Below are 57273 nucleotides of genomic sequence, written 5' to 3' on the forward strand. Positions count from 1 at the left end.
CAGGCTCCAGGAAATGATCGGCCAACTCCGCGACGGCGATGTGACCGAGCGGGCCAAATTGTCCCGAAGCTCTCCGGTCGCCGAGCCTATAGACTACATGCTGACGCGCTGGGACGCGTTCACAATCTTTCTCGGCGACGGCCGGATCTGCCTGACCAACAACGCCGCCGAACGGGCGCTAAAGCTTGGTTGTTTGCTGGCTCCGATCGCGGCGCTGATCGGGCCGCCTTCATGGCGACACTGATCAACACCTGCTTATGCCGCGCGCGGCATAAGGCAGAGCGTTTTTAGCTTGGCGTCGCGGAGAAAGGCGGTGGCTAGAGCGCGCTGAGATGGATCGCGACGGTGAGCTAAAAACGTGTTGGACTAAGCCGCCGGCACGGGTGGCCGCTATGGGCGTTCAATCAGGCCGTGGCCATGAACAGGCATGGCGTGGGCGCGGATGCGGTCGTGGACGCAGCGACTGCAGGGGTCGCGTGCGCCGAAAGCGGCACAGATATAGGTTCGGCAAAGTGAGGACCGGCGTCGCGCCTTGCCCGGCAAAGGCAGCCGGGGGTGACGGCGCGCAGCTTCGCGGGACCGACTCGGTTTTCCGGCCGAACGGCTCGTGCGATGCGGTGACTGCGAAAGCGGAGCGGTTCTTTCATGAGGTATCCCAGTATGGCGGGGGTCCAGTGGCGCCGTCGAAGATATCGACGATGATCATCTGGCCTTGACGACAGGCGGGGCATTGCCTGAGGGAATGACCGGTGAGATCCTCATAGCGGTCGCGGTAATCCCTTTCGGATGAGCCATCCGACGGCTCTGGAACCGGCATGCCGAGCAGGTCGCGGCAGTGGGCGAGCTTTTGCGCGCGGTAGCGATTGCCGAGAAAGCCGTAGTAGCGGATGCGATGAAAGCCCTCGGGCAGGACGTGCAACAAGAAGCGGCGAATGAACTCGTCGGCCGCGACGGTCATGACCTTCTGCCGATTGCCGTGCCGGTAGTCCTTCCAGCGGAAACGAACGGCGTTGTCCTCGATGTCGATGAGGCGGTTGTTGGAGATGGCGACGCGGTGCGTATAGCGCCCGACATAGTCGAGCACCTGGGCAGGTCCGGCGAAGGGCGGTTTGGCAAAGACGACCCACTCAGCCTTTCGTAGCGGCGCCAAATAGCGCCGGAAGGCGTCGCGCTCGCTCAGGTGCTGCAGGCCAGAGAAAAACTGCAACTGGCCGGCGTCGAAGGCTTTCTCCAGGTGCTCCAGAAACAATCGTCGGAACAGGCGTGAGAGCACCCGGACCGGCAAGAAGAAGCCGGGCTTGCAGGCGATCCACCGACGACCGTCGGCAGACAGGCCGCCGCCGGCGACGACGCAGTGCAGATGCGGATGATGAAGCAGGTTCTGGCCCCAGCTGTGCAGCACGGCGAAGAAGCCGATCTCGGCGCCCAGGTGCTTGGGATCGGCGGCGATGGTGTGCAGGGTCTCGGCGGCGGCGCGGAAGAGCAGGCCGTAGACGAGCGCCTTGTTCTGATAGGCGATGGCGGCAATGTCGCCGGGCAGTGTGAAGACCACGTGAAAGTACTGTGTGTCGAGCAGCTCGGCGCGACGATCCTCGAGCCACTGCGCGCGGGCCAGCGATTGGCAGCGGGGGCAATGCCTGTCGCGGCAGCTGTTGAAGGCGATGCGCCGGTGGCCACAGTGATCGCACTGCTCGACATGCCCGCCGAGCGCGGCGGTCCGGCACAGTTCGATCGCCGTCATGACGCGGCGCTGGGCGATCGACAGCTGCGCGTCATGCTGCTCGCGATAGGCTTCGCCGTAGTAGCGGAAGATGTCCGCCACTTCCGGCCCCGAGCGGGCCATCGGCGCGAGCTCAGAAGTACTGCGGCTTGGCGGGCGGCGGCGGGGTGGGCGCCGGCCTTGGCAAGAGCTCGAAGGGGCTCGACGTGGCGCAGACCTTGTTGGTGGCGATCCGCAGGTAATGGGCGGTGGTCGCGAGGCTGCGGTGACCGAGCAGCAGTTGAATGGTGCGCACGTCGGCGCCGGCCTCCAGCAGATGGACGGCGAAGGCGTGGCGAAGCGAATGGGGCGTGACCGGCTTGGACAATCCGGAGCGGTCGCGCGCTTTCGCGCAGGCCTGTCCCACCGCATCCCTGGTGATCGGCTGGCCGGCACGATCGCCGGGGAAGAGCCACTCCTTTGGCCGCCGCACCTTCCAGTAGCTGCGCAGGATCTCCAAGAGCTTGGGCGACAGCATCACGTAGCGGTCCTTCTGGCCTTTGCCCTGTTCGATGCGGATGACCATTCTCTGGCTGTCGATGCCCGTGGGCTTCAGCTGCACCGCTTCCGAGATGCGCAAGCCGGCGGCATAGCAAGTGGTCAGGATGGCGTGGTGTTTGAGGTCGAGGACGCAGCCGAGGAACCGCTGAACTTCCTCGGCACTGAGGATGATCGGCAGCTTCTGCGGCTTCTTGGGAAGCGGCAGGACCTCTTCAGGCGCCCAATCCCTCTCGAGCGTCACACAGTAGAGAAAGCGCAGCGCCGCAATTGCTGTGTGGATCGAACCAGGCGACAGCTTCTTCTCGTTGGTCAGATAGACCTGATAGGTCCGAATATCCTCGCGCCCGAGCAAGTCCGGCGACTTGCCGAAGTGACGTGCAAACAGCGACACCTGCTGAAGATAGGAGAGTTGGGTGTTGAGCGTGAGGTTGCGCACCTCCATGTCCTCGCTCATGCGCTGGCGAAGTTGGGTCATGACAAGCTCCTTTGTCCGATGGAATAGGCTGCAAGCAGCCACTCCATGCTGACGCAGTCGGAGCTTGTTGTGGACACATGACCAGCGCGACAGGCGACGCGATCAGATCACGCTGTCGGCACTCACCCTCCTTGCCGCTCCGCATTCGCGGAGCGGGTTAGTCCAAGCATGTTTATGCCGATCGCCGAACTATGCCGAGCGCCTCTTCCGATCATGGCGGTATGAAGCGCTTTGCCCGCCATTTCGACCAAGAACCGGTCGTTGACACTCGGCATAGTTCTCATGCTCAAAGGGCGTTCAGGAACTCAAGAAGCCGGTCGTTTGGTCGAAATCGTTCGGCCTTTGCGCGTTCGTATGGCTTCAGCTTGGCAAGTGCGGATTCCTTCAGCTCAAGATGTGCGTGAAGATAGGTTAGCGTCGTTTCCATCGCCTCATGGCCCAGCCATAGGGCGATGACCGAACAATCGACGCCCGCCTGCAGCAGCTCCATGGCAGCGCTGTGCCTCAAAACATGGGGCGACACCCGCTTCGAGCGGAGGGTGACGCAGTGTTCGCGAGCCTTGGCGACATATTTGTTCAGCAGCGCCTGCACGCCGTCGGCGCTCAGCTTGCCGCCGTGCATGTTCGGAAAGAGAGCCGTTGCACCTCGCTTCCTGGGCTCGTTGAGCCAGCCCCGAAGGACTTGCTGTGCAACCTTGGTGAGCGGCGTACTTCGCTCCTTGCGGCCCTTGCCAACGCATCGCACGTGGGCACCGTGCTCAAGCATCACCGAGTCCCGGTCGAGATCGATGATCTCCGAGACCCGCAACCCCGTTTGTGCGGCCAGCAACAGCAGAGTGTGATCACGCCGTCCCAGCCATGTGCTGCGATCCGGACAGGCCAGGATCGCTTCAATCTCGGGCCTGGTGAGAAACTGAAGCTGTCGCTTGTCGCATCGCTTGCTCGGGAGCGCGAGCACGCGTTGAATCTGGGCGCTATGGGCCGGCTCCTCGAACGACGCATATCTGAAAAAAGACCGAATGGCCGTGAGGCGGAGGTTCCGGGTCCTCACTGAGGCGGATCGCAGTGTCTCGAGGTCATCCAGGAATGCGCCGATGAAAGGCGCGTCCAAATCCCGCAGTGTCAACTGCGACGGAGACCTGCCAAGGCGTGTCTGCGCGAATGCAAACAGGAGCCGGAAGGTGTCGCGATAGGAGGCGATGGTGTTGGAGCTTACGCCTCGATGTCGCATGAGCCGATCGGTGAACCACCGCTCGATCAGCACGGCCAGATCGTTCGAGGCACTCATGAGCGAACCTCCCACCGCTCATCCAGCAGTCGCGCGGCATGGGTCATTAGCTCCGGCGCGGCGGATAGATACCAGTAGGTGTCGCGAACATTGGCGTGGCCGAGAAAGGTCGAGAGGACCGGCAGTTCCCGCTCGACATCTTCGCCCGCACGATACCAGTTGATCAGGGCCTGGACGGCGAAACGGTGACGAAGATCGTGAATCCGCGGACCATGGCACTGCCCCCGCTGCCGCAGACCGATCTGTCGCGACAGCTGCCAGAACACCCGGTGCACGTATTGGTGCAGCAATCTGCCGCCCTGCTCGGCGACAAAGAAATAAGGGCTACGAGGCGCGACGAGATGCGCGTCGCGTCGCGCGGCATAGTCCGACAGCACGGCGACCGTCGTGGCATGGAGCGGGACCAGCCGCGACTTGCCGAACTTCGTCTCCCGAATGGTGAGGATACCTTGGTCGAGATCGACGTCGTCCCGGCGCAGGTCGAGCGCTTCGGAATGGCGGAGCCCGGCAACCGCTATCAATCCGAACAGACAATGATATGTCCAGCGACGCAGGGCGTTGGCCGGTGGCAGCGACACTGCCGCCGTCAAAAGCGCCGTGATCTCAGTATCGGTATAGATGTAGGGCTTTGCCCGCCGCGCCGGTGGCACAGCATCTTGAGGTGGCACTTCCGTCAGGGTGTCGAAATGAGCGAGGTGTTGAGCGAAGCAGCGTACATCGGTCAGGCGGATGGACCAGCTCGGTTGCCGGCCGATCAACGTCACCCACTCCATCGCCAGCGCCGTGGTGATGGTCTCGGCGCCGCGAGCCTCCATGAAGGTGACGAAATCTGACAACCTTCGAGCGGGGCCATGATACTTGTATCCCAATCCCTGGCGCATGCCCACATAGCGCTCGAGCGCTGTTCGAAGACGGCTCATTGGACACCTCCCGGCCAGGGCAGGCTCAGTTCGCGCAGCTTCTCGATGTCGAGCTTGGCATAGATCCTTGTGCTGTCGATGCTCCGGTGACGAAGCAACTGGCCGATCTCGGCAAAGCTGGCCCCCGACCGCAGCAGGTCGGTCGCAAGGCTGTGGCGGAAGAGGTGCGCGCCGTGGTGCGCATAGCCGTGAATACCCGCCCGCTCGAGGGCCTCCTTCGCGATCATGGTGATGGCGCAGCCTGAGGCAAAGCCGACGTGCGGAGCAAGCATTCGCAGAAACAACCGGCGACACGGTGAAGCCGGTCGCCCATGCCGGATGTAGGCGACGATAGCTGCACCGACGTCGTGGCGTAGCGGCATCATCGCTTGCCGCCGTCCCTTGCCATGGACGAGGACACTCCCCGACCGCCAATCGATATCGTCAAGACTGAGCGCGGCAACCTCGCTGGCGCGCAAGCCCAGCTTGGCCAGCGCCATCAAAACCGCATAGTCGCGAAGCCCCATTGCCGTGGTCCGATCGCAGGCATCGAGAACCACCTGAACCTTCTGTGGTGGCAGGAAGGTTGGTAGGCCAGCAAGCCGCCAGCGACGGATCGACGGCACACAATCGGCCAAGGCCACCGAAATGAAGCCCTTCAGATGCAAATAGCGCAGGAAGGCGCGCACCACCCCGCACATCGCCTTGCCGCTGTCGGCGGAGCCATCGAGAGCATGTCGCTCGACATAACCGATGACGATCTCCGGGGTGAGCGCTGCAAACCCATCTGCGCCAGCCGGACAGACCTCCTGCAGAAATCGGCGTGAGAGCAGCTTGTGGCTTTCCACCGTCGAGGCGGCGAGCCCTCTCTCATTCGTGAGGTAAGCCGCGAACACATCAACAATCTGCTCGTACTCCGTGCGCTCAATCGGAAGGGCGGTTGGTATCAAACCTTCTTGCCGTAACGAGGCAAGCAAGCGCCGAAGCGCCGATCGGTCGCCCGAATCGATGCTCCAGTGTTTGGAACGGTGCTCAAGAAACCGCTCAACATGAACTTCGCTTAAATCCTGGAGATCGTGCCCGTTGCCGACATGCCAGTCTCTCAGCTCACGAAATAGGCTTAGCGATCGCCAAGTGCATTGCCGACCGAAGCCTTCGTCCGACAATCTGCCTGCATAAACGCGTGCAAACTCGCCATATGGCCCGTGGATCAGCTTCCGATATAGTGTGCTGCGTTGCAGATAGTCACTTGCGTTCATGTGTCCTCTCCTTCGCGTCAATTGCGACGGAGAGAGCCTAAGCTATCCCGATCCAGCTACCGCTACGTTGAGGAAAGTGTTGGTAAAAACTTGCTCACTCGGCATAGTTCGGCGGTCGGCATAAACCGCCAAACTCAACGACGTCGATCCGCGGGCCTGGCTGGCCGATGTTCTCTCCCGCATCGCCGACACGCCGAAGAGCCAGGTGGCCGAACTCCTGCCGTGGAACTGGTGCAAAACACAACCCGCCCTCAAAGCAGCCTGACCGCAGGTTGCGCCGCGGAAGCCCTTGTGTGTGTGTTGTGCAAGCTTGGTGAGCCGCTATCGCAGTCTGCGGCGTCGACTCGCCACGCTTGACTGCGGTGCGCGTTTGCCGACCTCCTTCGCATACAGCTCGATCGGGTAAGGCCTTCCGATCAGATATCCCTGCAGAGCACTGCAGCCCTCCTCGGTAAGGAAACTCAGCTGGTCAAACGTTTCGACGCCTTCGGCAACAATGTGCATAGAGAGGTCTCGGCCCAGCCCGACAATGGCGCGGATGATGGCCGCCGATTGCGGATTCTGCTGAAGCATCCAGACGAATGACTTGTCGATCTTGATTTTGTCGAAGGGGAAAGACTGGAGATAGGAAAGCGACGAATAGCCTGTCCCAAAATCGTCCAGGGCGATCTTTACTCCGAGCGATTTGAGGCGCCGGAGGATTGAACTTGCCCGCGAGAAGTCGTCGAACAGCACGCTTTCTGTAATTTCCAGCTCGAGCCGCGTCGGGTCGAGCGCAGACTGCAACAGAATCGAGTGCACCATGCCTGGAAGATCGCCTTGGCGAAATTGTACGGGAGAGAGGTTGACGGCGATGTGGATCGTGTTCGGCCATGACGCCGCCTCCCGACATGCCTCGCGCAATACCCATTCGCCGATTGGCACGATCAATCCGCTCTCTTCGGCCAGCGGAATGAACTCCGCAGGCGGAATCATTCCTCGTTCTTTGTGGGACCACCGGACCAGGGCTTCGAACCCAACGATCTGACCCAATACGTTCGCCTGCGGCTGGTAGTGCAGGAACAACTCGCCGTTTGCTAGAGCCGAACGCAAGTCCTTCTCAAGTGCGCGGCGTTCACGCACCTTGCGATCCATATCCGCCTCGAACATACGGAAAACACCGTGCCCGTCGGCCCTGGCGCGATTGAGCGCTGCGTGAGCGTTGCTCAAGAGGGATGTGACATCAACCGCGTCATCAGGAAAGAAGGCGATACCGATGCTCAGACCGACATGCAATTGCCGGCCATCGACATCAAAAACGTCGGCGATCGTCGCCAGCAGGCGGTCAGCGAGCGCTATTGCTGTCTCCGGATGCGGGCCATCACCAATGACAATAGTGAACTCATCGCCGCCGGATCGCGCAAGGAAGTGCTTGCCCGAGGTCGCTGTTAGCCGCGCCGCCGCCTGTCGAAGCAGCGCATCCGCCACCCCCGGGCCGCAAACATCGTTTACTTCCTTGAACCCGTCGACGTTGATGCGCATGACAGCGAAGGATTCCCTGCCCGATGTCGCCCGCTCAAGCGTGAATTCGAGACGCTCGACGAGTGCTGTCCGGTTGGGCAAATTCGTAAGCCCGTCGTGCGTGGCCAAATGGGCGATCCGCGCCGCGTCTCGCTTGCGCTCCGTCACATCCTCGGCCACCGCGAGGACATATTTCGACTTTCCGTCCTGGCTTTCCACAGCGAGCCGTCGCGTAACGAGATCTCGTATGCCCTTGTCCCGCGTTTGGATCTGCTCTTCCTCGGCTATCTGGACGGAATCGGAACGCAACGCTTGCTGATCACGAACGACGAACGACTCGGCCTCTTCTGGCGGAAAGAGGTCGGAGTCGGTCTTGCCGATCAGCTCGTCGCGCGGGATGCCAAGCAATTCCTCACCCGCCCGGTTCATCAGCACATAGCGGTGCTCCCGCGCCTCTTTGGCAAAGAGCATGACGGGAATGTTTTCGATTACCGTGTCAAGGAATTCTCTGGTGCGACGCAGGTCGTCCTCAGCCCGCTTGCGCTCCGTCACGTCGACAACCGCAACCATGAAGGCTGGGCGGCCGTCATACTCGATTCCCTTTGAGTAGGCGACGATGTCGATCAGGCTGCCGTCCGCCTTGATGTGGCGCCAGGTACGCCCGGTGCGGTACGAGCCCTCGCCTGTGCCGACCACTTGGACAAACGCTTCCCTTTCTTCCGCCGGCCTGATTTCAAGGATGGATTTGGAAAGAAATTCCTCGCGGGTGTAACCGTAATGCTCGAGTGCAGCCTGGTTGACCGCCAGAAACCGCAAGCTGCCTCTATCGAACACCCACATCGGGATGGGGTTGTCCTCGAAGAGGAGCTCCAGTGAGGCTTCGTGCTGCTTCAGCTTGGTGATGTCCGAAATACAGCCGACGACGAAGCGAGCGCCATTCGGCAGCGACGCCCGCGCTTTGCGCGTCACCAGGGTGCGGATTTCCCCGTCCGGCCCCAGCATGACCTCCTCATTCTCATTAACTTCTCCGGTTTCCAGCACCAACCGGTCAACCTGCCGGAACACATCCGCCTGTTCCTTCGGGACGAAGTCGTAATCCGTCTTGCCACCCAACTCCTCATAAGAATGACCCATGAAGTCGCACATGCTTCGGTTCACCACGACGAAGCGGGATTGATCATCTTTTAAGAATATCGGGTGCGGCACGGCGTCGAGCACCAATCGCACGGCGTCAGCATCGTCCTTGGAGAAGGACCCGGTCACCAGTTCCACAGGAAAGTCTGAACACGACATTCCGCATCCCCGTGTGTGAAGAACCAACGGTTGTATATAGAGAACCGTTATTTGTCCGCAACGATCCAAGAATGATATTAGCTATAGTTAAAATCCGAGGCGAGTAACGGATGATCTTCTAAAGCAAACCGCAGAGCTGACGAGGCGGCGAGGATGCTGCCGGATACCGAGGCCTTTCGAGGGCCGGCAGGCTGTGCTGCAGCAAGCGCGCATTCGACAAATGCTTGAACTTGGCATTGTAATTCAACCTTGTCGGTCCACCGAGCACTGCTTCTTTTACGCCTTGAGCCCGTCTGACACTAAGCCATTCAGCCGCCGCAGGCACGAAATCTCTGCTGAAAAGCAGATGGATAGATTGCGCGGCCGACCAGCCGACCATGACTGCTTCAAAAGGGAGGCCCGAACGCGGCCTTCACCGGTTCACGCCGGACGCTTACGCCGCCGCGCGCTATTCCTGATGCATCTTTCCGATTTCACCACCGACCATTCACTCGATCAGGCCAGGTAGACGAGGCTTTCCTCGAAGGCTGCGTCGTGACGCCGGAGGACATCAGCTATTTCTTCCCCCGCGGCGAGGACATTTCGGCGTCAAGGTCCGCGGCTTCTAATCGATCGGCAAATTCCTGGCGGCGAGCCGAGCGTTGCGGGCAATGCGGGCGTTCAACCTGACGCACATGAACCGGGGCCGGAACGCCTATCAGGCGAGCCACTGCTACAGTGTGGCGGATCACATGCTGAGTGATCCTGTGCGCCGAGCGAGGACAGTTCGAATCTTCGACTGTGAAATGGCGCGCCAACCCCGCCGAATCGACGATTTCCTAGGATCTGCCTCGTTGGGCCACTCTGGAGGAAATTCGTTGTCATAGAAGTGGCGATGTTAGGCGCCTGGGTCCGGGTGCGCGGCACCCGCGCCTACATCTCGGGTCACGTCGCGTGCAACCGGGATGGCACATTGGCAAAACCCCTGGGCAAGGTCGGGACCGAGGTTTCGCCAGAGCAGGGTTACGCGTCAGCGCGGCTTGTTGCCCTGGCCCATCTCGCGAGCCTCAAACGGGCTGTCGGAAACCTCGATCGGGTTACGGCTTGGTTGCGCGTATTCGCCATGGTGAATGTTGCTCCGGGTTTCAATGAGACGCCGCTGGTCACAAACGGTTATTCCGATTTGATACTGGAGCTGTACGGGCCTGACACTGGCGCCCACGCCCGCTCGTCCATCGGCATGGCCATCCCTTTGAATGCGCCCGTAAACTGCGAAGCCGAAGTGGAAATTGACGGGTGACCGGTTAGGGTCGAACCTTGCCGATCAGGCAGCGGCGAAAAGCCTACCGTGAATCTGTGTCCCAATAATGCACAGGGGCCATGTCAGTTCGGCGTTGGGCGTTGGGCGTTGGGCGTAGATTCGTCCGCATGACACATATCGTCGACCAAACTTCAAGCCACTGAGTGGGTAGAAAGGGCTCTGCCCTCTCTCCCCCACAAGCAGAAAACCGGCATTCCCCATGCATCGGCCTTCGGCCTGCAGCACCGGCCCGAATCCGCGTGCGGCTTCGGGCCGGCCCTTCGGGTGGGTGATCCCCCTTCCGGTTTTCTGCTTGTCCCCCGCTCTCCCGGTCCTCGCCGGACTGGCAGGGGCAGGGCCAGGCCCTGCCCTGCCTTCCATTCGGAAGGAAAAAGAGGGGTGCGGCCGCTTTTTAAGGGAGCTGGTGCGGCGATGATTGAAGTGAGGATTAGCGGCACAGGGTTGTGTCTTGCCAATGTGACGGAACGCCATATGGCGACGCAAAGAGCTGCGAGTGATGCCTTGATGAAGTGGGACGGGCGGCGGGCGGCCGGCGTCGTTAGCGATGTTGCCTATGCGATCGCGGTGTCGGCCGTCGCGACAGAAGAGGCCACGGCGCGACGCGAGGTGATGGAGTACCAGCCAGTCGATTATGAAGAATCGATCGGGAAGCTGGTCTACATCGCTGCGTTCCTGATTGCGACGCGGTTGCGGCTGGAAGATGGGGAGATGGTGAGGGTTATGGAAACAGCCGCACCGTTCGATGGCACGGGTTAGGAGTTGTCGCCCGTCACCGCGGCTGGCTGAACCGGCACACGGACTTTAACGACGGTACCTGCGTCGGGCTTGCTGTCGATAGTGAGCTTGCCTTTGAGGGTGGCAACCATCTGTGCACAAGCGGTTAGGCCGAGGCCGACATGGTTTCCAGCCTTGGTCGAAAAGAAGGGGACAGTAGCCTTTTCCATGATTTCTGGGGTCATGCCCGCACCATTGTCTTCGACCTCGAGCAACAGATCCGTGCCGCCGAGAATGCGTCGGCGTTTGAGGTCGGTGCGGACGCTGATCTTGGGGTTTAAACGGCCGTTGACGGCCGTTTCGGCGTTCTGGATGAGCTCGTTGACCAGCAATTGGAATTGCGTTTCGGGTACCGGAAGATTGACGGTCTCAACGAAAATTTCCAGCTTCACGAGCCCTTTGCGAGCCTTGGCGACATTTCGCAGAATCTGGCCCAATGGTGCGGAACGCGGGTCGCGCTCGGAATAGGCGATCTTGAGCAAGCCATCGTTGATGGCCTCCAGCTCATTTGCCGCACTGCGCGCCGCCTTTAACATTTCCTCACCAGGGGGCTTCGCAAGCCCTGCATTGTCGAGAAAGAGCCTGAGTGCCGTGACCCGCGATCGCGTCATGTGGGCGAACAGCGAAGCGAACGAACGCATACGCTGATCGCGACGGCTCACGAAGGCGTATCGCTGATGGATCACGAGATAGAAGGTCGCGAGCAGTCCTAGAGCGATCGCGAAGATGAACCAGTTGCGGGATGCCGCGATATCGATCTGAGCCGTCTCCTGCAGGGTGGCGCTATGATTGACAGTGGCGCTCGACACTTCGAACATGTCCTGTTCGAGCCTGGTCATATAGTCCAGGGCGGCCTGGTAGTTGGTTCGCGACACTACGATTGGCGTGATGTTTTTCTCGATGACCTGGCGAACGTTCTCCAGCAATTTGATGTCTTTCTGCGGCAGAAAACGATCGACATAGGAGAGGGCTAGCAGCTGTTCGATGTTGACGCTGACGAGGGCGATCTGTCGGTTGATATCGGGCTCAAGCTTGCCGGCTTCGCTGGCGAGGCGGATATAACCGTTCACCCTCAGCAACCGTTCTCGGACCTGCGTCGCGCGCCACTGAATCTCATAGGTCTGGCTGAGAATAGCGTCAGTGTCGCGCCGGTACTGTTCCGACCGGAGGAAAGCCCAGGTGCTGAGGATTAAGGCGAGCGACAGCCCGATATACGGCAGAACAGTAAGGAGGCTGCCAGTGTTGATTTTCATTGAATCGGGCGAAGTGCCACCGGGAAGAATACCCAAATGGAATTGCGAGCCGGAACGTATGCGCTGGGCAAGCGATCGAAAGGCCAGACGACAAAGATCGGCCCTTTTTCAAGCATGCTTATGGGCCGAAACTCCTGACCTTCCTTGCACGAGCCTTGCGAGATGTCGTCGGCGGTGCACTTTCGCTCGACAGCCAGGATCGGTTCAAACGACTGAATCTCGTCCATACGGATTTCTGAAACAAAGTTGTCGTAGGCGATGACTTTGATGGCCGGATTTTCGGCAATGCCGGCCTTTGCGAGGACATCTTTCATCAGGGGGCCGCGAAAGACGATCGTCTCGTCATCTTTTGTCCAAGGCGTTCGCGTGTCGTAGGTATGCGGTTGGAACTCGGTCTTCAACTGCTCGATCGTGAATGTCTGAGCGATGTCGCCAGAGGCTTTTTCGATCGTGAGCATTTCCGGATTGTCATAGGCGCCAATCGCTGGCGCTGTGCCGCAAGTCATTATCGCGGCTACGGCAAGACCAAGGAATCTACGCTGCATCGGCGGCCTCCGGCTCGTATTCGCGTGGCCCGTCGTCCTTGGCGAAAAGTACGCATGCTCCGCGCGAGCCGCGAGGATCGTAAGCGTAACCCTTCGTCGCCAGCGCCTGGGTGATATCGCGTATGCCGGACAAGCCATACAGGTGATCGTGCAACTCCAAAAAGACGCGCTGGATACCCGGAAGCTGGGCGCCACGAAGCAAATCGCGCTCGGCTCCCTCGATGTCCATGACCAGCACATTGATTTTATGCTGGAAGATGAACTCGTCGATGTTGGTGGACGCGATAGAGATCACGTCCTCATGCTTTTCGTCCATCGAAGACATCCACAAATCCTTCCGAACGTAAAATCGGAACGTGCGCGGCGCGCCGGCTGCCAGTATTCCTTGCTGCAACGTGACGTTGCGGAGATTGTTGGCGTCGATTACACGCTTTGCAAGAGCGGCCGTCGAAGGATTTGCTTCGAACGCCCAGACCTGAACACCCGGAATCTTGCCGATCAGCGAGGTGATCACGCCAATTCCGGTGCCGAGTTCGAGAACTCGGTCGTTACGCTTGACTGCCTTGAAAACCCAACGGGCTTCTTTCGCTTCGTAGCTTCCATTTGCGAGAGCCTGCCAGATAATCGGGGAGACATCTTCGGACTGCAGCGGCACTTTTATGCCGTGAACAGTTAAAACTGCCATCCTGCTACAGGCCCTTTGGCAGCGTATGACCGCGTCTCATAAGTTTTGCACGCGCCTGTTTATAATACCTCTCTGCCGTGCCGGCATCGATCGCCAGGCGATCTGCCATCAGTTCGTAAATCTGAGTGCGCTTCATTCCGCGCTCGCGCCGCGTCATCATGTCGATGATCTCCTGTTCTCGAGGGGTAAGTCCGGAATAGCGGTAGTCGGGGATCTTCATGGCAACGCGCGAGAGGCGCATTGAAAAGCCATTGGTCGAGATGTCCTCGAGCACGTCGGCGAATACGCCGGGCTCCAGGCCAGTCTTGCCCAGGTAACCGGCCGCGCCAACGCGGCGAAATTCGTCTGCCTCAGAGCTGGTGTCTGAGCCTGTCACAACGACGTGGATCGCGCTGGGGGAAGTTTCGATTATTTTATCGACGACAGCGAGGCGATCGGCCTGCGCCGTTGGGTCAAAACCAGGCAGGCCTGGATCGATCACGACCAGGTCAAAATCGTCGTTTTGCAGTTCTCGGGTCGCGAGTTCCAAAGTCTCAGCGCCCAGCACGACGCAGTCGCTGAAGCTCGCCTGAATCTGTTCCATCAATGCCAGTCTCATCAAGTTTTGGTCTTCGACGACCAACGCTCGAAACATTCCCATCACTCTCGCTGCCTATTTTCGTAGTAAGGTGACACCCTCAATGGTTGAAAAATAGGGGTGTTGTCACCCCTATTTTTTCGTTCGGCTGTGGGTATCAGTCGTGTCGCGGCGGGGCAGCTAGCGTCACTAGGAATGAAGCCATGCTGAGCCTAGGAAAATCTTCAAATGACCTCTCCGGAGACAACCATTTCACTCCGCAGAATCGCACGGCGATTAACGCTGAGGCGCGGCTCGGCACCCTGGCCGACATAACCGAACGACATGTCGCAGCTCAAAGAGCGGCCAAAGCGTTGCGAGAGGCTGAGAAGGGGCCCGGGGCTGGCGACGTGATCGCGCTGGACGAGGCCGCGGCGCGGCGCGACGTGATTGCGTATCAGCCCGCCGATCACCGGGAATCCATCGGGAAGCTGGTATACATCGCGGCATATTTGATCGCGAGGCGGGAGCGTCTCGAGGAACGGGAAATGGCGACGGTTATGGAGATGGCGGCGCCTTTTGGGTGAGGTGATCGGCCATCATGGGGGTGAACAAGCCCGCTGAAAAGCGGGATTCTTCATGCCACAGGTGCTTGCGGGTCAAAGTCGATCTGCTCTTCCGTGGATCAACCTGATCGCACCGGCTTGCACGGCACCGGTCAAGCATCCCCAAATCAAAGCGGCGATGAAGTTCCAGCCGAAAAGCAGGGCAATGACGAGGCAGATCAGACCTGTTGCACAGACTGTGGCGTAGTCGAGCAGTTCGTCTTCCATTTTCAGCAACACCTGTTTTCGTCGGTCTCGCCGTTCGATAACGGCGGCGGAGGCCGGCTAGTTGATGGTAGCGATCCATTCTCCGGATGCGCCTTTGGCAAACCCGACGACGCGATCCAAGGGCCGAGCCTGTGGTGACATCTTGATTGATGTCATGCACGATACTCCGGGGCCGCTGCTGTTCTTGTCGCACTGGCCGAGAGTAAGCGAGATCTCGGGCATGTTGTTGCGGTCCCAAACGAGCGGCGAAGCTTCCTGTGCCTTCCGGAAGGCGGCAAGAGCTTCATCCTCCGTCGGCGTTTCGACGATCGGGGCTTGCGGAACAGGGCACAGAGAAGGATCGGCAGAAATAGCCGCTGTGAGTTCGGCCTTAGAGAGTGCCTGTGCTTCGACGCCGGGCATCGCAAGCCATGTGCCGCCAGCGCCGGCTAACAAGCCAACGGTGGCGGCAATCGCGAGAAGTGCGTTTTGGTTCACGCTGGAGTCCTCACTAAAGATTCAAATTGAACCAGTGGCGTTGTTTTACGCCTTGGTCGTTCGGGATGTCGAAATACCAGGGATCGGCGCGGCGGGGACGCATTGACGAAATTTCTTTAGTGCAGCTACCGCTTCGGTTGTCGCTGTCACGACCAGCGCGACGAACGGGAATAGTGAGGCCATTTTTGTCGGCCTGGCTGTTAAACCTCGATTTGCAGACATTCACGGTCTTGACGCACTGATCGGGGACGCGGCGATTGCCTTCCTTGCCCCGCTCGCTATAGCCGACCTTCGAGCCTTCCGGGCAGTCGGCGTACTCTTGGCGGCCAGGTTCTCCGGCCTTCGCTTCGTGGCATACCGGCCAAGAGAAACCGGGCTTCGCCATGGCTCGAATGAGTTTCGTCATTGGCTGAACGCAGTAGGAGACGCCATGCCAGGAGGGATTTTGCGAGGCTGCACAGAGCAGCACTTGGCAGCCCCAGGAAGCGTCTTGGGCCTTGGCGGCGGTAGCAGGCAGGATAGCAACGGCTGCTAGGCCGGTTGCGGCGTAAAGCAGTTGTTTCATGTCAGATGATCCTCTCGATTGTTGCTGCTGGTGGCTCCCGACCGACAAATATTTGGTCGTTGGGTGAGGCGTTCGACGCTCGATCGCCGGCGGCGGAGGTGACGGCGGCAATGAGCGTGAAGGCAGAGAACCAGAAGATCCCCACACGATAGAGCAGCGGGCATATCGCGGCAGAGAGTGGGAAAGGCGAAGAGGCCGACAAGAAAGCTGTCGAACGCCCAGGTGACGTTGATCTTGAAGCAAAATCGAAGCGACAAGGAGCAGTGCGGCGAGCGGCCCGTGGACCCACCACAGTTTGGCCGAAACGTGAGGAGAGGAAACGATAAGGGAATGGCGAGCAATAGGCCCGCCAGAGGATCGGTTGCGAACGAGTTCGCAATATGGGCGAAGTTCGGCAACTATCGGTCTGTCCTCTTCGGTTTGTGACGAGCATCGACGAAGGGAGGCGAAATTTCACTCTCGCGCTCAGCGAGTAGGTTAAAATCGGCGATCGGACGCCGGTCGAGCGTCTTATCGACCGACTTGCGTCGCCACTCATTCATATCGAGGACGTAAGTCGCCCACATGCCGTAGCGCGCTGCCATCGCGTAGTTCTGAACGGTCAGGTACTGGCCGTTCACGGGGTAGGGCGAGGCGACCCGCGCCCATCCGACACGCAGCATTTCGAGGGCGAGATCCTCGCCGCCCGTTGCGCAGCGACCGAGCGCCACACCGTCATGGCTGTAGCCGAGAACAGCACATTCAACGCTTTTGTTGCCGACAGTGCGTTTCAGCCATGCCTTGGCGAGCGGACCGCATGGGACTGGGGGCGGCGCCTTGATCTTCTCGCGAGTCTCCCATTTGGGATTGAGCGCCCATTGCGGCAGCTCGCATGCATCGATGTCGGCGAGGCGAACCCGCTGTGCATATTGGGGATACCAAAGCGTTCGGCCGTCCATGACGGCTACGCGCCCGTGAAATACGGGAAGGGACTGCACTGGCGTTGGAGCGCGTTGTTCCAGGCGGGACGGCAATGGCCGCTCATTAATGATGTCGGCTGCGATCGAGGGATGCGCGATGGCGGCGGATACAGCGGCCGCGAGCATATGCTTTTTCATTTGGCAGCTTTCTTGGCGCGTTCGTTTGCCGACCTGCTCAAGAGGATGGCCGGGTGCTGCACGTCTTCGAACTGCCACAGACCGGCCCGTTGCTCTCGGGCGCTTTGTTCGGCAACGGCGTAAGGAGGATGAAACGGCAGGCCTTCGGCATTGAGGGCAGCGAAGGCATATCCGCTAGTGACCATCATGGTCGCAAGGTCAAGTCTGTCCTTGCCGACTGTGGCGTAGCAGACGACATAGGATGTCTCCGCGGTCTTGGCGACAGGCGCACAAACCGGTCGGGTGTCTTTGATGTAGGCGGCGAAAACGGCGAGCGAAGCGTCGCCGCAATCTCGTTTTTGGCCTGTCTTGTCGGTGTAAGGGGTGCCGCGAAGGCAAGATTGCACACCGTAAAGACGATAGCGGTTGCCGCCGGCAACCCATGTGTCGCCGGATTCGAGCGTCACGCCAGGTTGAAGATCGAAGTATCCTGCAGGCGCGGCATTGATCTCTCCTGATGTGAGAATCGCCGCTAGATAAATCGCGCCCCTTCTCATTGGCCTTTGACCCTCGGATCGGCCCACATCCCGTACCCTTGTTTGCCGATGCGTTGTGCTTTTTCGAGATCCGCGCGCGCGGGCGAGCCATCCGGGTTTTTCACCACTCGAAGTGCGCCAAGGGAGACCAGCTCGTCTTCAAGCATGTCAACGCTGTCGAGGCTGCCGGGATAGTTATAGTAGCCGTAGCAGGTCGCATCCTGGCTCGGTGCATTCTGTTCGCTGACGAAGGCGCGGCAGAAGAGAACCTTTGCGGACTTCAGCATCACCTGCAATTCTTGCTGCGCGAAGCCACTGCATGATCCCGAATATCCTTCGGTCCGATTCACCATCTCGCCGCTGCACGGCTCGACGCCGTAGAGATGCAGTGTTGTCTTGTCGTCGACTTGAATGTCGGTCGGCGAGACAGCCTTATATCCACTGGCAGATGCAAAGCCCTTGCGATCCACGACTTTACCGCTGCCGTCATAGTATTCGACGACCAGGACTGTTTTGCCCGGCGACGCCAGCGATTTGATGTAGTCCTTGTCGATTTCCGGTGCAGCGAACGCAGACGTTGCCAATATGCAACTTGCGAGCGCGGCGGCGATCGTGCGTTTCATTATCTAGCCCTTACCATCCTGGTTATGTTGGATTCCCTGCACCTAGGGGGTTTAAGTATGGCGCAAAAGCATGTATCAGTATGCCATATCGGTATCATACCTGTTAGAACCTAATCGGTTTTCATCGCGATCTCAACATCTCAAATGAGGTGGGGCCGATAGCAGGAAGGGCTAGGATGGCAGCTGGTTCACGCATCGTACTGCTGATAGGTGTAGCGGCGCTTTCGACCTTGGGAGGAGGAGCATCCCACGGCGACGAAATCCTTAAAAGAACGCCAAAACAGCACGTTTCTATCAGCGATCAGGGAAGCCCTGCCACTCTTAGCGAAACCGCGATCACGGCCATATTCGATAGACGGTGGTCCAGCCCTGAAAGCGACTTCGTCCTTGGTGCCGATGGCGTCGTGCTGTCAGAGCCACCGGCTAAAAAAGCCGTCATGGCTTCTAATCATATAGGTAACATTTCTTCAAGGCCGAGGGCCAAGCACGATAGATCGATGGATGGCGATCTGATTAGAAGCGCCACAGGAGCAATAAGCCAAAATGGCATCATGACTCCTGGCATACAGGACACGGACAACGTGCGGCAATGCGGCCCATCTCCATTAAGTGCATCTGAAACCAAGACTTTGGTCGTCGAGTCAGCGCGTCGCCACAAGGTGGATGAACTCTTTGCGACGGCCATTGCCTGGGCTGAGAGCGGCTTTGATCGAATCCGAAACTCGGAGAAGGGCGCGCGCGGGCCGATGCAGCTCATCCCTGCGACTGCAGCACAATTCGGTGTGCGCGACGTCTGCGATCCTGCGGAAAACATCGAAGGCGGGATGAAGTACCTGCGGGTGCTCCTCGACGAATTTCAAAATCCACTGCTGGTCGCGGCCGCCTACAACGCTGGGGAACGGCGGATTTATGAGTACGGCGGCATTCCGCCTTTCAGAGAGACCGTCGGCTACGTGGCGAAGGTTGTGAACTATCAGCTTGGCCTGCCGATGCCGGCAACCACGGGCAAGTCGCCGGCGGATGCTTCGGAAGCAATCGCCGATGCGGCCGATGATCGAGATGTTGGCGTCATCGCGGTCAAGAAAACCGGCAAGTTCGTCGGCGGTGTGATGCATTTTTGAAGGAGAGAAGTATGAAAATTGATGCGGTAAGGGGACCGGGGGCAGGGGCTGTCAAGCTGGCGGCGCTACTCGGGCTCGTGGCGGTTATGCAGGTGGCTGGCGCCGATCTGGTGCTTGCACAAGGCACTGGCGGTGGGGGTGGTGGTGCATTCGGGCCGCTTCAAACCGCCGTACAGATGATTGTTGACTTCATCACCGGTCCGTTTGGTCGGTTGCTCGCGATCATTGCCGTCATCGGACTGGGCTTTCTGGCATTTGCGGGCCGTTTGTCTTGGTTCACAGCGGGCGCGGTTGTCATCGGCATCGGTTTGGTGTTCGGCGCTCCCAATATCGTCGATGAGATGATCTCGGCTGTCGGCAATTGACCGATGGCTGAGCACCAGGACGAAAAGCCTCTGGTGACCCCGTTGGTGATCGGACTAACCCGGTCACCAACGCTGTGGGGCGTGCCGTACATGGCCGTCATCATCATCGTCGGCATAACCATCATCGGCTGGCTTGGGACGAATTCGCTGTGGGCGCTCCTGGTAGCTCCGGTGAGCTACCTCTTCCTGTTTTCGCTCTGCACTTGGGACAGCAAGATTCTTGACGTGTTGCAGGTGGCGTCCCGGAAGACTCCGCGGACGCCCAATAAGACATTTTGGGGAGCCAACTCATATGGGCCGTGACGGATGCTGAAAGTCGTTAGAGAAGAACTCGGATTTGGGAAGGTCGCTAACAAAGAGCGGCCAATGGCTACTCATATTCCTTACTTGCGGCACGTCTCGAATACAGTCGTGGGGTTGGAGAATGGCGCCCTTCTTTGCGTGATCAAGCTAGATGGCCTGTTCTTCCAGACGGAGGATCAGGCTGAGCTCAATATGCGCTCGGTCGTCCAGAACACGATGATCCGGGCGCTCGGTTCAAGCCGTTTTTCTGTCTGGTCGACGGTTATCCGGCGCGAGGTCGAAACGGAGATTGAGGGAACCTTCGATGATCCGTTCTGCGATCTCCTGAACAGGCGCTACATGGAGCAGTTGCGCCGGAAGCGCATGTTCACAAACGAGATCTATCTGACCATCGTGCGATCGGGTATGCGCGGACCGCTCGGCTTGAGCGATGCGGCCAAGCGCCTTCTGGATCGGACTGCAGGCGGCGATGCGCGCGGGCAGCAAACGCGCGAGGATGTGACGGAGCTCGAGGAGCTGATCGGAAACATCACGCGTGAGCTTCAGAAATACGGTGCCCGGGCGCTCGGCATCAGCTATCGCGACGGCGAACCCTATTCGGAACCTTGCGAGTTTTTCAATACGATCCTGACCTGCGGTGTGCCCCGGAAAATGAGGCTGCCCCGCATGGGCATGCGCAATTACGTCGGAGCGTCGCGGCTGCATTTCAGCAAGCGGACCATGCAGGCGCAGGGTGCCATCGAAGAAGACAACCGGTTTGGCGCGCTGCTGTCCGTCAAGGAATATCCGCCGTTCACCGGTCCAGGGATGCTCGACGGCCTGCTGCAGGTGAACCACGAATTCATCCTGACGCAATCATTCACGATTGCGGACAAGCCAATTGCCCAGGAGCGGATTAGCCGCCTGCAGCGGCAAATCCAGGCATCGGATGAAGCTGGAAGCTCGGTCGAGCACGATATCGACTTTGCGCTCAACAGCCTCATGAATCAGGAAGCCGTGTTCGGGTTTCACCACCTGACATTGCTGTGCCTGTCGCGGGATCTTGAAGGCGTAAGCCGCTCCGTTTCGGAGCTCGGATCGTGCCTCACCGACATGAACATCAACTGGCTGCGAGAGGACGTGAACCTTGAAGCAGCCTTTTGGGCGCAACTGCCGGGAAATCACAGCTACATCGCCCGCAAGGCCATGCTGTCGAGTGCAAATTTCTCGGGCCTATCGTCGATGCACAATTTCGCAACCGGGCAGGCCGACCGGACACATTGGGGCCTGCCGATCACGATCCTCGAGACACCATCACAAACGCCCTATTGGTTCAATTTCCATCGGCGCGATATCGGTCATTTCACAGTCGACGGTCCTACCGGCTCGGGCAAGACCGTGGCGATGACATTCCTTCTGGCGCAAGCCTTCCGGGTATCGCCGGCCCCCAAGGCTGTGTTCTTCGACAAGGATAGGGGCGCCGAGATTTTCATCCGTGCGATTGGCGGCTCCTACGAAGTGTTGTCGCCTGGCACGCCGACCGGCTTCAATCCATTGCAGCTTGAGAACACCGGACCGAACCGTGAGTTTCTGTTGCGCCTACTCAAGGCCATGCTGCGGTCGGGCGATCGGCAGGAATTTTCACCGGAAGACGAAGATACCCTGGAACGGGCGATCACCCGCCTGATGCAGGAGCCTGCGGCCGAACGCAATCTGCCAAATCTTTCGGGCCTGCTCGTCGGCCGTTCTCGGGCCGACGCGCATGACCTTCATTCGCGACTGCGCCCGTGGATTGACGGTGAAAAGGCCTGGCTGTTCAACGCTCCGCACGATGTCTTGTCGTTCTCCGGAAGAAACGTCTTCGGTTTCGACATGACGAGCATCCTCTTGACTGAGGATCTTCGCACGCCGGCTTTGATGTACATCTACCATCGCCTCGACGAACTGCTGACCGGCGATCCTGTCATGTTCTTCATGGACGAAGGCTGGCAGCTTCTCTCCGACGAGACGTTCAGCAACTTCATCGTCGACAAGATGAAAACGATCCGAAAGCTGAATGGCATCGTCGGTTTTGGTACGCAATCAGCGGCCGATATCACCAGGGCCAAAGCAGCCCATACGATCATCGAACAGGCAGCGACCAACATCCATTTCCCGAATCCCCGGGCGGACGAAGACAGCTACATCAAGCGATTTGGGCTGACGGTCAAAGAATTCAATTTCATCAAGAATACCCCGCCTGAAAAGCGCACGTTTCTCATCAAGCACGGCAATGACTCCGTCATTGCACGTCTCGATCTGTCGACAATGCCGGAGCTCGTAAAGGTGCTCTCCGGCAACAAGAAGACGATCGAAGAGTGTGCTGCGCTGCGGGAAAAATATGGCGATGAGCCTGAAAACTGGCTGGCTGAATTCTGCGGATGGGAGAGGGTGAATGGAGAATAGTCCTGCTCTATGGCTGATGTTGACGGCGCTTGCCGTACCGGCGCCGGCATTGGCGGGAGGAGTGCCCGTTATCGACGGTGCGAACCTGACTGAGCGTACGACGAGGGACGAAAAGACGACCGAAATCGAAAAAGTCGACAAGGATCGTTTTTCCATAAACAAGAGCGTCACTTGCTCGGTGTACCGGCCTGGCCGGCGAGACGAACCGGTAGCAGCTGCCAACGCCAATCCTGAAATTGCCGGTCTCGTGAAGCGTATCGCCCGAGAGGAAGGCATTAACGAGAACGAATTTCTCGCTCTTGTGTACCAGGAAAGCCGTTTCAACCCTTGTGCAAAGTCAGGCGTGGGCGCGATCGGCCTGGCACAGCTCATGCCCGGTACGGCTGCCGATCTCGGCGTTAACCCGCACAACATCGAGGAAAACCTGCGCGGAGGTGCCAAATATTACCGGCAGCAATTGAGGCGCTTCAACGGCAACGTGAACCTTGCTCTTGCGGCCTACAATTCCGGTCACGGCAACGTCCAAAAATACGGCGGCATTCCGCCGTTCAAGGAGACTCAGGGCTACGTAAAAAACATCACGCAAAGTTGGCTTCCGGCCTTTGGTGGCTCGGATCAGGCAAACATTCCGCTCAACTACGGTGGCGGCAACACTGCCTATAGCGGCATGCGGGACTCAACGATCAACGCCATGGCGACGTCGCAAGCGGCGACCGATAGCGTCGGAAATGTAGCCTCGTGGCTGCAGCAGTTGGGTGGGATGCAGAGTGGCACGATCCAGGACAGTTGGGATCACAATTCCGGCGCCCGCAATGCCAATCTCGAAATGATGAATCAGGTCATCCGCATGGGAACGGCAATGGGCGACCTGATCAACTCTCGCAACGCCGGCACGGCAAGCAATCTCTCGGGCACTTCGCAGTCCTCAGATTTTAAGGACGAGGACAAAAAACCGCGCGAGACAACCGGCCTCTGCGATCCGCGCGAAGGCCTCGAATGGAGCCCGACGGAGAAAGCATGCGTTCAGAAACGCGAACGGGCGGCCAACATAAATCTGATGTTGAAGCCACAATGAGGGAGGATACAATGAAGCGCTTTATCATTTCTGCGTCGGCGATAGTCCTTGCATCGGCCGCATCCGCACAAGTTCCTGTGATTGACGGAGCAAACTTTGATGTAGCGAAACAGACAGCCGCGACCACAGACAAGATCCTCGGCACGAACAAGGAAATCCTCACGACCGTCGAGCAGACCTTGAAGTCTGTGACAGGCGATCGCGGCAGTGATGCCAACCAGATGCAGGACCTGGCCGTCGGCAATGGCTTTTCAGTCTCGTCGATGCCGTCATTCGATAGCCTGCTCCAAGGCGGTGTGCCGAATTTCGGCGGCATGGGCGGGGACATCGCCAAAGTTGCCACGACGTTCATCAATGGTCTGCAACTGGTCAAAAGTCTGTCAGGCCAGGCGAACAGCACGTTTTCTGGCGATAAGTCCTACGAGGAGCTGCTGAACACCGTACTTGGTGTCGCGGCACTGGTGAATGGGTCGCAACAGGCGGCCCAGACGCGGAAAAGTGCTTTTGAGCAGGCAGGCCAGCAGATCGGCCAGGCGCAGGACATCAAGGGCTCGATCGACCAAAACACGCAGCTTCAGGTGCAAGCGGGCCTGACCGTCAACGAATTGATCGGTGTGATGAACGGCGCGGTTTCGTCTCTCCAGGCGGACAATCAGCGGCGTCTGACCGATATCTCCAACTCAAAAAAGGCGCTCAGCTACAGTGGGAACTAAGCCGACAAAAACAGCGACAGTGATGACGCTTTTCGTGGTCGTGGCCGCTCTTTCCGGCTGCGGCACGGTCAAGGAGAAGACCGCGCCCTGCAAGCGGCCGGCAAACCTGACGTCTTATGCGCCGGATCCCCGTCTCGAGTGCGGACCGATGATGCATGTCAATGGCGACGCATCTGCGGCCTTCGCGGCGATCGAGGCGATGGAAGTGGAATAGGGACGCTGGGCGGCAATGCAGGATTTCTTGGGCGAACTGCTGGACAGGATAGAGCAGACAGGGGCGAATTTTTCTGAACGAGCCTACGAAATTGTCGGCGGCGAGATCGTTCCACTGCTCAATGTCATGTTCCTGGCCTATGTCGGCTATTACGGCCTGCAGCTCTGTATTGGAACTGCTCGCGTCAGTGTCAGCGAAATTATCGGTCGCGTCGTTCGCATGCTGCTGATCCTGACTGTGGTGAGCCAGTGGAGCCATTTCAACACGTTCTTTTACTCCTGGGTCAACAATACCCCTGAAGACGTCGGGCGGGCCATCCTCACGGCGACCGGGACAGGTATCACCGAGCCGACGAATGGCCTGTCGATGATCTGGAAAACAGCGAATGAAGCGGCTTCGGCATTCGCCGAACAGTCAGGGTATTTCTCGGTTCTCCCGTCAATGGTCGGCTTCCTGATCATGTTGTGCGTCGCCGTCTTCATTGCCGTTGCCCTCGCAATTTTGCTGCTCGCCAAGGTGATGATGTGGGTGCTCATTGGAACCGCGCCGATCTTCATCGCTTGCATGCTCTTTGAACAAACGCGGAACCTGGGCGTCTCATGGTTTCAACAAGTTCTGCTCTACGCGCTGATTCCGCTCTTCGTTTATGTCGTGGCCGCTTTCTTGATCGCGGCCATGGACCCTGAGTTGACGAAGGTATCGAACGCGGCGAACCAAAGACGGCTCCAGCTCAGCGATATTTCGGCATTTCTGCTGCTGTGCGGTGCCGGCACGTTTGTACTGATCAACATCCAGATCCTCGCACAAGGGATAGTTGGCGGAGTGGCGGCCGGTATTGGCAGCGTCGCGAGAACGGTCGGTCGATACACCGGCTTGACGGCGCCTATGAACGTGTCGCGGGCCGGCATCAAGGGCGCAAGCATCGGCTTCCAGGGCAGCAACAGCCTCTACACCCGCTTCCGTGGCAATGGCGGCCCTACAACAACATCCGGGGGAGACGGCGCAAAGGCGGCAATGCAGAACCGGATAAGCAGCCACAGCATGCCTCGTTGAGGCTGTTGGTTCGTAAGAAGTAAGGGCTAGACTAGATGACAGATTCTAAGGACGTTGCTCTCAGGAGTTATTTTCAGGATGGCGATCGTTGGGAAAATGAGATCGTCAAAAAGGCGAAGCGGTCGCGCGCACTCGCGTGGTTTGTGACAACGCTTTTCGGGGCGACAACGCTTCTGGCGCTTGCTGCTTTGGTGCTGCTCGTACCGCTAAAGAGCTTTGAGCCATACATCGTCGAGGTCGACAAGAACACCGGCTATATGGAGGTCAAAACTGGCCTGACCAGGCCGTCGAACCTGACCGAACAGCAGGCAATCACTCAGGCCAACGTCGTACGATATATTCGCGCGCACGAAGGCTATGATCCGTTCGCCATTGAAGAAAATTTCGGCATCGCCGCACTGTTGTCGACAGGCGACGCGGCCCGCGAGCTGCAAGAGCTCTATAGCGCCGCTAACACGAACAATCCGGCGAAGGTTTATGGAAAGAACAAGCGCGTCCTCGTCGAGATCAAATCGGTGACGTTTTCGAACGCCAGCACAGCGCTGGTCCGTTTCTCGACGACGGAAAAGACCGACACGGACTCGATCGTCCGGCACTACATTTCCGTCGTGCGCTACCGCTACACTGATACGCCAATGACAAACGAGTGGCGCTTCGAAAACCCGCTAGGCTTCCAGGTCTATAACTATCGTCGAGATCAAGAGACCGTGACGCCGGGAGGTCAGGGATGACAAAACGTTTCCTGACGTCGGCGGCGATCTTCGCCGCGATCCTGACTCATGCCCATGCGGCGCAATCGCCTCGGCCAGGCAGCCTCGATGCGAGGGTGACGACCGTTATCTATCAGCAAAACAACGTGGTGAAGGTGGCTGCGACCTATGGAATCTCAACAATGATCATCTTCGATGAAGATGAGAAGTTCGAGACCATTTCGCTCGGCGATACCGAAAGCTGGCAGGTCGCGCCATCCGAGAAAGGCAACATCCTGTTTGTGAAACCGATCGCGAAAAACGTGGCAACAAACATGAACATCGTCACCACCAAGAGGATCTATTTCATCGAACTGCACGATTTTGCGCCCGATGCCGGCAAAAAGGTCTTTGGGGTTAGGTTCGTCTACCCGGAAAATGACCTGAACGCCGCACTGAGGAAAGAGGCGGAGTATCGCGCCTCGAACCCCAATGTCTCGAACATCCACAAGGCAAACGTCAATATCAACTATTCTTTTTCCGGCGATCCGTTGCTCAAGCCGTCCATGATTTTTGACGACGGGAAGAAGACGTTCTTCAAATTCAGCGGGCGCATGCCCGCAATATTCGCTGTGAATTCCGATTTCTCGGAGACGCTCCGCAACTTCCGCAAGGAAGGGGAATATCTGGTCGTCGATGGCGTGGCGACCCAATACACGCTGCGTGATGGAAACCAGTGGACGTGCATTTTCAATCTGAGAAAGCCTGATTTTGGCGCACCCGACCCCGATATCCTCGGTCCAGCTCCCGATCGCCTAGCGTCCAAGCGCAGAAGGAGCGGCAACTGATGAAACGCACCCCGGAACTTGAAGCGATGCTCTCGGCCGACGAAACGGACGTCAGCCACAAGAACGCCAAACGCAACCAGGTCCTGGGCGGCGCGGCACTCCTGCTCGGCGGTGCCGTCGCGGCCTATTTCGTTCTCGCCGGTGCACAGGAAAGGCCTCGTGACGTGCTGGATGGTGACGAGGAATTCAGGACCACCACGTTCCGGCCCCCGTCCTTTGTTCGTGATGTCGAAGAGCCGCCGGCCGCTCCTGACAGTGAGATCATATCGTTGCCGCCGCCACCGCCGCCTCCCGCTGAAGAAAAGCCGGACACGACTGCATTCAACGTGCCGCCACCTCCAGCATCTGTAGTTGCCGCTCCCCCGCCACCCGAAGCCGCTGAACCGCCGCCGGAAGAATTTCCGGAGCGCTACAAGTCGGCCATGGTCGTATTCGACAACAAGGGTTCGGCAGCCGATGGTGGCACGCTGGCCGGTGACGAAGGCGAAGGCCTGAGTGTCGCCGGCGAGGACCGCAACAGCAAATATCTGGCGGCAGCAGCGAGCTTGGCCGACCGATCAGCGACAGCACGCCAGATCAAGCGCGTCGACGCCATGATCCCGGAAGGAACATTGATTCCGGGCATCCTCGAAACGGCAATCGTCAGCGACTTGCCAGGACAGATACGCGCCATCACCTCGCAGGACGTTTATTCCTTCGACGGAAGGCGCGTGTTGATCCCGACGGGAACCCGGCTGATCGGCGAATATCAGTCCGATGTCGTCAGGGGCCAAAAGCGCATCTTCGTCATCTGGACGCGCCTCATCCGTGACGATGGAGTGTCAGTGCGCCTCAATTCGATCGGCACGGATAGCCTCGGCCGCTCCGGCCTCACCGGCATTGTCGACAACAAGTGGCGCGAGAGATTTGGGTCCGCCATCTTGCTCTCGATCGTCGGCGCCGGCGCAAGCTATCTGACCGGCTATGGCAGCGACGAAGCTTTCGGCGACGAAAAGGATGATGCTAAGCGCGGCGAAGAACTCGCGCGCGACACGATCGCGCAAACCTTTTCGGACATGGCAAATCAGGCCCTCTCCGAAAACCTTCGCATTCCTCCGACGATCAGTGTCGGCCAGGGTGAGAGAATCTTTGTTTACGTTCGCCAGGATCTCGATTTCTCGGCCATGTACGACGACCCGGTGGCTGAAGCCATGAAGGAAATCAAGCGTGAACGTGGCTACAAATAATTTCGGGCCGCGAGACCCCTACTATTTTCTCAATCGTGCGCTCGCACCGATAAAGGATTTCCTCGATGACCAGGCTGTCGTCGAAATCTCGATCAACAAGCCGGGCCACGTCTATGTCGAACGGCTTGGGTCCGATCACATGGAGTTTCACAAGGTCGATGCTCTGACTGCTGAAGAAATCCAGAACATCGGGGAGCGCGTTGCCGGCGCAACTGAGCAGTTCATCAGCCGGAATAGGCCGATCCTGAGCGCAGCCTTGCCAACCGGCGAGCGCATCCAGGTCGTTCTTCCGCCTGCCGCGCCGGAAGGCGGGGCCATCTCCATCCGCAAGCAGGTCGTGAACAATTTTACGCTGGAAGAATATCGCGACAACGGTTCGCTTCAAAAGGTCTCGGTGACCGTCGGAGGATTAAGCGACACCGATCGCGAGCTGATCGGCTATCTCCGCTCGAATGCCATCTACGAGTTCATCCACACCGCGATCATCAAACGTGTTTCCATCCTCATCAGTGGCGGCACATCGTCTGGCAAGAGCACATTTCTCAATGCGTGCCTGAAGAGCGTTGACCTGAACGAACGCATTCTGACCCTCGAAGACACCAGAGAGCTCTTTCCTCCGCAGCCGAACAAGCTGCATCTCATCGCGTCGAAAGGCGACCAGGGTACCGCCGACGTGACGATTCAGCACTTGCTCGAGGCGTCGCTACGCATGCGGCCCGATCGGCTGTTCGTTGGTGAGATTCGCGGCGCGGAAGCATTTTCCTTCCTGCGCGCCATCAACACCGGCCATCCGGGCTCGATGTCGACGGTCCATGCCGACACGCCTCTCGGAGCCTATGAGCAATTGGCAATGATGATGCAGCAGGCCGGTATGTCGGCCGGTTTCACCAAGCAGGATCTCATGTCGTATATCCAGATGGTGATCCCGATCGTCATCCAGTTGCGACGTGAGGGCGGCAAGCGCGGCGTTTCAGAGATTTTTTTCGCGCGGCACGAATCATGAGCAAGGGGTACCACACCGTCTTCCTGATCTTCTGCCTCGGCGTTGCATTCGCCGTCTGGATGCTCGGCTATGGCCTCGGCCTGCAGCTCTTCTACAAAGACGGCCGGATCCTCGAGACGACGATCACTACGAATCCGTTCGTTCCGATCCAACAATTTTGGCACTTTGCGAGTAATCCTGCTCTACAGAAGGTCGCGATCGGCTCGCTTGTACCGGCGCTCGTCGCCGGCGGCCTCGTCGCTTACGTCGGCCTTCGGCCGCTAGGCAGCCCGCTCGGTGACGCGGCCTTTCAGGACATCGCCGCTCTCCGCCGCGGCAAGTGGTTTCGCAAGTCCGATCATATCTTTGGCCGCATCGGCCGCAAAATCCTGCGCACCAAGGATGATCGCCACCATCTGATCATCGGGCCGACACGATCCGGTAAAGGCGCCGGCTATGTCATTCCCAATGCTCTCATGCACGAAGGGTCGATGATCGTAACCGACCTCAAGGGAGAGGTTTTCAAGGCGACGGCCGGCTATCGCCGGCGCAACGGCAGCCAGGTGTTCCTTTTCGCGCCAGGCGCGGAGCGGACGAACCGCTACAACCCTCTCGACTTCATTCGCCAGGAACGTGGAAATCGTACGACCGATATCCAGAACACGGCGAGCATTCTCGTTCCCGAAAACACTGAATCCGAAAACTCGGTGTGGCAGGCGACCGCTCAACAGGTCATGGCAGGCGCTATCAGCTATGTGCTGGAAAGCCCGTTTTATAACGGCCGGCGCAATCTCGGGGAGGTCAACTCGTTCTTCAACAGCGGCGTCGACCTGCAGGCCTTGATGAAATTCATCAAGGCAAAAGAGCCGTACCTGTCCAAATTCACGTTGGAAAGCTTCAACGCTTATCTAGCCCTTTCCGAGCGCGCCGCCGCTTCGGCCTTGCTTGATATTCAGAAAGCGATGCGGCCGTTCAAGAACGAACGTATCGTCGCTGCGACGAACGTTACCGATATGGATCTCCGTGCGATGAAGCGACGGCCGATCTCCGTCTACCTCGCGCCCAACATCACGGATATCACCCTGCTCAAGCCGCTCCTGACGCTGTTCGTGCAACAGACAATGGACATTCTTACCCTCGAGCACGATCCGAACTCACTGCCGGTCTACTTCCTGCTCGACGAATTTCGGCAGTTGAAGAGGATGGACGAGATCATGACCAAGCTGCCCTATGTGGCAGGGTATAAAATCAAGCTCGCCATCATCATCCAGGACTTGAAGAATCTCGACGAGATTTACGGCGAAACCTCCCGGCATTCGCTGCTCGGCAATTGTGGTTATCAGCTCATTCTAGGCGCGAATGATCAGGCGACCGCCGACTATGCATCCCGTGCGCTCGGCAAGCGGACCATCCGCTACCAGTCGGAATCGCGCACGATCGAACTGCTTGGTCTGCCGAGGCGCACGAGGGTCGAACAGATTCGCGAACGTGACCTGATGATGCCGCAGGAAATCCGGCAGATGCCGGAGAGAAAGATGGTACTGCTTGTTGAAGGCCAGCGCCCGATCTTCGGCGACAAGCTGCGATTTTTCGAGACACAGCCATTCAGGTCCGCTGAAGCCTTTTCGCAGACTCACATGCCGGATGTGCCACCGATCGAATATCTCCCGGTACAGCCGGTTCCGGCTTTGACCGACGATTACAACCGGGCAGGCCAGCCCGCCGAAGATGTCGGGGTCCCGACTACCGGGATGGCTGATTCCGAAAAGAGAATGTCATCACCAGTTAATGGCGCTGAGGCGACGCCAACTGTCGCCGCGACCGCGAAAGCGGCGCCGGCAACAAAGGAGCCCGCAGCGCGCACCGTGAATCGCAAAGCCAGCCTGCCGAAACCGAAACGCGCAAAAGCGGCGACGAGTGGCGGATCTGGAAACGGAGCGGAGGCGACACCGGACGTAGCGGCTATCGACACACGGATTAAGGCTACCGAAGAAAGCCTGAAACCTAGCGCTGAACGCCTCAAGGAGACCGTTTCCCAGAAAGTCGAAAAGCTCGGCCAAGCATCGCCCACGAAACGGCGAAACTATCTCGATATTTTCGCGACGACGGTCCCCGATCCCGTCGAACTCGGCCTAGATGCCGCCGATCGCGCAACGGCTTGAGTCGATCCGTTGCTGCCGTTCGGCCGCCGCGACACGATCAGAAAATGAACCAGACGTCGTTTACAATATCCGTTCCCTGCTTCGCCGCCTCAGCGCATCCGATGCCGAAGCGCGAGTTGCGCCTTTGAACGCCTGTATCATCCTGGGGCCTTTTGCGCATCATGGGAGGAAGGAGCAGAGCGCTTGCCACCGACGTCACTGGTACGGCTGATCGCCAGGTCGGATACAAGTTTGCGGTGGCTCTTGGCAGCAAGGATGAGATCAAGTGCCCCTCAGACACGGTGGTGGATCGGCGGAAGCACAATTCCAGGCTGGTCGGGGACCTGGGTATTGCGCTGTGGCTGGCGCAGCTGCAAGACGCTTACGTGGAAACGAAGACCGAGCCAGATTCCGTTTCCCATGTGCTCGGATTCACGCTCCTGCAAAAAACAAAAAGGCCGGACTGTTAAGCCCGGCCAATCATGAAGGTTAAAACATCCAGAGTGGAACGCGCCGAACGAAGGGGAGGAGACATCCGGCGCAACGCATTACATGGGTCCGTATAGGTGACGTTTCAACGACACAATGGTGGACCACGTCGCCGCTCCCATAGAGCCAAGGATGCAACCGGCGGTACGATCCGGGCGCATGAGGAAGTTCGACGGTTTCGCTCTCGACGTGCATAACTATTTCCGGATCGAGCTGGAGCGGTATAGTAGCTGATGACACCCGCTTCCGATTTCCGCAGAACGACGCAATAGTGAGATGTGCTAAAGTTTTCGCTGCCAATCTAGAAAGGTAATCCTGTAAAGGACTTGGCGTCGCAATGGATCATCAACTGCCTTAAGTGGATGGTCGAAGTCGTCCTTTGGATCATGGGACATGCCAATGCGTTCCATAACCCGTCGTGATTCGACATTGTCCACTGCGGCATTCGAAACGATTTGATCCAGCTTTAAATTTTGGAATCCGAACGCAAGAGCGGCAACGGCGGCTTCGGTTGCATATCCACGCCCCCAGCAATTAGGATGCAGCCTCCACGCGATTTCAACCGCTGGCGTGAAATGCGCTACATAAGGAACGTTAATGAGGCCGCAGAAACCCATAAACCCGGCAGCATCCAAGGCTTCGAGCGCCCAGAGGCCATATCCGTATCTTTTGAAATGATGACGTTGGGCATTGATCCAAGCGTTAATCGCGATCCGATCCGCGAGTCTTGCGATGTACCTTATAACTCTAGAATCGTCATTCATCTGAGCAAATGGCTCGACGTCTTCGTCCCTCCATTCCCGCATCAGAAGGCGTTGTGTCCGCAGCTCCATCAGTAGCTCGCCCTTCCGCCGGAGATATCGAAAACCGCCCCTGTTGAGAAGCTGCACTCGTCCGAGACCAGCCACGCAACCATAGATGCAACTTCGTCGGGCCGGCAAAGCCGGTTCATAGGTATTAAATTACGCAGAACTCGCAGTTCTTCTTCTGTCGCGGTATTCGATAGACCGCCTTCAATGACTGTGGGCGTGATGCAGTTCACGGTGACGCCAGTTGTTGCAAGCTCCCGACCCATTGTCTTGGTCAGCGCAATGACCCCAGCTTTCGAGGCGTTGTAGGCGCTGGTTTTAATAGGCGCTTCCTTGCCACGAAGCGATGCGATGTTGATGATCCTACCGCCACCAGCAGCAATCATGCGCGGGACAACTGCCTGGCTGCAAAGAAACACGCCCGTGAGGTTGATATCAATGACCTTGCGCCAAGTGGCGACGTCCAAGGCAATCGCCTCGAGAAATGGCCCCTGAATGCCCGCGTTGTTCACCAGGATGTCCAGCCCGCCGAAGACGTCGAAGGTCCGGTCGGCCGCGTCCTTGACTAATTGAGCGTTCGTCACGTCAACGATGAGGGACAAATCTGCCCATGGCGCCTTAGCTTGGTCCCACACTGCAACCCTGGCACCGTCTCGTTTCAGGCGCTCGGCGATCGCCTTACCCAATACGCCTTGTCCGCCGGTCACCACCGCCGATTTGCCTAAAAACGGAAGGTTGCGTCCATCGGAGTTATTCATCTATAGCTCCGAGAAATGCCACAAGGTTGTCCCCAAGCTCGGGGCAAGGGTATCCACCCTCCTGCAGGATGGCGATCGGGTTGACGAACGCCCTAATAGTCTCAGCAGCCTGGCGAAATCCGTCGGTGGTGACGTCAAACACACTGAGGGGATCGCCTCGGTAGGCATCGAGGCCGAGCGAAACCAGCAGGACATCCGGTCCGAAATCCCCTATCATTCGCATGCCTACCGCAATTGCATCGACGAAGGCCGCATTATCGCTGCCATGCTTCAGCGGAAGATTGAGATTGAGACCTTCTCCGGCACCCGAACCAATTTCGTCTGCATAGCCGCTGAAGAACACCGGGAATCCGTCGGGATCGGCATGGACCGATACGGTCAGAACGTCAGGGCGGTCATAAAAGATCTGCTGGGTGCCGTTCCCATGGTGAATATCGATGTCCAGAATTGCGACACGTTCCGCGCCTGATATCCGCAGGGACTCGGCCAGCACTGCCACATTGTTGAGGTAGCAAAAACCCCAAGCCATTTCCGTACAGGCGTGATGCCCGGGAGGGCGGCAAAGTCCATATGCGCGGCGTTCGCCGCGCGCAACCAAATCACCGACGTTGAGGGCAATGTCGACACTGGATCGAGCCGCCGCCCAGGTTCCGCGGCCGACGGGGCAGGCCGTGTCGGCTTGGTGGAATCCGGCGCGTGCCACAATATGGCTCGCGTAATGCGACGCAAAACGGTTGGGGTGCGTGTTGGGTACGATTTCCGGGCCGGCGTGGGGCAGCGCCAGCCATTCATTGATGCCATTTTCCAGAAAATCGAGATAGCGCGCCGTGTGCACGCGCGTCAGTATTGACGCGTCCGTTTGATTTGCCTCCAGCATCTCGTAACCGGCGGCTGTTGCCGCCGAGAGCAACAGGTCGACGCGCTCGGGACGCTCAGGGCTTTCGACCAGCCGGCCGCGATGAATGAATGTCTGCGGATTATGGCTGCGGTGGCCATCCGAGTAAACGATCTTCATGTCGACGCTTTCTTGTAACCTAGACCGTCGCCCCGAGAACCCATGGCGCAAATTCGTCTGCACCAAAGTCAAACTCTTCGCTTTTGGTGCGTTCGCCCGAGGCGACCCGCAGGATCAAATCGAATATTCGCTTTCCGCATTCTTCAACGGTCTCGCCCCCGCTAAGGATCTCGCCGCAATTGACGTCCATATCGTCTTTCATGCGTTGGTACGTGGCCGTGTTGGATGCCAGTTTGATCGAGGGTGCCGGCTTGCAGCCAAACACACTGCCTCGTCCCGTCGTAAAGCAGATGAGGTTCGCACCACCGGCAACCTGCCCGGTCGCCGATACGGGGTCGTAGCCGGGAGTGTCCATGAACACCAAGCCAGGGCCCTTGACGGTTTCGCCGTATTTCACGACATCGACTAGGTTTGTTGTGCCGCCTTTGGCCATCGCTCCCAGCGACTTCTCGACGATGGTGCTTATTCCGCCAGCCATATTCCCCGGGGAACGATTGTCGTTCATAACGGCACCTTCCCGCTTGAAGTAGGCATCCCACCACTCCATTAGGGCGATCAGCTTTTCGCCCACTTCGCGCGAAACGGCCCGTCGCGTCAGTAGATGCTCGGCGCCATAGGTTTCAGGTGTTTCGGACAGGATCACCGTTCCGCGGTGCCGCACGAGAATATCGCTGGCGGCTCCCAAAGCTGGATTCGCGGTGACTCCCGAAAGGCCATCCGACCCCCCGCACTGCAGCCCGACGATGAGTTCGCTTGCAGGAATTGGTTCCCGGGTAACTTGGTTCGATTCCTTGAGTACATTCCGCACGAACTCAACCGCGGCGGTCACGGTATTTTTGGCTCCGCCCATGGCCTGAATGTCCATGCTGCGCACCCGTCCTGCCAGACGTTGATCCTCGAGTAGACCGCCGATCTGGTTGACCTCGCAGCCCAATCCCAGAACAATGACATGGCTGAAATTTACGTGTCGCGCGTATCCACCGAGCGTACGGCGCAGGACATTCAACGGCTCGCCGCCTGTCATACCGCAACCAGTCTTGTGGGTCAGCGCGACCACACCATCCACATTCGGAAATTCAGCCAACGGGTCGGCGCCGGTAAATGGATTTCTCTTGAACACATCCGCCACTACGTTGGCAACGTGACTGCTACAGTTCACACTGCTGAGAATTCCGACGTAATTTCGTGTTGCAGCGCGGCCGTCGGAGCGACGGATTCCCATGAAGGTCGCCGGAGTATCGGTATAATCAGTCTGGCGAGCCGCCACGCCGAATGCATAGTCCTTTTCGAATTCACCGAGCGCCATGTTCTGAAGATGAACATGGAAGCCAGGCTCAATGTCTTTTGTAGCAAAGCCAATTATCTGACCGTAACGCAGAATCGGTTCGCCGGTCTTGATAGATGCGACAGAGACCTTGTGTCCTGCCGGGATCGCGCTCTTGGCGACTATCGATCCACCCAACGCCGAACCCTGCGTTATCATTCGTCGCGCGATCGCGACATTGTCGCTATCGTGCAGGACCAGCACCGGAGTGACGTCCTGCCGTTGCGTGGTATCGCTCTGCATCGCTATTCCTGACCTACTGGATGGGCAGAGGTGCGAACCGCTCCGCTGGCAATCAACGCTTCAATACGATCTGGGTCGATGCCAGACTCTCGCAGAACCTCGACTGAATGTTCGCCGAGATCGGGGGCAGGACGATCGAAAACAAGCGGGGAACCTGAAAGCTTCAGCGGCTCCAGCGCGACGCGATAGCGGCCGCCGTAGCTGTGCTCAACATCGCGGACTAATTCGCTGGCCACATCGGGATCGGCCAGTGCCTCGCCGATGCTGCGCACCGGTGCCAGCAGGATGCCCGTAGGTGCAAGACGCGAAAGCGCATCATCGCTGGTCAACTGACGCAGCCGGTCTGACAGGATCGCGGCAATCTCGTCGCGCTTCGTCCAAGCACCCTTGCCCTCCAGCAGAGGTACAATCCGGTCGGTCAGATCCAGCGCAGCAGCAATGTCGGGAAGGGCTACGGGGTGTGCCACCAGAGCGATCGCGCCATCGCGGGTCGAATAGATGCCGTAGGGCGCTGGCTGGTGGCTGTGGCTAATGCCATTTCGGCCCCTACCGGCCTGTTGTTGTGCGTTCAACGCATAACTCGACTCCGAAGACAGCAAGTGTAGGGCGCATGACATCATATCCACGCGTACCCATTGGCCACGCCCCGTCTGATCGCGCTGGCGCAAAGCCGCCTGAATGCCAATGACTGCCTGTGAGGCCGTATAGGTATCAACGATGTAGGCACCGGCGGCTACAGGCGGACCATCGGCCGACCCGCCAAGGCTGGCGATGCCCGACAGGGCCTGAATAATCAGATCCTGCCCCGGCTTGTTCCGGCTTGGGCCGGCCGGATCGTAGGCCGCAATCGAGCAATAGATCAGTCGGGGATGCGTCTCTAGAAGGGCAGCACTGCCGAGACCCATTCGCTCCAAGACCCCAGGGCGGAAATTCTCAAGAATGACATCCGCATGGGAAATCATGTCACGGATGATTGTTTGTGCCTCCGGCTTTTTCAGGTCGATGGACAATGAACGCTGGTTGCGGTTTATGCCGAGAAAATAAGGGCTGGGTGCATCGGCGGCCGCGGTCGGTTCCTTGATCCCGCTACGCTGATAATCACCCGCCGGGGCTTCGATCTTGATGACATCTGCGCCAAGGGAACCAAGATATTGCGCCGCAATTGGCCCAGCCGCGTAGTGAGTAAACGCAAGGACGCGAATGCTGCTCAGTGGATGCACGTCGCCGTCCTCCAGGTCATTCGATTTTCTGGGGATGTTCACCATTGATCTCCTCCGCTGGCTCTCTATGCTGCCTTCGAACTGCGGCTTCTCAGGGAGGCGATGGTGTTGTTGATCACAGAAACGACCTCTTCGCGCTCCTCGCCGACCAGCGACAAACGCGGCGCTCGCGTCCATTCGGGCGCCCCGTAGACAAGATGCTCAGCCAGCTTAATATATTGGACCAGCTTTACGCTGGTATCCAAATGAAATGCCGGCGTCATGACTCGATACAAGTCCAGTGCCTCGGCGAACTTTCCAGCTCGGCCCAGTTCAAAGATGCGGACGCATTCTTCAGGCCAGGCGTTCGTCATTCCTGAGACCCAGCCCGTCACCCCCAGGGCGAGGCTTTCCAGTATCAAATCATCAACCCCGCAGAATACAGAAAACCGATTTCCGAATTCGTTGTAGAGATCTGTGACGCGGCGGATGTCGCCGGATTCTTCCTTGATGCAGACGATCCCATCGACGTCTTCAAGGGTGCGCAAGATTGCTGGCGTCACATCGACGCCATAGGCGATCGGATTGTTGTAGATCATGATTGGAAGGTCGCAGCCGGCAGCGAGCGTCCGGTACCATTCTGAGGTCTCGCGGGCGTCAGACTTGTACGCAATGCTGGGGAAGGCCATCAAACCTTCCGCCCCGAAGCTCTGGAACTTGCGCGCCGCATCGACCGCAGCCGCAGTCGACACCTCCGCAAGACCCGAAAGAAGCGGGACGCGCCCGCCGACAACTTCCTTTGCGGATCGAATAATTTTTTCTTTCTCGGACAGCGTCAGAGACGCGTTCTCACCCAACATCGGGAGAACAATGATGCCGGAAACACCACTCTGAATGAGCCGCTCAATGCTGCCCTGCGTCGCGACCAGATCAACATCACCATTTTCCTGCAGTTTCGTCGTGACCGCCGGAAAGACGCCCGCCCAATTAGCTTTCATTTCATGCCCTCGTGTTGTCGCGTTATGGGTTCACAATGCATCGCTAAACGACATTCTTGATGGAACGTTATTCTATTATCAAGGCAAGTCGTTGTCAATTGGCTCGCACTCCGGCAAAGAGCGGTGCGCTGTTCGGTTGCTGGGTATCAGATGCGAAGAAAGCCTATCCGCGAAGGACGACAGTTTGCTTTTGCCCGCCTAGCCCATCAGCGCCCAGCTCAACCACGTCCCCCGGCTTTAGAAATACCGGCGGCTTCATCCCAAGGCCGACACCATGTGGAGTGCCGGTCGTAATAACATCTCCAGGTTCAAGCACCATGAACTGCGAGATGTATGAGACCAAATACCTGAATGGGAAGATCATTTTGGCTGTTGATCCTGACTGCCTGGTTATCCCATTAACCGTGAGCCATAGATTCACGTTTTGAGGGTCGGGGACCTCATCCGGGGTTACAAGCCAAGGTCCAAGGGGGCCAAAGCTCGGCGAAGATTTGCCTTTGATCCACTGTCCTCCCCGGTGTATTTGAAACTGGCGCTCGGAAACGTCGTGGCAAATAAGAAACCCTGCCACAACCGACAACGCATCCTCCTCCGCCAGCTCAAAAGCATGCTCACCAATAACGAGGGCAACTTCCGCCTCCCAGTCCATCATGCGCGACTCTCGAGGCATCAGGACGTCGTCATTCGGTCCAACGATGCATGATGGCGCCTTGGAGAAGATAACCGGCTCATCAGGAATGGGAGTGTCGGTCTCGATTGCGTGATCCGTGTAGTTCAGGCCGACGGCGATAAAGTGGCGAACGTCAGCCACTGGAGGCCCAAGACGAACATTGCCGTCGACAGGGGGCAACGATGAAGGAACCACCGAGCGCAACATCTCTAATCCAGCGCGTGACAGCGTATTGCCACCGATATCTGGAACAACACCGCTAAGGTCTCGGATAGTTCCAGCATCGTCCAGAAAACCCGGACTCTCTGAGCCGGGCGGGCCAAATCGTAACAGTTTCATGACTTTTTCCTTACACTCATCCGGCGGCCATGTCGGTCTTCAAACGGGTGTACTCGAGCAGATATCGGCCGACTTGCGCCTTTCGTACGACAGCATGCTGGAGGACAGCCTGGAGGGGTGCCTCCAAAGCCTCCACGGTGCACGCTTCCAAAAGCAGGAACCAACTGGGCGGCGCGTCATAGTCTGTACGCCCATCGCTTTCGGCAGTGCGTATCCCGGTAGCTTCCTCGTCCGATTTGCACAAATGCGCCCCGGTCATGAGTGGCGACTGTATAATGTGGGACACAAGGGACGAGAGCTCACCAAGCGCCTGCTGGCCATGGGTTGTCACAGGCTGGAAGCGCACCGTGGCAAGGACGCCACCCGGCCCAGGGCCCTCAGACAACAAGACTCGCGCTAGCCCGCGAGACGTATTGAGAAAATGCGACGTTGCGCGCCTTGTCCAAGACGTCGGGGCATTGAGCCGCTTGGCATACTCCTCGCCTGTGATGACATTGAATTGCTCAACTTCGTATAGAGTAAAGAACTCTGGATGGGTTTCCTTATCCACAGCACGATAACGTCGGCCCCTTAGAAACCCGGGAATACCGGTTCTCTCCGGCATGTGCTCGTGGATATGCCACTGATAGAAATCTTGACGTCCCTCCTCGGATATTCCGTTCCAGATGGCCACCACGCCCTTACCGCAAAGCATAACTGTCTCCGCTATTTCCCGAACTACTCGAAGGTCACCGAAACGGATCTAAAACCATCAAACTCGGCTATGATCTCATCACCAGACTTTGCCGTGTGAAAGCCTGTGTAACTTCCTGTCGTGATGACGTCGCCGGCGCTTAGGACAATTCCCCTTTTTCGCAGATCGTTCGCGAACATGGTCAGGAGCCCAATGAGATCTCCGTCGGGGTGGCCGCCCGTACTTTGGTATGCGGTACGTCCGTTGATCCCAAGGCGAGCCCCGAGCGCTCTAAAAGCGACATCTCTCCAGTTCCTGTTTGCGGATCCGACAACCAGCGCGCCGTTCGAAAGCAGGTCCGCGATCATCGCGTTACGAGGTGTGGAGAAGGTTGTGGCCCAACGGCTATCTACGACCTCAATGGCCGAGCAAGCTCCATCAATGGCCTCGATGATATGCTCCTTTTCGAAGCCTTCGCGCCCCGGAATTGGCTCTCTCGCAAACCGGAACGCGATTTCGCATTCGACGCCGCCGAGCCCGTAAATCGCAGGACAAATCGATGCCGGGCTCGGAAAAAGGCGGTCTCTGAGAATAGGTGCAGAGATCAAGTCTCCATCTGGCAATGCCGCCACCTTCCAGCCCGCGACAGGAACCGCCAATGCTCTGACCACCTCACGCTGAATGTTCAAAGCTTGAACGCGGCTCAGTGCTTCCAGCGTCAATGGATCGGCTGGAACGCGCTTGCCGGCTCTGTATGCCGCGACGAGCTTTTGAGCGATCCCTCTCGCGATTTCGCCGGCAATGATTGACATGACATCCTAACTGGAATAGCGTTCCAACAACGATATGGCCTTTTGCGACTGAGGTCAACCGGACTTGTCGGAAAAATGATAATGTGAGCTGGAAGGCCCGCTGCGCGAAACGAAACGCACTTGTGGAAATAAAGGGGAAGTCTCCGTGTCTAGTGTCTCAATAAATCAAGTGACGAAGTCTTACGGAAAGATCTCCGTCATCCACGGACTTGATCTTGAGATAGAAGATGGGGAATTCGTAGTTCTGGTTGGCCCATCCGGATGCGGAAAATCAACTTTGCTTAGAATGATTGCCGGCCTTGAATTGATATCAGGGGGTCACGTGTCGATCGGATCACGAGTGGTAAACGAGCTTCCACCTAAGGAACGCGACATTGCGATGGTGTTTCAGAGTTACGCGCTCTATCCACATAAAACGGTCGCTCAGAACATGGCCTTTGCCCTGAAATTGCAAAGAGTGCCGAAGGCCGAGATCGAAAGCCGCGTCAAGCTAGCCGCCGGAATTCTAGGACTGGACGGTCTGCTGGACCGTTATCCCAGGCAGCTCTCAGGCGGTCAGCGGCAACGCGTTGCAATGGGCAGAGCGATCGTAAGACAGCCTCAGGTCTTTCTCTTCGATGAGCCCCTCTCGAATCTGGATGCCAAGCTTAGAATTTCGATGCGGACCGAAATCAAGGAACTGCATCAGAGGCTCAAGACCACTATGGTCTACGTGACCCATGATCAGATCGAGGCCATGACCATGGCCGACAAGATCGTGGTGATGAACAGCGGACGCATCGAGCAAGTCGGGGCGCCACTGGATCTTTATGACTCGCCCCGGAACCTCTTTGTCGCCCAGTTCATAGGCAGCCCGGCGATGAACCTGCTTGAGGGCAGTCTCATCAAACATAGCGAAGCTGCGATTGTGACCGCAGGCGGTCTTCGGATTCCCGCAATCGCTCCTCCAAATGTGGCCAATGGGACGGGCCTGATTTTCGGAGTGCGTCCCGAGCATGTCCGAATCGACGATGCTGGATTTCCCGCCGCTGTCGTTGTTGTCGAACCGATGGGTGCCGAAACGCAGGTAACTTTCAATGCTCAAGGAACGGAGTTCGCAGGAGTGTTTCGAGAGCGGATCCGAGCGGCGCCAGGCGAAATAATCCGTATTAGCTTTGATCCCGATAGGATCTACCTGTTCGATCAGCAAACTGGTCATCGGCTTTGACGAGCGAGTGTGGAACCGCTTCGGTCACTCTGCTGGCCGCTAGCTGAGGCTTAAGCCTGAGTAGGATTCGATCAAGCGACTTGGCCACGACAGCGTCGCTGTGTGACCAGTCGGAACGATGTACCCCATGTTTTTGACAACCGAAACGTAGCATTTCCAGGGATATAGAAATGGCGGCGAAAACGGATTATGACGTCGTGATCATCGGCGGCGGGCACAACGGCCTGACAACGGCCGGCTACTTGGCCCGTGCCGGCCTGAAGACCTTGGTGGTCGAACGACGCGGCATCGTCGGCGGCGCTGCCGTCACTGAGGAGTTCCATCCCGGCTTTCGCAATTCGGTTTGCTCCTACTCCGTCAGCCTGCTCCATCCCAAGGTCATTCGCGACCTAGAGCTCGGCGCCTACAGCCTGGAAATCATGGAGCGACCCGTCGCCAGTTACATGCTCCTGCCCGACGGCGAATCGATGGTCTTGCCGCGCGAACCCGAAGCGGCTGAGCGTGAGATCAGTCGCTTCTCCCGACAAGATGCCCTGCGCATCCGTGCGTTCGATGAGCAAAGGCAGCGTTTGGCCGATGTGTTGCGCGACAGCCTGCTGGAGACGCCGCCGAATTTCGGCGGCGGATTCGGCGACCTGATGACCCTTTTGACCATGGGTAACCGCTTCCGCAAGCTCTCGCCCGCTATGCAGCGCGAGTTCGTGAACGTGATGACAATGAGTATCGGCGACTATCTCAACGAATGGTTCGAGTGCGATCCCCTCAAGGGCGATTTCGGCTGGGAGGGCATCGTCGGCAACATGGTCAGTCCTTACCATGCGGGGACCACCTACTTCCTGCTTCACCACGGCTTCGGTGAAGTCAATGGTAAGAAGGGCGCCTGGGGCCATGCCCGAGGCGGTATGGGCGCGATCACGCAAGCGATGGCTCGCTCTGCCGAGGCCAAGGGCGCCGAGATCCGCCTGAGTGCGCCCGTGCGTGAGGTGATCGTCGAGAAGGGCGTGGCGCGCGGTGTCGTCTTGGAGGATGGAACGACGATCCGCGCGCGAGCCGTCGCGGCCAATGTCGGTCCCAAGCTGCTCTATCTCAAGATGATAGACCGCTCGGCCATCGACTCGGATTTCATGCGCCAAATCGAGGGCTGGCGTTGCCGTTCCGGCACCTTCCGGATGAACGTAGCCCTGTCGGAGACGCCGCGCTTCAACGGCCTCGATCGGATCGAGAATCCTGCTAAGGCGCTGACCGGCTCCATCCACATCACCCCTTCTCTTGACTACCTCGAACGGGCCTACGACGATGCCAAGCGTGGTGGCTGGTCGAAGGAGCCGGTGATCACGATGGGCATTCCCAGTGTTTACGACGACAGCTTGGCTCCGTCTGGCTGTCACGTGATGAGCCTGTTCTGCCAGCATTTCGACGCCCAGGTCTCTGGCGGTCGGACCTGGGACGACGTGAAGGAGGAAGTGGCCGACCTGATTGTCGCGACAATCAACGGCTACGCCCCCAACTTCAAATCCAGCATCCTTGGCCGCCAAGTGCTGAGCCCACTTGATCTGGAGCGCGAATTCGGCCTGGTCGGCGGTGACATCCACCACGGCGCTCTGCACCTGGACCAGATCTGGTCCATGCGCCCGGTCGGCGGCTACGCGCAGTATCGCGGCCCGCTGGCCAATCTCTATATGTGCGGCGCCGGCACGCATCCCGGCGGTGGCGTGTCCGGCATTCCCGGCCACAACGCCGCGCGGGAGATCATCAAAGATTTCAAGAAGAGCCGCTTAACGGCGTAGCCTGCCCTGGCGCACGGCAAGAAGGAGTGACTTTCTCGTTCACGAAGAGCTTGAGCGACCATTCTCACCCAGGGCCACATCCGATGAAGGTGAGGATTGGTTGAAACATTGTGACCGCCAAGCCGTCGCTTGAGGATTGCGGCAGCTACTGCTATCGATCCATTTCGAAAAAGCCGTCCGGCCTGGCCCTCCGAACTTTCGGAAAGCTTCTCGGCGTCATGATTCCAACGACGCCGACGACTTCGCGCGTGATCTCCACGCCCACTCTGGGGCGCACCCAGGGCACAATCTCGCCCGTGAGGCGCAGGGCGCCGCCAGCGAAAAAGCAGAAGATTTGGGTCCCCCGCACGACCTCGCCGAGCCCTTTGACGAGCGTCTTCCATTCCCACCAGAGCGCTCTGGCGGGATACTCGCTGCGCGGTAATCCCGTCGGGGGTGGTGCGCAGCACGGCATGCGACTCAAGCGAACCGGAGCGCAACCACTTCGGGGAAGCAGCTTTGGGTGGCGGTAATGGCGACCGCAATGTCAGCCGCGCCGGCGCTGGCGTAGGTGCCGACCAAATCGCGTGTGTCCGACGGATTGATGTTCGACACGCCGTCGCCCGCAGTCCGCTCGCCGTCGATCAAATTGCAGTGCAATTGGGTCAAGTCATTATTCACGTGTCTTTGGACGGATCTGCGCCGGCGCCGCTCAGCACTTGAGAGCCCATGTACTCCGAAAGGTACGTCAGCCTTTCACTGCTCCCGCGCTTAGACCTGCTACGAACTGCCTCTGCATCAGAAGAAACAACAGAACCGGAGGCAACGAGAACAAAACTGAAGCCGCCATAACGAGGTTGAGAGGGGTTAAGTATTGGCCGACGAACGAAGAAACACCAAGCGATCCGACCCAGTTTTCCGGCGAAGTAATGATTGTTCTGGCAAGCATATACTCGTCCCACGCATCGAGGAATGCATATATAGTGGTGGCCGCGAGTCCAGGCAGAACCAACGGCCCCGTGATGTGGATCATTATCTGGAACCACGACGCTCCATCGACACGTGCAGCTTGTTCAATTTCTTGCGGAACACCGTCGAGCATCGCCTTCATCATCCAAACGACCACAGGAAGCGTGAAAGCGAAATTTCCGAAAACTAGACCGAGCAACGAGTCTCTGATGCCCAACTGCACAAAAATCTGGAACAGCGGGATGATTAGTACCAGCGTTGGGATCATCTGCGTCGTCAGGATCAGCAAGGAGAAGAATGCCCGTCCACGATATCGGAGGCGCGATAGCGCGAAGGCGGCAGGAATTCCCACAAGCAAGGCCAGGATCGTCGAGCTTAAGGACACGACAAGCGAGTTGCGTAACCACAACGGCAAGTCTGTATCCAGCAGAACTGAAACATAGTTATTGATGTGCAAGCCAGGTGCGAAATTCGGCGGAAAAGCGAATACTTCATCTGTCGTTTTCAGAGACGTGTTCAACATCCAGTATACTGGAAATAGCGCAACTGTGCAGGCCGCCATCATTGACAGCCAAAACAGAGCTCTACTCGCCTTCGTTTTCGATGCGGAGCGCATAGTTTCACTCCTCCGAGCGATAAAGAATAGCCAGGTAAATGGCCGAAAACAGCAGGGAAATGGCTAGAATGATCGTCGCTAGCGCGGCGCCAGTCCCTGGGTGGAAAAAGCGAAACACCTCATGATAAGCTTGAATTACCACGGTTTCAGTTCCTCTCGCCGGACCACCAGCGGTCAAAACGTAAACAATCGTGAATGCCCTACCAAAACTCCAAATTCCGACCAGCAGCATAAGAAAGATGCTGACTGTTTTAAGTCCGGGTAACGTCACGTGAAAAAACTGAGAAACAGGACCTGCACCGTCGACAACTGCTGCCTCGTACTGCTCTTTGGGAATGGACTGGAGGCCCGCCAACAACATCACCATTCCTAGCGGGTAAGCCTTCCACACGGATACTCCAGTAACAGACATAAGTGCGTAGGGATTTCCATTGAGAAAGTCGGGTGCGGTGCCGGCAACTTCTGTAGTGAGGTAACGCAGAACGCCAAACTCATAGTTGAACATCCATGACCAGATTAGAGCTGTCGCAACATACGGGACTGCCCACGGCAAAATCAGCGCACATCGGAAAAACCAACGACCCGCAAAATCCCCGTGAACTAGTAGGGCTCCAGCGAGGCCAAAAATCCACACTAATATCACGTTGCCGGCCGTATATATTGCGGAAATTGCCAGCGCATTATAGAAGTATTTATTGGAGATAACGTCCGAATAATTTCTGAACCCAACAAACGTCGACCCGCCTGGCGAAATGTCGTTTGACACGAACGACGTCTTTATGGCTTCAAATATGGGGTAGAAGTACACGATGGTAAGCGCTATCGCGCAGGGCAAAAGGAACAAAAAAGGGGTCAACTGCTCACGTCGACTCCAACTTAGAGCAAGCCTCCGAGTGCGGCCGCGTGAAAACGCTGTGGCTAGGGGAACTGCCTTGGGCATTGGGCCATCCTTGAGTTAACGCAAACTAGCCGACCGGCCCCACCGAGCCGGTCGGCTATATGGTGTCAGTTCGCCTTCTTATCGGCTACGAACTTCTCAAGTTCAGCTTGCAGATCATTAGCGGTCTGCTGTACATCTTTATTATTGAACAGGATGTCTTCGATCGCCGGACCAATTATATTATAAATCTCAGGACCATACTCCTCCACGCCCTCAGGCGCATAGGATACGGCATGATCTCCCGCCTCAACAAACGCGCTGTACCAGGGATTCTGATCCACGAAACCAGCCGGGATAGAGCCTTTAACAGCGGGAAGCCCTTTGACGGTCTCAATGATGCCCTTCTGCATTTCGGGTTTCAGCATCGTAGCAATGAAGCGCCCGGCGGCGTCCTTGTTTTTCGCCGTCTTCGGTATGCCAAGGAAGACGGTGACCGCGGCGGATTGCTTTCCCGGAAAGGGCGGCGTCGTGGCATCGATATTTTTGTAGGTCTCTTTGTTCTGTTCAGCAGCAAAGCCCACGAGGAAGGGCCCGTTAATAAACGATGCGATCTTTCCGTCGACAAACAACTGCTGGGCTGCTCTACTGTCGACTCTAGGCACAAGTCCGTCGTCATAGACTTCCTTAATAAATCTTAGGGCAGCGATCGTCATCGCGTCGTTTGCTGTTGGCTTACCTGCCTTGAACCAACTTCCGCCAAACCCTAAAACGATTGGCGCGGTCGTAAGATAGGCATCCTGGGAAGGTCCACTTGTGGACAAACTGGAGAACCCAAACTGTTGCTTAGCAGGGATTCGTAGCTTCTTTATCGCAGCAAGGAATTCGTCAAGGTTTGTCGGCATACTCAAGCCGGCATCCCTGAACAGCTTTTTATTCACCAATAGAGCGCGTGGGTTCGTTTGAAATGCCACGCCATATATGTGCCCATCTTTGATCGCAATTTTATGCGAAACGCTGAGCTGATCAAGAGATACGCCAGCCAATTCCAGATACTTATCAAGGGGTTCCAGCAAGCCCTGCTTAACGTATGAGGCCATGTCTGGATCGAATAGAGTAACGATCTCAGACGGGCTGCCGGCCCGCACTTCCGAATACTGTTTGTCGAAAAAGCCCTCATAGGGGATGTTGATTGACTTGATAGTATCGCCAGAGTTTGTCTTCTCAAAGTCCGCCTTGATCTTGTTGAGGATTGCAGCGTTCGCTGATTCTCCCCACTGCCAAGAGGGGAAAGCAACATCAGCGGCGCCCGCCGCACCACAAATGCTAAAGGTAATTGCGCAGCCCATTGCGAGCAAAAGTCTAGTTCCCTTCATTTTCGCTCTCCTTCTCCCCTGGGAACGCTGCCGGCCATTCGACAACTGCATTCCTAACAGAACACTATTCCATTTGCTCCACGCGGTCAATGCCTTTCATTCCTTAGGGCCCACGTCGTCGATCCGGCATCGATTGTAACCTCGCGCCGGTGGCGCCGGGCCAAGACCGACAAGATCGACGGTGAGGCGCTGGTCCGGGCGTTACTGGCCCTACAAGCGAGGCGAGCCACGGGTGTGTGATGCTCCGGGTGCCGACGCCCGAGGAAGAAGACCGTCGCCGCATCTCGCGTGAGCGCAAGGCCCTGACGAACGAGCGCGTGCGACACGTCAATCGCGTCAAAGGCCTACTATTCGCCCAAGGCGTGTCCGGCTACGAGCCGCTGCGCCGCGACCGGCGGAAGAGATTGGAGGCGCTCAAGACCGGCGACGGCCGACCCTTGCCGGCCTATCTGCAGGCGCAGGTCGGCCGGGAACTCGACAGGCTCGAACTGCTGCTCCAGCAGATCAAGGCGGTCGAGACCGAGCGCGAGCGCGATGCCATGTTCGCGGCCACGCAGGTTGTCTCGCCGGCACCGGCGATGCTGCTCGACCTGAAGGGCACCGCCTGCGGCGACAATCGCCGTGCCGACATTTTCCCGACCAGCGCACATCGAAGGCTGGCTCCGTATTCGCTGGCTGTCGATTGGGCGGTTAAAGCGGTCTGGCAGTAAACCGATCGGCTGACGAGCTTCAAATTCTGAGCATAGGACCCGGCCAGCCTTCGATATGCGCGCCAACTTCGAAACCTTTTTCACGCATCACAATTCCGGACTGATCTGCTCGAGGCAATCGCCGCCAACAGGCTTGCACGAGCCGAGCGACAGCAGCCTGCTGTGGGATGCCGTGCGGATCATGCCGGCCAGCGAGAAGTTGGTCAGCCTATTCGAACCGCATGCCGATATCATCGCCAAAGGCAGCCGCGCACCCTTACAAGAATTTCTATTTACGTGTCCGCGAGTAGTTTCGGCAAAAGTGTAAGAACTTCGAACGCCCCTTCCTGAGGCGCTTTGACGAGCTTCGGAGAGCTTGCCGGCAGGATCTTTCAACCAGGATCCCCATCCCCTAGCGGTATCTTGATTTCAATATCGATCCGTCTCCGGTCGGGCCGATTTGCCAGATGGCAGCGCTCGTTCCAGATATGCGACGTCGCCAGGATTGTTGAGCTCCCAGAACTCTTGCCCGTCGTCGTCAACTTCGACAACATGCATGGCATGCCCATTTTCCAAGAACCGCAGTTGCTCGAGCCTTTCAGCGCGTTCAAGCGGACCAACAGGTAAGTGAGGAAAAGCCTTGAGACACCTGACCCGATACCCATAGAGACCGACATGATGATATACGGGCAGGTCGCCGAGCGTCGCCACCGAAGAGCCATGCGGAAGGAGCGCCTTTGAGAAGTAGAGCGCGCGATCTTTTGAATCTAACACACTCGTCGTGGCGCCGATCCGATCACTGCGGATGTCTTCGGCGATGCGAAGGTAGTTTTCGGCGCCACACCTGATGACAGGGGTGACTGCGTCGGCTTCGGGTCGCTCATCCAGAAAGCCAAAAATTTTGACGATGAAAGCCGGCGGCGTCAGTGGAGCGTCGCCCTGAAGGTTGACTACAAGATCGTCGTCATCAAGCCCAAGGATGCTGGCGGCCTCCGCCACCCTCTCGGTCCCGTTGCGACATAAGGCACTGGTGAGCAGCGCCGTGCATCCGTATCCTTCCACTGCCGCTGAAATCCGATCGTCGTCGGTCGCAACATACACTCCGTCGATGTCGCCGACCTTCCGGGCGACATCAATCGTGTGCAGGATAGCGGCTTTGCCATTGAGTGCGACGAGAGGCTTACCCGGAAACCTTGTCGACCCGTAGCGTGCAGGAATGATTATTGCCCGTCTTCTATACAATCGACAATCCGCCTAAACTATTTGAGATCGGACAGAGTATCGTTCTGTCTTCTTTCGATATCATAAGACGCCACCTTCGAATTGCTTTCTGATCTGACGCGCAATGATGATGCGCTGTATCTGATTGGTTCCGTCCCAGATTTGATGGATTTTGGCATCGCGATAGAACCGCTCGATCGGATATTCTTTGGAGTAACCATAGCCCCCGAATATCTGAAGGGCGTTAGAAACATTCCTCACGCACATATCGCCAGCGAAGAGCTTGGCATGCGACGACTCTTTGGTGAAGGGTAGACCAGCATCTCGGCGCCACGCGGCATTCCAGATTAGCAATCGGGCCGCCTCTATTTCGGCGGACATGTCGGCCAACATGAATTGGATAGCCTGATGATCAAATATCAGTTGTCCGAATTGACTCCGCTCGAGAGAATAGGCGAGTGCGCTCTCCATCGCGGCCTGCGCTAGACCTACCGCTTGCGATGCGGCACCCAGTCGTCCTGGGCCATCCAGACCCTGCATGACAATCCGGAAACCCTCGTTTCCACCAAGCTGGTTCGCCGCCGGAATGCGGCACTCATCGAAAAAGACGGGGGAAGTGCCGAAACCGCGAATGCCCATTAGATCGAGCTTCTCGCCAACAGCCAGGCCTGGTGCGTTGCGCGGAACGATATAGGTGCGAATGCCTTTGTGGCGTAGCTCTTTATCCACCGTCGCGACGACGATGAAGTGGTCCGCGTATGCCGCGCCAGAAATGAACATCTTTTGCCCATTTAGGATGACCTCGTCTCCCTCATGGCGCGCGGTTGTGCGGACGGACGCGGCGTCCGAACCCGTATCCGGCTCCGTAAGGGCGAAGGAGCAGAGCTTCTCCCCTCGGATAAGCGGCGGTATGTACTTTTCCTTCTGCTCGTGCGTCCCCAGCGTCGAAATATAGTGGATCATCCCGTCGGTAAGGGTGATTCCATTGGACACCGTAGAGGACGCCCTTGCAATCTCTTCGACGACAATGCACCAGCTAAGCGTATCGCCCCCCTGCCCACCGAGCTCTTCAGGAGAAGTTAAACCAAGGAACCCCAATTCTGCTAAGCGTCGATGTAAATCCCAATCAAACTGAGCCGACGCATCAATTTTCGCAGCACGGGTCGCGACCTCGGTGGTTGCGACACTACGCGCCTGTTCGCGGATTGCCACTTGTTCGGCGGATAGCTCAAGATTCATATATTTCGCTCCGCAATTACCGATAGCTACGCTGGGAAAGAAGGCCGGGAAGGCTTCGAGGCAAAGTTAGGACACCTCGGAATGCGCTTGACCGACGCACGACCGATAGATAGAATGCCGTTCTTACTAGAACGACATCTTGGAGGCTCAAGTGCGGGTTGTCAACTCTCTTGTCGAGCGGTGTTTTGCTGTCGTTGAGCTGCTGGCAAACGAAGCATCAGCGATGCGGCTCGGCGAAATTGCCGAAAAGCTCGACCTACAAAAAAGTGCCGTCCATCGAATGCTCAATGTGTTGTGCGAAATGGGCTGGGTGGAGCAGGAGCCAGTCACGGGCTTCTACAAGCTCACCCTCAGACTTGCCATTCTTGGACAACGCTTCCTAAGCGCCACACACCTAACTGACGTCTGCCAGCCCGTGCTAGAGGAATTGGCCGCCCAGAGCGCGGAGCTTGTTCGCATGGCGGTCGTGCAGGGCGAGACCCTTACTTGGATCGCACAGGTTCAAGGCGCTCGGAACGGTTTGAAATATCAGCCCGAAATGATAGCGCAAGTTCGCTTGGCGACCACAGCCAACGGCAAGGCTTATTTGTCGACGCTAAGCCCGACAGAAGCAATCCGCATCGCGATCAATGACGGCGGCCACGATGGAGGGAAGCGATCTATGGCCTCCGTGGAAGAATTTATGGAGGAACTGAAGCTGACCCAGAGTAGAGGCTGGGCGATTTCCGTCGAGGGGGCTGAGCCTGGTGTCATTGCGATTGCTGCCCCGATTACTTTGGGCGGTGGCCAAACGGTGGGCACGGTCAGCGTCGCAGGTCCCAGTTCGCGATTAACCGCAGAGCGGCACGAAAAAATAGCGTCGTCGGTGTTGGCTACGGCTGGCAAACTCGGAGAGCTCTGGCCATTAAGGCAACAATACAACAACGCGAAGCAATCACCGTAGGCACTGTCCGGAATTGGGAGCTGCGGAACACGCCGTACCGGATAGCATCCTGTACGACCAGGCTAAAGAAGCCGCTCGACCTAATCGAGTCAGGGAGGCCGAGGTCAGAGCGAAGTGCTTGGGCATAGTTGTCGAGAGGAGATGGCCAGTCGAGCCCTTTCGGGGTGGCACGGTCGATGCCGCGCAGGGACTTGAGAAACTCCTGATGACGGTGGCGCTTCAGGCAGCGGCCGAATCCCGGCGATAGCGACATTGAGTGCAAACAAAGCAGTCGCCTTCTCGTCGATCAGGACTTTGTCCGGCGGTCGAGCTAGATGTGGAGCCTTTCCGTGGTGCGGATCGGCTTGCCGCGGATGATGCCTTCGAGGCCCATGGCTAGGCGCCAACAAGATATCGATCTCAGTATACAATTGATCTGACCGCCAGTGCGCGAATTTGCCATGACAAATTCGTGACGAGTATATGAACATGGCTGCTTCCGAGAGATGTTCAACAGAGCCATCTCGAGTGATCCGAATGGCAAACCGTAGTGCTCTCAATCTTTTTATAGGCGGTCCATGTTAACCGCCTGTGAAGCCTCCCCCCGTACTTTTCATCTCCTCCTCGCCTAGCTAAGACTAGACACGCTCGGTGATGCCGCCGCCCCGAGAATTATTCCCGTCGGTGGCGGAAATGAAAACGAGACTTCCGTTTAAGTGCGCGTGGAAGTTCGCGGGTTTGCGTTCGAAATATATTCCAAAATATAATTTGCTCTTGCTTGTCCCTTTCCTAGATAGATCGTGTAGGGCGGTCGACGACGGGGCCACCGCCTGCGAAGTTGCAACCATGTACCGGTAGGAGAAGCCTCCCAGTGACCCGTCTTGTTCAGCATCCTCCAAGACTGGACGCTTTCATCGCTTCCGAGCGAGTCATACTTCGGTCAAGTACCCCGGATGATCTCTGGTGTTATACGCCTTCGATTCTTGTGGCGGCTACAGGTCGGACTTTAGTGTCGTTTGACCTGAGAGAGCCAGGTGTCGCTCCCCTCAGCATCTCACAACCCGCAGCAACAACGCCCCGTAAATTTCCTTTCTGCCACGTGCTCCTCTTCTTAGCGGGAGAGGTAATATATATTATGTGCGATGCCGGCAGCCTTTTCGCTTGGCTTACTAAAACCTCATTACCTTGCACCCCTGTGGAACTTCGGCATTTCATTTACTAATCATTGGGAGGCAAAAGTGAACAGTTCGTACACTCGGTCCGAAGCTCTCCTCAAGAGAGCGTGTGCTGTCGTCCCAGGAGGTGTTTCGAGCGGAAATCGAGCGAATTGGACTCCATTTCCCCTCTACTACGATCGAGGTGATGGTGCCCGCGTATGGGATGTCGACGGTAACGAATGCATTGATTACGTTTTAGGCAGGGGACCACTGATCCTTGGTCACGGAGAACCTGAAGTCGTAGATGCGGTATACCGTCAACTTAAAATGGGCCAGTTTTATGCCGGCCAGACAGAGGCAGAGATAGAACTTGCAGAGTTAATTTGCTCGCTTGTGCGCAATGCTGAAATGGTCAGATTCTGCAATTCTGGATCAGAGGCGATACATGCGTGCATTCGACTAGCTCGATCGACAACTGGTCGAGAGAAAGTCATCCGATTTACAGGTCATTATCATGGATGGTATGATGGCATTGCATGGGGATTTTCGGGCGTGAACGCCAGCCCTGACGGTCCATCTCTGCCTGTGCCGATGTCTCTCGGCCAACCCTCTTCTGATGCCTCGAACATAGTGGCTGTTGAGTGGAATGATCCGGAAGCAGTCACAAGAGCTTTTGAGAATTGTCGTGGAGAAATCGCGGCGGTCATTACCGAGCCAATCATGTTTAATGGTTTTTGGAGCAATATCCAACCGCTCAGAAGTTTTCTCGGATTTCTTCGAGAACAATGCGACGCGAACGGCACGCTGTTGATTTTCGACGAGGTCCAAACCGGCTTTCGCATTTCGTTGGGGGGAGCTGTCGAGCATTTTGGTGTCGCCGCAGATCTTAGCGCGTTTGCAAAGGCACTGAGCGGAGGCGTCTGTCTCGCTGCTTTTGCTGGCCGTAAGGAGGTTATGAGGCGCCTCGTTGAAACCAATACCGTGCATACCGGAACCTATAATGCCTACCCGCCGGCCGTCGTGGGAGCGCTGAAGCATCTGACCCTCTTAGCGGCAAGTTCCGGCGCAAAGCTCAAGCATGTACATCATCATGCAGCGTTGCTCGAACGAGGCCTTAGAGATCTAGTCAAGCAAACTCAGTTACCTTTTCTCGTTCGAGCGAGCCCGGGCGCAGTCACGACAGCCTTCAGAGCCGCGCCGACGCCGGTCACCAACTTTCGTTCGGCTGCTGAGGGCCTGGATTTTAGACTTCAGCGCGCATGGCACCTCGCATTGCAGAATCGAGGAGTCCGGATCACGCCTGAAGGCCTGTGGTACGTTTCCGCAGCGCACTCCGCCAACGACATAGAAATCACCATCGATGCTGCGCGGGATGCGCTTTACAACATATCGTCACAATAACACAAGGAAGATGCCCTATGCTGGCAGGATCCAACAGTGTTGCTCGCCTTATTTCTCCCCGCCGCTTGATCCTGACGTGCGATGCACTGAGCGAGGATCTTCCTCGGGATTTCATACGAATCAGGATCGAATTTTGTGGGGTCTGCGGAACAGATAGATCGTTCTATCTGGGCCACCGCGATGAAGGCTACCCAATCAGTCTCGGCCACGAGCACTGCGGCACTATTGTCGCCGTCGGTGACCAAGTCACTTCCTGCCAAGTTGGAGATTTTGTGGCGATCGATCCAAATTTTCGATGTGGTTCTTGTCACTATTGCAGGGTAGGCGCCGGTCATTTGTGTGAAAAGGCGACGGTTAACTGGTATTCGAATCGCGGCTATGCTAACTTCATCGATATAAAAGCCTCGTACGCACTTAAACTGCCGGAATACAGGTCCCGTCATCTGGGGGCATTGGTCGAGCCATTATCAGTTGCGATTAACGCAACGGAGATCTCTAAATGTACTCTGGCTGATGAGGCGTCTCTTGTACTTGGCGTTGGCGGAATGGGAACGTTACTGATCTTCAATCTCCTTGAGGCACAGGATGGGGAAATATGGATCTATGACAATGAACCTCACAAGATGGCCGGTTTAAAAGCCCTTTATCCGAGCCGGATTAAAATATTGGAGGACGCCGATGACCGTGTGTTCAGCGTAGTTTTTGAGGCAACTGGCAGTTCGGACGGCTTTGTCCACGGGTGCGCTCGGTTAGCGAAGCTCGGCAGGCTTATTGTCGTGAGTAGGTATCATTCGGATGAGCCTGCCGTCCCCGATAGGCTCCCGTGGAAACAGCCTAATATTTACTTCGTCCACCTGAATGGAAATGGTGAGTCCTTCCCTAAAGCAGCTGCTTTGATGAAAAGGAGCTGGGGGCGGGATCACGACCACCTTCTCAGCTTCCACTCCCTCAGCGATATTGATAAGGTGTTCTCGGAATATGGATCTCTTCCTGCAAATAAGAAGATAATCACAATGGAGTGAGAGTTGTCGAGCACGTTGCCTGAGCGGATCGCTTGTCGGCTTCTGCTGGCCGTGAAGGGGACGAGGAAGCGGGTCGCTCTGATGACCACCTGTTGCGGCGTCACGCGCCGCGAAGGCGGTGCCGCATCTGATATCCGGCGATGACGCAGAACTGGCGGCGCAACTGGCAGCACGTTGTGCCGTTCTTCGTCTTCCCTTCACTGTCGTTTCGTCTCGCTTGCTTCCGTCTTGGCATGGCCCCTCTCAACGTCATCGTGAGAGGCCAGACTGCCAGAACGGCGCAGCCGAGAACCGACCGCCAAATCCGCTCCCGAAACTGTCCGGGATTTAGCGGAATCGCTGGAATGCGAATTACTGAAATCAAAGGTGTCCGGGAATTACCGAAACACGCACCTCACACACGATCGCCAGCTTCTGCTCGACCGTCCAGGAGCGGTGCGTCCGCTGTCGGCCCGCACCCGTCAGCAGCGGCAGGCCCGCGGACGTGCTCGCATCAACCGTCGAGGGCTGCTCCATAGCCAGATACTTCATTCGCCAAGCGTCCACTTAATCTAAGCGGACACTACCGCCTCAAGGTACGCGTCAGTAGGCGGCCTTCGTCGTATGCATACTTAACTTACTGTCTGGATGCGGGTGGTCGAGATGAAGGCTCAGATCCGCTTGCACCTGCCGACATCATGCCCCGACCCCCGACCAGCGCATCCTGCGCATCGTCCTCGATCGCATCCCGCGGCTCGTGACATAGCCGACAGGGCGCCGACGCCCCCAAAAACGAACCCGCCGACCGCAACCCGCAAACCCCCGCCTTCCATCACGACGGCTCACCGCCGGCGCCCGAAGAGGGTTGGTAAAAAGCACGGCAACGGCGACCAGATCGCCGCTTCAGGCCGCCGAAAACTCATCGCTATGCATCAAGGCGGCTAGGAATCACCCTTTGTCTCTGCGGACCGCTCATCATAGGCTCCTTCACTGGAGACTCTGCATCGCACGTCAAATCAGGCGATTTCACGCAAGGCGCCTAATCTAACTCAGTAGCTCCGATAGACACTCCGGATCTGGTGCAATGTTCCAAGCGTTGACTCGGCAGTTTCCGTGCCGTGCGTCAAGAATGCAGATATGACCTGTTGCGACCTTGCCACTCTGCCTCCCCATCTTCACCTTGAGCGGATATTCGGCAAGCCGCATGAAGCAACGTAGCACGCCGTTGCTGGTTACGGCGAGCACCGCACTATCCTCTCCCTGCGTCCGGGCGAGTTGCTCCACAAATGTCCTTACACCATGCGCCAACGTGGCCTCGGAAGGGCTCCAACCAGGCGAGCCGGGCCACGCGCTGCTGCGTTCCCACGCCTCCAACTCCTCCCTCCCGAATTGGGCTATGATCTCCTGACTACTCAAACCCTCCCACGCACCATAGTCGATCTCAGCTAAGCGCGGATCGACAATCAGCACGGGCGTACCACCTATCCGCTGCGCGATGATCTCGGCATACTGACGCGTGCGTTGCAGCGGTCCGCAATAGAGACCGCCGAGCAAAATACCCGATTGGCGCAGAGCGTTGCCGAGATGCTGAGCCTGGCGAGAACCCTCTGCTGTGAGAGGCAGGTCATTTCTGCGGCCTACCCATAGGACCTTTTCGCCGCGCTCAAACGTGTTGCCATGACGGCTGAGGATAAGCTTCATGGATGATGCCCACCTATGTTGCAGATGATGCCGCCAATCTCGCGGACTACCTCAAGCCCCCACGAGATCACCCTCTTCGCCGATGATCGCTTCAACGCGTTTCAGATCATCTGGACTGTCGACAGCCCAGTGAGTCCGGCCGCCATAATCGACTTCTACCACCCGGACGGGAATCCCATGCTCGAGTGCGCGCAATTGCTCAAGCCTCTCAGAGCCCTCCAGGGGACCGGGTTCGAGACTGATATAACGGCGTAGGCATTCATATCCATATGCGTAGAGGCCAATATGCCGAAAGACAGGCAACAGGCCCGTACCATCACCTTGTTTGTCATCGCGCACGAACGGGATGATGGATTTTGAGAAATAGAGGGCATTTCCGCGCCGGTCGAAGGTCACTGTTGTGCCTCCGACCTCGCCGTGCTGTTTGGCCGTCCGCAGGGCTTCATAACTG

General features: G+C 57.7%; 54 protein-coding genes and 5 pseudogenes (2 of these 59 running past the window's edge). 26 read left to right on the forward strand and 33 right to left on the reverse strand.

The window, feature by feature from the left end:
• Positions 1-252 (forward strand): annotated as a pseudogene (locus RPG13_RS34230) (IS66 family transposase); its annotated part reaches 158 nt to the left of the window's first position; the annotation flags it as partial.
• Positions 253-643: 391 nt separating this feature from the next.
• Here RPG13_RS34230 and RPG13_RS34235 read toward each other — a convergent pair.
• From RPG13_RS34235 to RPG13_RS34255, 5 genes are all read right to left on the reverse strand, one after another.
• The gene (locus tag RPG13_RS34235; RefSeq protein ID WP_337126796.1) at positions 644-1843 is read right to left on the reverse strand and encodes an IS91 family transposase; all 1200 of its coding nucleotides are present in this window, start codon (positions 1841-1843) and stop codon (positions 644-646) included.
• A 10-nt stretch (positions 1844-1853) separates the two neighbouring features.
• A complete protein-coding gene (locus RPG13_RS34240; RefSeq protein ID WP_337126795.1) occupies positions 1854-2735 on the reverse strand; it encodes a tyrosine-type recombinase/integrase in 882 nt (293 codons plus the stop codon).
• Between the two features lie 286 nt (positions 2736-3021).
• Complete coding sequence (locus RPG13_RS34245; protein WP_337127215.1) at positions 3022-4023, reverse strand: tyrosine-type recombinase/integrase; 1002 nt, start codon at positions 4021-4023, stop codon at positions 3022-3024.
• A complete protein-coding gene (locus RPG13_RS34250) occupies positions 4020-4943 on the reverse strand; it encodes a tyrosine-type recombinase/integrase (protein WP_337127216.1) in 924 nt (307 codons plus the stop codon). The genes RPG13_RS34245 and RPG13_RS34250 overlap by 4 nt, the downstream gene beginning before the upstream one ends.
• Entirely contained in the window at positions 4940-5818 is an 879-nt protein-coding gene (locus RPG13_RS34255) for a site-specific integrase (protein WP_337127217.1), read from the reverse strand. Before RPG13_RS34255 ends, RPG13_RS34250 begins: the two co-directional genes overlap by 4 nt.
• Before the next feature lie 487 nt (positions 5819-6305).
• Between RPG13_RS34255 and RPG13_RS34260 the strand changes: the two are divergent.
• Positions 6306-6446: pseudogene (locus RPG13_RS34260) on the forward strand (transposase domain-containing protein); the annotation flags it as partial.
• A gap of 56 nt (positions 6447-6502) precedes the next feature.
• Here RPG13_RS34260 and RPG13_RS34265 read toward each other — a convergent pair.
• Entirely contained in the window at positions 6503-8953 is a 2451-nt protein-coding gene (locus tag RPG13_RS34265) for a sensor domain-containing protein (RefSeq protein WP_337127218.1), read from the reverse strand.
• 463 nt (positions 8954-9416) lie between these two features.
• Between RPG13_RS34265 and RPG13_RS34270 the strand changes: the two are divergent.
• The 3 genes and pseudogenes from RPG13_RS34270 to RPG13_RS34280 form a co-directional block, all read left to right on the forward strand.
• Positions 9417-9840 (forward strand): annotated as a pseudogene (locus tag RPG13_RS34270) (hypothetical protein); the annotation flags it as partial.
• The gene (locus RPG13_RS34275; protein WP_442921412.1) at positions 9798-10253 is read left to right on the forward strand and encodes a RidA family protein; all 456 of its coding nucleotides are present in this window, start codon (positions 9798-9800) and stop codon (positions 10251-10253) included. The pseudogene RPG13_RS34270 and the gene RPG13_RS34275, both read left to right, overlap by 43 nt.
• Positions 10254-10652: 399 nt before the next feature.
• Positions 10653-11030 (forward strand): hypothetical protein, encoded by a 378-nt coding sequence (locus RPG13_RS34280; RefSeq protein ID WP_337127219.1) that lies wholly within the window; start codon positions 10653-10655, stop codon positions 11028-11030.
• Here the strand turns inward: RPG13_RS34280 and RPG13_RS34285 are convergent.
• From RPG13_RS34285 to RPG13_RS34300, 4 genes are read right to left on the reverse strand one after another with little or no spacing between them, the layout of a single operon-like run.
• Positions 11027-12337 carry an ATP-binding protein gene (locus RPG13_RS34285; protein WP_337127220.1) on the reverse strand — a complete coding sequence of 437 codons (1311 nt, stop codon included), beginning with the start codon at positions 12335-12337 and terminating at the stop codon, positions 11027-11029. The genes RPG13_RS34280 and RPG13_RS34285 overlap by 4 nt on opposite strands.
• Positions 12298-12846 (reverse strand): hypothetical protein, encoded by a 549-nt coding sequence (locus tag RPG13_RS34290; protein WP_337127221.1) that lies wholly within the window; start codon positions 12844-12846, stop codon positions 12298-12300. Before RPG13_RS34290 ends, RPG13_RS34285 begins: the two co-directional genes overlap by 40 nt.
• Complete coding sequence (locus RPG13_RS34295) at positions 12836-13531, reverse strand: FkbM family methyltransferase (RefSeq protein WP_337127222.1); 696 nt, start codon at positions 13529-13531, stop codon at positions 12836-12838. Before RPG13_RS34295 ends, RPG13_RS34290 begins: the two co-directional genes overlap by 11 nt.
• Before the next feature lie 4 nt (positions 13532-13535).
• Positions 13536-14153 (reverse strand): response regulator, encoded by a 618-nt coding sequence (locus RPG13_RS34300; RefSeq protein WP_337127223.1) that lies wholly within the window; start codon positions 14151-14153, stop codon positions 13536-13538.
• Between the two features lie 158 nt (positions 14154-14311).
• On the opposite strand from RPG13_RS34300, the gene RPG13_RS34305 reads away from it, so the two are divergent.
• The gene (locus tag RPG13_RS34305; RefSeq protein WP_337127224.1) at positions 14312-14674 is read left to right on the forward strand and encodes a hypothetical protein; all 363 of its coding nucleotides are present in this window, start codon (positions 14312-14314) and stop codon (positions 14672-14674) included.
• A 72-nt stretch (positions 14675-14746) separates the two neighbouring features.
• Here RPG13_RS34305 and RPG13_RS34310 read toward each other — a convergent pair whose 3' ends face one another.
• From RPG13_RS34310 to RPG13_RS34335, 6 genes are all read right to left on the reverse strand, one after another.
• The gene (locus RPG13_RS34310) at positions 14747-14920 is read right to left on the reverse strand and encodes a hypothetical protein (RefSeq protein ID WP_158302502.1); all 174 of its coding nucleotides are present in this window, start codon (positions 14918-14920) and stop codon (positions 14747-14749) included.
• 57 nt (positions 14921-14977) lie between these two features.
• Positions 14978-15397, reverse strand: coding sequence for a hypothetical protein (locus RPG13_RS34315; protein ID WP_337127225.1), 420 nt, complete (start codon positions 15395-15397; stop codon positions 14978-14980).
• A 13-nt stretch (positions 15398-15410) separates the two neighbouring features.
• Positions 15411-15962 carry a hypothetical protein gene (locus RPG13_RS34320; protein WP_337127226.1) on the reverse strand — a complete coding sequence of 184 codons (552 nt, stop codon included), beginning with the start codon at positions 15960-15962 and terminating at the stop codon, positions 15411-15413.
• Positions 15963-16360: 398 nt separating this feature from the next.
• A complete protein-coding gene (locus tag RPG13_RS34325) occupies positions 16361-17059 on the reverse strand; it encodes a thermonuclease family protein (protein WP_337127227.1) in 699 nt (232 codons plus the stop codon).
• Positions 17056-17595: a thermonuclease family protein gene (locus tag RPG13_RS34330; protein ID WP_337127228.1), complete on the reverse strand. Its 540-nt coding sequence runs from the start codon at positions 17593-17595 to the stop codon at positions 17056-17058. Before RPG13_RS34330 ends, RPG13_RS34325 begins: the two co-directional genes overlap by 4 nt.
• Positions 17592-18197 (reverse strand): hypothetical protein, encoded by a 606-nt coding sequence (locus tag RPG13_RS34335; RefSeq protein WP_337127229.1) that lies wholly within the window; start codon positions 18195-18197, stop codon positions 17592-17594. The genes RPG13_RS34330 and RPG13_RS34335 overlap by 4 nt, the downstream gene beginning before the upstream one ends.
• A gap of 176 nt (positions 18198-18373) precedes the next feature.
• Between RPG13_RS34335 and RPG13_RS34340 the strand changes: the two genes are divergently transcribed.
• Genes RPG13_RS34340 through RPG13_RS34400 form a run of 13 tightly spaced genes read left to right on the forward strand, consistent with a single transcriptional unit; the run spans position 18374 to position 31372 of the window.
• Positions 18374-19318 (forward strand): lytic transglycosylase domain-containing protein, encoded by a 945-nt coding sequence (locus tag RPG13_RS34340; RefSeq protein ID WP_337127230.1) that lies wholly within the window; start codon positions 18374-18376, stop codon positions 19316-19318.
• A gap of 11 nt (positions 19319-19329) precedes the next feature.
• Positions 19330-19683, forward strand: a complete 354-nt coding sequence (locus RPG13_RS34345) for a TrbC/VirB2 family protein (protein ID WP_337127231.1) — start codon at positions 19330-19332, stop codon at positions 19681-19683.
• A gap of 3 nt (positions 19684-19686) precedes the next feature.
• Complete coding sequence (locus tag RPG13_RS34350) at positions 19687-19986, forward strand: type IV secretion system protein VirB3 (protein ID WP_236372195.1); 300 nt, start codon at positions 19687-19689, stop codon at positions 19984-19986.
• Between the two features lie 3 nt (positions 19987-19989).
• Positions 19990-22410, forward strand: a complete 2421-nt coding sequence (locus tag RPG13_RS34355; protein ID WP_337127232.1) for a VirB4 family type IV secretion/conjugal transfer ATPase — start codon at positions 19990-19992, stop codon at positions 22408-22410.
• Complete coding sequence (locus RPG13_RS34360) at positions 22400-23485, forward strand: lytic transglycosylase domain-containing protein (protein WP_337127233.1); 1086 nt, start codon at positions 22400-22402, stop codon at positions 23483-23485. The genes RPG13_RS34355 and RPG13_RS34360 overlap by 11 nt, the downstream gene beginning before the upstream one ends.
• 11 nt (positions 23486-23496) lie before the next feature.
• On the forward strand, positions 23497-24198 hold the full coding sequence (locus tag RPG13_RS34365; RefSeq protein ID WP_337127234.1) for a type IV secretion system protein: 702 nt from the start codon (positions 23497-23499) through the stop codon (positions 24196-24198).
• 22 nt (positions 24199-24220) lie between these two features.
• A complete protein-coding gene (locus RPG13_RS34370; RefSeq protein WP_442921411.1) occupies positions 24221-24412 on the forward strand; it encodes a hypothetical protein in 192 nt (63 codons plus the stop codon).
• Positions 24413-24427: 15 nt separating this feature from the next.
• Positions 24428-25465, forward strand: coding sequence for a type IV secretion system protein (locus RPG13_RS34375; RefSeq protein WP_337127236.1), 1038 nt, complete (start codon positions 24428-24430; stop codon positions 25463-25465).
• 35 nt (positions 25466-25500) lie between these two features.
• Positions 25501-26196, forward strand: coding sequence for a virB8 family protein (locus RPG13_RS34380; RefSeq protein WP_337127237.1), 696 nt, complete (start codon positions 25501-25503; stop codon positions 26194-26196).
• Complete coding sequence (locus tag RPG13_RS34385) at positions 26193-27002, forward strand: TrbG/VirB9 family P-type conjugative transfer protein (RefSeq protein WP_337127238.1); 810 nt, start codon at positions 26193-26195, stop codon at positions 27000-27002. The genes RPG13_RS34380 and RPG13_RS34385 overlap by 4 nt, the downstream gene beginning before the upstream one ends.
• Positions 27002-28228 (forward strand): type IV secretion system protein VirB10, encoded by a 1227-nt coding sequence (gene virB10, locus RPG13_RS34390; RefSeq protein WP_337127239.1) that lies wholly within the window; start codon positions 27002-27004, stop codon positions 28226-28228. The genes RPG13_RS34385 and virB10 overlap by 1 nt, the downstream gene beginning before the upstream one ends.
• On the forward strand, positions 28209-29231 hold the full coding sequence (virB11, locus tag RPG13_RS34395; RefSeq protein ID WP_337127240.1) for a P-type DNA transfer ATPase VirB11: 1023 nt from the start codon (positions 28209-28211) through the stop codon (positions 29229-29231). The genes virB10 and virB11 overlap by 20 nt, the downstream gene beginning before the upstream one ends.
• Positions 29228-31372 carry a type IV secretory system conjugative DNA transfer family protein gene (locus RPG13_RS34400; RefSeq protein ID WP_337127241.1) on the forward strand — a complete coding sequence of 715 codons (2145 nt, stop codon included), beginning with the start codon at positions 29228-29230 and terminating at the stop codon, positions 31370-31372. The genes virB11 and RPG13_RS34400 overlap by 4 nt, the downstream gene beginning before the upstream one ends.
• Positions 31373-32121: 749 nt before the next feature.
• Here RPG13_RS34400 and RPG13_RS34405 read toward each other — a convergent pair.
• From RPG13_RS34405 to RPG13_RS34445, 9 genes are all read right to left on the reverse strand, one after another.
• Positions 32122-32673: a GNAT family N-acetyltransferase gene (locus RPG13_RS34405; RefSeq protein ID WP_337127242.1), complete on the reverse strand. Its 552-nt coding sequence runs from the start codon at positions 32671-32673 to the stop codon at positions 32122-32124.
• Positions 32673-33407: an SDR family NAD(P)-dependent oxidoreductase gene (locus RPG13_RS34410; protein ID WP_337127243.1), complete on the reverse strand. Its 735-nt coding sequence runs from the start codon at positions 33405-33407 to the stop codon at positions 32673-32675. Before RPG13_RS34410 ends, RPG13_RS34405 begins: the two co-directional genes overlap by 1 nt.
• Positions 33400-34422 carry a histone deacetylase family protein gene (locus RPG13_RS34415; protein ID WP_337127244.1) on the reverse strand — a complete coding sequence of 341 codons (1023 nt, stop codon included), beginning with the start codon at positions 34420-34422 and terminating at the stop codon, positions 33400-33402. Before RPG13_RS34415 ends, RPG13_RS34410 begins: the two co-directional genes overlap by 8 nt.
• 19 nt (positions 34423-34441) lie before the next feature.
• Positions 34442-35989, reverse strand: a complete 1548-nt coding sequence (locus RPG13_RS34420) for a UxaA family hydrolase (protein ID WP_337127245.1) — start codon at positions 35987-35989, stop codon at positions 34442-34444.
• A 2-nt stretch (positions 35990-35991) separates the two neighbouring features.
• Positions 35992-37254 carry a CaiB/BaiF CoA transferase family protein gene (locus tag RPG13_RS34425; RefSeq protein WP_337127119.1) on the reverse strand — a complete coding sequence of 421 codons (1263 nt, stop codon included), beginning with the start codon at positions 37252-37254 and terminating at the stop codon, positions 35992-35994.
• 20 nt (positions 37255-37274) lie between these two features.
• Entirely contained in the window at positions 37275-38186 is a 912-nt protein-coding gene (locus tag RPG13_RS34430; RefSeq protein WP_337127120.1) for a dihydrodipicolinate synthase family protein, read from the reverse strand.
• 163 nt (positions 38187-38349) lie between these two features.
• On the reverse strand, positions 38350-39195 hold the full coding sequence (locus RPG13_RS34435; protein ID WP_337127121.1) for a fumarylacetoacetate hydrolase family protein: 846 nt from the start codon (positions 39193-39195) through the stop codon (positions 38350-38352).
• Positions 39196-39211: 16 nt separating this feature from the next.
• Entirely contained in the window at positions 39212-39889 is a 678-nt protein-coding gene (locus RPG13_RS34440; RefSeq protein WP_337127122.1) for a hypothetical protein, read from the reverse strand.
• Between the two features lie 23 nt (positions 39890-39912).
• Positions 39913-40680, reverse strand: a complete 768-nt coding sequence (locus RPG13_RS34445) for a 2-keto-4-pentenoate hydratase (RefSeq protein WP_337127123.1) — start codon at positions 40678-40680, stop codon at positions 39913-39915.
• A gap of 145 nt (positions 40681-40825) precedes the next feature.
• Between RPG13_RS34445 and RPG13_RS34450 the strand changes: the two genes are divergently transcribed.
• Positions 40826-41887, forward strand: coding sequence for an ABC transporter ATP-binding protein (locus tag RPG13_RS34450; protein WP_337127124.1), 1062 nt, complete (start codon positions 40826-40828; stop codon positions 41885-41887).
• 170 nt (positions 41888-42057) lie between these two features.
• On the forward strand, positions 42058-43674 hold the full coding sequence (locus tag RPG13_RS34455) for a phytoene desaturase family protein (RefSeq protein ID WP_337127125.1): 1617 nt from the start codon (positions 42058-42060) through the stop codon (positions 43672-43674).
• A 199-nt stretch (positions 43675-43873) separates the two neighbouring features.
• On the opposite strand, the pseudogene RPG13_RS34460 reads toward RPG13_RS34455, so the two are convergent.
• From RPG13_RS34460 to RPG13_RS34475, 4 genes and pseudogenes are all read right to left on the reverse strand, one after another.
• Positions 43874-44322: pseudogene (locus tag RPG13_RS34460) on the reverse strand (aldehyde dehydrogenase family protein); the annotation flags it as partial.
• 79 nt (positions 44323-44401) lie between these two features.
• Positions 44402-45238, reverse strand: a complete 837-nt coding sequence (locus tag RPG13_RS34465; RefSeq protein ID WP_337127126.1) for a carbohydrate ABC transporter permease — start codon at positions 45236-45238, stop codon at positions 44402-44404.
• Positions 45239-45242: 4 nt separating this feature from the next.
• A complete protein-coding gene (locus RPG13_RS34470; RefSeq protein ID WP_337127127.1) occupies positions 45243-46004 on the reverse strand; it encodes a carbohydrate ABC transporter permease in 762 nt (253 codons plus the stop codon).
• 239 nt (positions 46005-46243) lie between these two features.
• Positions 46244-47491, reverse strand: coding sequence for an ABC transporter substrate-binding protein (locus RPG13_RS34475; RefSeq protein WP_337127128.1), 1248 nt, complete (start codon positions 47489-47491; stop codon positions 46244-46246).
• Positions 47492-47593: 102 nt separating this feature from the next.
• Here RPG13_RS34475 and RPG13_RS34480 point away from each other — a divergent pair.
• Both RPG13_RS34480 and RPG13_RS34485 read left to right on the forward strand, forming a co-directional pair.
• Positions 47594-48090: pseudogene (locus RPG13_RS34480) on the forward strand (IS110 family transposase); the annotation flags it as partial.
• A 166-nt stretch (positions 48091-48256) separates the two neighbouring features.
• A complete protein-coding gene (locus RPG13_RS34485; RefSeq protein WP_337127249.1) occupies positions 48257-48508 on the forward strand; it encodes a hypothetical protein in 252 nt (83 codons plus the stop codon).
• Between the two features lie 101 nt (positions 48509-48609).
• On the opposite strand, the gene RPG13_RS34490 is transcribed toward RPG13_RS34485, so the two are convergent.
• On the reverse strand, positions 48610-49422 hold the full coding sequence (locus RPG13_RS34490) for a 3-deoxy-manno-octulosonate cytidylyltransferase (RefSeq protein WP_337127129.1): 813 nt from the start codon (positions 49420-49422) through the stop codon (positions 48610-48612).
• A 60-nt stretch (positions 49423-49482) separates the two neighbouring features.
• Positions 49483-50640 (reverse strand): acyl-CoA dehydrogenase family protein, encoded by a 1158-nt coding sequence (locus RPG13_RS34495; RefSeq protein ID WP_337127130.1) that lies wholly within the window; start codon positions 50638-50640, stop codon positions 49483-49485.
• Between the two features lie 151 nt (positions 50641-50791).
• Here RPG13_RS34495 and RPG13_RS34500 point away from each other — a divergent pair, with 151 nt between their 5' ends.
• From RPG13_RS34500 to RPG13_RS34515, 3 genes are all read left to right on the forward strand, one after another.
• Positions 50792-51583, forward strand: a complete 792-nt coding sequence (locus RPG13_RS34500) for an IclR family transcriptional regulator (protein WP_337127131.1) — start codon at positions 50792-50794, stop codon at positions 51581-51583.
• A 1217-nt stretch (positions 51584-52800) separates the two neighbouring features.
• The gene (locus RPG13_RS34510) at positions 52801-54120 is read left to right on the forward strand and encodes an aspartate aminotransferase family protein (RefSeq protein WP_337127132.1); all 1320 of its coding nucleotides are present in this window, start codon (positions 52801-52803) and stop codon (positions 54118-54120) included.
• A 17-nt stretch (positions 54121-54137) separates the two neighbouring features.
• Positions 54138-55142, forward strand: coding sequence for an alcohol dehydrogenase catalytic domain-containing protein (locus RPG13_RS34515; protein WP_337127133.1), 1005 nt, complete (start codon positions 54138-54140; stop codon positions 55140-55142).
• Between the two features lie 1023 nt (positions 55143-56165).
• On the opposite strand, the gene RPG13_RS34520 is transcribed toward RPG13_RS34515, so the two are convergent.
• Together RPG13_RS34520 and kdsB are read right to left on the reverse strand one after the other, a co-directional pair.
• Entirely contained in the window at positions 56166-56822 is a 657-nt protein-coding gene (locus RPG13_RS34520; protein ID WP_337127134.1) for a histidine phosphatase family protein, read from the reverse strand.
• A gap of 51 nt (positions 56823-56873) precedes the next feature.
• A protein-coding gene (gene kdsB / locus RPG13_RS34525) for a 3-deoxy-manno-octulosonate cytidylyltransferase (protein WP_337127135.1) crosses the window boundary here: on the reverse strand, positions 56874-57273 show its end. 416 nt of this gene lie beyond the right edge of the window; 400 of the gene's 816 nt are visible here — the last part of the coding sequence; its start codon lies off the right edge, out of view — the gene reads right to left on this strand; the stop codon is at positions 56874-56876.

This window comes from Mesorhizobium sp. ISC15, from assembly GCF_037162615.1.
GTDB lineage: Bacteria > Pseudomonadota > Alphaproteobacteria > Rhizobiales > Rhizobiaceae > Mesorhizobium > Mesorhizobium mediterraneum.

Bases quoted from the DNA above. Each gene is read 5' to 3' on its own strand.
- RPG13_RS34235 (WP_337126796.1), bottom strand. From the start codon at position 1,843: ATGGCCCGCTCGGGGCCGGAAGTGGCGGACATCTTCCGCTACTACGGC.
- RPG13_RS34240 (WP_337126795.1), bottom strand. From the start codon at position 2,735: ATGACCCAACTTCGCCAGCGCATGAGCGAGGACATGGAGGTGCGCAAC.
- RPG13_RS34245 (WP_337127215.1), bottom strand. From the start codon at position 4,023: ATGAGTGCCTCGAACGATCTGGCCGTGCTGATCGAGCGGTGGTTCACC.
- RPG13_RS34250 (WP_337127216.1), bottom strand. From the start codon at position 4,943: ATGAGCCGTCTTCGAACAGCGCTCGAGCGCTATGTGGGCATGCGCCAG.
- RPG13_RS34290 (WP_337127221.1), bottom strand. From the start codon at position 12,846: ATGCAGCGTAGATTCCTTGGTCTTGCCGTAGCCGCGATAATGACTTGC.
- RPG13_RS34295 (WP_337127222.1), bottom strand. From the start codon at position 13,531: ATGGCAGTTTTAACTGTTCACGGCATAAAAGTGCCGCTGCAGTCCGAA.
- RPG13_RS34305 (WP_337127224.1), top strand. From the start codon at position 14,312: ATGCTGAGCCTAGGAAAATCTTCAAATGACCTCTCCGGAGACAACCAT.
- RPG13_RS34310 (WP_158302502.1), bottom strand. From the start codon at position 14,920: ATGGAAGACGAACTGCTCGACTACGCCACAGTCTGTGCAACAGGTCTG.
- RPG13_RS34320 (WP_337127226.1), bottom strand. From the start codon at position 15,962: ATGAAACAACTGCTTTACGCCGCAACCGGCCTAGCAGCCGTTGCTATC.
- RPG13_RS34325 (WP_337127227.1), bottom strand. From the start codon at position 17,059: ATGAAAAAGCATATGCTCGCGGCCGCTGTATCCGCCGCCATCGCGCAT.
- RPG13_RS34330 (WP_337127228.1), bottom strand. From the start codon at position 17,595: ATGAGAAGGGGCGCGATTTATCTAGCGGCGATTCTCACATCAGGAGAG.
- RPG13_RS34335 (WP_337127229.1), bottom strand. From the start codon at position 18,197: ATGAAACGCACGATCGCCGCCGCGCTCGCAAGTTGCATATTGGCAACG.
- RPG13_RS34340 (WP_337127230.1), top strand. From the start codon at position 18,374: ATGGCAGCTGGTTCACGCATCGTACTGCTGATAGGTGTAGCGGCGCTT.
- RPG13_RS34345 (WP_337127231.1), top strand. From the start codon at position 19,330: ATGAAAATTGATGCGGTAAGGGGACCGGGGGCAGGGGCTGTCAAGCTG.
- RPG13_RS34350 (WP_236372195.1), top strand. From the start codon at position 19,687: ATGGCTGAGCACCAGGACGAAAAGCCTCTGGTGACCCCGTTGGTGATC.
- RPG13_RS34355 (WP_337127232.1), top strand. From the start codon at position 19,990: ATGCTGAAAGTCGTTAGAGAAGAACTCGGATTTGGGAAGGTCGCTAAC.
- RPG13_RS34360 (WP_337127233.1), top strand. From the start codon at position 22,400: ATGGAGAATAGTCCTGCTCTATGGCTGATGTTGACGGCGCTTGCCGTA.
- RPG13_RS34365 (WP_337127234.1), top strand. From the start codon at position 23,497: ATGAAGCGCTTTATCATTTCTGCGTCGGCGATAGTCCTTGCATCGGCC.
- RPG13_RS34370 (WP_442921411.1), top strand. From the start codon at position 24,221: ATGACGCTTTTCGTGGTCGTGGCCGCTCTTTCCGGCTGCGGCACGGTC.
- RPG13_RS34375 (WP_337127236.1), top strand. From the start codon at position 24,428: ATGCAGGATTTCTTGGGCGAACTGCTGGACAGGATAGAGCAGACAGGG.
- RPG13_RS34380 (WP_337127237.1), top strand. From the start codon at position 25,501: ATGACAGATTCTAAGGACGTTGCTCTCAGGAGTTATTTTCAGGATGGC.
- RPG13_RS34385 (WP_337127238.1), top strand. From the start codon at position 26,193: ATGACAAAACGTTTCCTGACGTCGGCGGCGATCTTCGCCGCGATCCTG.
- virB10 (WP_337127239.1), top strand. From the start codon at position 27,002: ATGAAACGCACCCCGGAACTTGAAGCGATGCTCTCGGCCGACGAAACG.
- RPG13_RS34400 (WP_337127241.1), top strand. From the start codon at position 29,228: ATGAGCAAGGGGTACCACACCGTCTTCCTGATCTTCTGCCTCGGCGTT.
- RPG13_RS34405 (WP_337127242.1), bottom strand. From the start codon at position 32,673: ATGGAGCTGCGGACACAACGCCTTCTGATGCGGGAATGGAGGGACGAA.
- RPG13_RS34410 (WP_337127243.1), bottom strand. From the start codon at position 33,407: ATGAATAACTCCGATGGACGCAACCTTCCGTTTTTAGGCAAATCGGCG.
- RPG13_RS34415 (WP_337127244.1), bottom strand. From the start codon at position 34,422: ATGAAGATCGTTTACTCGGATGGCCACCGCAGCCATAATCCGCAGACA.
- RPG13_RS34420 (WP_337127245.1), bottom strand. From the start codon at position 35,989: ATGCAGAGCGATACCACGCAACGGCAGGACGTCACTCCGGTGCTGGTC.
- RPG13_RS34425 (WP_337127119.1), bottom strand. From the start codon at position 37,254: ATGGTGAACATCCCCAGAAAATCGAATGACCTGGAGGACGGCGACGTG.
- RPG13_RS34430 (WP_337127120.1), bottom strand. From the start codon at position 38,186: ATGAAAGCTAATTGGGCGGGCGTCTTTCCGGCGGTCACGACGAAACTG.
- RPG13_RS34435 (WP_337127121.1), bottom strand. From the start codon at position 39,195: ATGAAACTGTTACGATTTGGCCCGCCCGGCTCAGAGAGTCCGGGTTTT.
- RPG13_RS34440 (WP_337127122.1), bottom strand. From the start codon at position 39,889: ATGCTTTGCGGTAAGGGCGTGGTGGCCATCTGGAACGGAATATCCGAG.
- RPG13_RS34445 (WP_337127123.1), bottom strand. From the start codon at position 40,680: ATGTCAATCATTGCCGGCGAAATCGCGAGAGGGATCGCTCAAAAGCTC.
- RPG13_RS34455 (WP_337127125.1), top strand. From the start codon at position 42,058: ATGGCGGCGAAAACGGATTATGACGTCGTGATCATCGGCGGCGGGCAC.
- RPG13_RS34465 (WP_337127126.1), bottom strand. From the start codon at position 45,238: ATGCGCTCCGCATCGAAAACGAAGGCGAGTAGAGCTCTGTTTTGGCTG.
- RPG13_RS34475 (WP_337127128.1), bottom strand. From the start codon at position 47,491: ATGAAGGGAACTAGACTTTTGCTCGCAATGGGCTGCGCAATTACCTTT.
- RPG13_RS34485 (WP_337127249.1), top strand. From the start codon at position 48,257: ATGCGCGCCAACTTCGAAACCTTTTTCACGCATCACAATTCCGGACTG.
- RPG13_RS34495 (WP_337127130.1), bottom strand. From the start codon at position 50,640: ATGAATCTTGAGCTATCCGCCGAACAAGTGGCAATCCGCGAACAGGCG.
- RPG13_RS34515 (WP_337127133.1), top strand. From the start codon at position 54,138: ATGCTGGCAGGATCCAACAGTGTTGCTCGCCTTATTTCTCCCCGCCGC.
- RPG13_RS34520 (WP_337127134.1), bottom strand. From the start codon at position 56,822: ATGAAGCTTATCCTCAGCCGTCATGGCAACACGTTTGAGCGCGGCGAA.